The sequence below is a fragment of the Actinoplanes sp. M2I2 genome (genome assembly GCF_023544445.1).
GTDB lineage: Bacteria > Actinomycetota > Actinomycetes > Mycobacteriales > Micromonosporaceae > Actinoplanes.
On record NZ_JALPVJ010000001.1, the window covers coordinates 736,148 to 790,281 of the forward strand.

Below are 54,134 nucleotides of genomic sequence, written 5' to 3' on the forward strand. Positions count from 1 at the left end.
TTCGGTCGGCAGGCTCTTAACCACGAACCTGGGGGGAGCAGACCGATGGTGACCGAGCGAAATCCCGTCCTGATGGAACGCACCGTGCAGAGCGACGCGGCCCTGCGCCGCAGCCGGCTGCTGTTGCACGCCAGTGAGGCGCTGGCTTCCACCTCCACCACCGCCGACGTCCTCGTGACCGTTCCGGCGCTGTTGTGTGAGGCCTTGTCGGCGACGCACGTCGCTGTGGTGCTGGCCGGCATCACCCCGAGCCCGCGGGGCGGCGCGGCCACGGTGGTGTCCGACGCGCTGACCGGGGCGGCCATCCGGGACCGTCACTCTCAGTACTACGAGAGCACCATGGACCTGACGGTCGTCCACCCGGGACTGGCCGAGAGCATCGACGAGCTCGGCTGGCAGGCGGCGGTCTGCGCCCCGCTGCCCGACCTGGCCGGCGCCGTGCTGATCGCCTGGGACGAGCCGCAGACGTTCTACGTCTTCGACCGGGCGGTCATCGCCACGCTGGCCCTCTACATCGGGCAGGCGCTCGACCGGGCGGTCAAGCACGACGCCCGCGCCGCGGTCAGCGAGACCCTCCAGCGGGCGATGCTGTCGCCGCTGCCCGACCTCGACGACTACGACCTGGCCGCCTACTACCGGGCGGCGACCTCGCAGCGGGTCGGCGGCGACTGGTACGACGTGATCCCCGGCCCGAACGACCGGCTGGCCCTGGTCATCGGCGATGTCGTCGGGCACGACACGGCGGCCGCGGCGAAGATGGGGCAGTTGCGCAACATGCTGCGGGCCTACCTGGTCGACCGCCGCGAGCCCCCGTCCGCGCTGCTGCGCCGGCTCGACGCGGCCAACCACGCGCTGGGCGAGCCGACCATGGCCACCGCCGTCGTGGCCTTCATCGACCGGGCGCCCAACGGCGGTCACCGGCTGCGCTGGTCGAACGCGGGCCACCCGCCGCCGGTGGTCATCCAGCCGGACGGCCAGGTGCGCCCGCTGACCGGCAACGACATGCTGCTGGGGGCGCGGCGCGGCTGTCCCCGGCACACGTACACGGCTCCGCTGGCGGCCGGCTCGACGGTGCTGCTGCACACCGACGGGCTGGTGGAGAACAGGGCCCACAACATCGACGAGGGGTTCGCCCGCCTCTACCGCCGCCTGAGCATCCGGAACTTCGGCATGCCGCGGGACCTGCTCGCCCGGCTGGCCGGTGAGATGCCCGGCGACCGGGCCGACGACATCGCCATGCTCGCCGTCCGCATCCCGGGCCGGCTGTGAACGGGGGTCGTCAGCGGGTGCGCGGACGCCGGGCGTAGGTCTGGTCGACCCCGCCGGGCCGGGCCTGGCACCGCCATCGGCGATGCGCGCGCGGCACCCGGACCACGTGGTCGCCCGAGGGCGCCGGCACGTCGTCGCTCGGGGGCGCCGGCCGGCGGGGACACCCGAGGCGGCGCGCGGCCAGCCATCGGGCCCAGATCTCGCGTCGGGGCGGGACGTCTCGGCGGAACATGCGATCACCATAGGCGGGCCGGCGCCCCTGTAGGTGGCCGCGTCGCTCCCAGGATCGGCCTACTGCTCGTAGCGGGTGACGATCTCGGCGGCGCGGTCTCTCAGGGACGTCCGCAGCCAGGGCGGGGTCAGGGCCTCCGCGTACGGGCCGAGCCGCCACAGCGCCCACTCGGCGTGCCTTCGATCCTGGAAGGTCACCTCCAGCCGCAGCCGGCCGTCCTCCTCGGTCTGCTCGGTCAGGACGGCCAGCGCGGTGCCGACCAGCTCCTCGCGGCGCGCCGGTTCGACCCGCGCGAGCACGGTGACCTGGTCGCCACCGGTCCGGAACCGGAGGCCGCGCTCCTGCCAGACCCGGTCCAGATCGACGTGCTCCGGTCGCCGGGCCGGCTCGTCGAGTTCCTCGGCGGCCAGGATCCGTGACAGCCGGTAGGTGCGGTCCGCGCCCGACCTCGTGGCCAGCAGGTAGCCCTGGCCGCGCACGGTGACCAGGCCGATCGGGTCGACGCTGCGCCACTGCGGGGGCTGGTCGGCCGCCGCGTAGTGGATCCGCAGCCGGCGCCCGGCGAGGACGGCCCGCCGGACCTCGTTCATCATCGGGCCGGGCAGCTCCTCGGTGACCAGCCGGCGGGAGAGCAGGTCGGTCTCGGGTTCGATGAGCAGACGCCCGGCCACCTCGGCCGCGACGTCCTGGTAGGTGCCGGGGAGCGCGTCGACCACCTTGAGCATCGCCGACGCGAGGGCCGAGCCGAGGCCGAACGCCTGGGCGCCGGGCCGCGAACCGGCGACCAGCAGGGCGATCGCCTCGTCGTCGGTGAGCCCGGTCAGCTCGGTGCGGAAGCCGGGCAGCAGCGCGAACCCACCGTGCCGGCCGCGTTCGGCGTAGACCGGGACGCCGGCCGCGGACAGGGCGTCGATGTCTCGCAGCACGGTGCGGGTGGACACCTCGAGGTCGCGGGCCAGCGCGGTCGCGGACAGCCGGCCGTGCCGGCGCAGCAGCAGCACCAGCGAGACCAACCGGTCGGCTCGCATGGGCGGATTGTGTCAGAAATACATGACACAGGATGTCGTGATTGCGCTGCGAAGCTCACCGGGCCGCGGGCGAGTGCCCACGGTTCCGAACCGAGGGAGCAGGCATGGCGCTGGAGCGAACGGCAGTCAACCCGTGGACGTGGTCGGCCGGGATGGGATTCCACCAGGGAGAGATCGTTTCCGGTCAGACCCGGACGCTGTACTGCGCCGGGCAGACCGCGATGAGCGGCGACGGCCGCCCGCAGCATCCCGGTGACCTGGCCGGGCAGGTGGCGTTGAGCCTCGACAACCTGGAGGCCGTCCTGGGCGCCGCCGACATGTCGCTGGCCGATCTCGTCCGGCTCACCGTCTACACCACCGACGTCGACCAGCTCCTCGAGCACTACGGCGTGCTGGCTTCCCGGCTGGGCGCCGCCGGGGCCGCGCCGCCCACGACGATGCTCGGGGTGACCCGGCTGGCCGTCCCCGGCCTGATGGTCGAGCTGGAAGGAACAGCCGTCGGGTCCTGACCCGTCACCGGTCGCGCAGCGCCTCGATGAGCTCGGCCTTCGTCATCGTCGAGCGGCCGGGCACCTTGCGGCGCTGCGCCTCGGCGTACAGGTCCTTCTTGGGGGCCTCGGGTCGAGGTTTGTCGGAGGAACGGCGGGCCGGGGCCGGCTTGCCGAGCTCGCGCCAGCTGTCCTCGGTCATCTCGACGCCGAACCGGCCGGCCGCGCGCCGGATCCGTTCGAACGCCTCGTCGCGCTCCTGGTCGGTGACGTCACGCACCTGGTCGAAGCGGGCGAGCGCATTGCGCACGTGCCGCGCGTCGTTGAGGGGCTCCTTGCGGACGCGGGGGAACGCGAACGCGCTGTCCGGCAGGGCGTCGCGGTCCTCGGCGTCGAGCTGGTTCGAGGTCTGCTTCCTGGTGGCCATGCTCAGCCGATACCCCTGAGACCCCGCAGGTACGCCTGGACGACCTCTTCGGCGTCCGGGATGGCCGAGCCGGCCACCCGGTCGAACAGCAGGCCGTCGACCAGCGCGACCAGGCCCGGGGCGTGCCGGGCCGGGTCGGTCACCCCGGCCGCGGTCAGTGTGGCCTCGGCGGCGGCCAGGAACGTGGCCCGCGCGGGCGAGGCGGTCGTGAGCAGGGGGTGCAGCGACGGATCGCCGGCCAGGTCGACCATCAGCGCGTACCGCACCCGGTGGTCGGCCGCCCGCTCGGCCAGCCGGTCCAGGAGGGCGGCCGGCGCGTCCGGGCCGAGGTCGGCCACCGTGCGGCCGGCCAGCCGGTGAACCATCAGCTCGATCAGCTGCCGCCGGGTGCGCGCGTAGTACGAGGTCGATCCGGGCGGGAGGCCGAGGGCCCGGTCGATCGCGCGGTGGGTCAGGGACCGCAACCCCTCGGCCGCAACGAGGGCGATGGCCGCGTCGGCGATGGCCGCGCGCCGGTCTGTGGTCGATGACACCTGCACAACTCCACTCTACACGCGTAGAGTCCTCTACATGCGTAGAGTAGCCATCATCGGGGCCGGCGTCGGCGGCCTCACCACCGCCATCGGTCTCCAGCGCCACGGCTGGGAGGTCGCCGTCTTCGAACGGGCCGCCGCGCCAGCGCCGGTCGGCGCGGGCCTGTCCCTGTTCGCCAACGGCTTCCGCGCCCTCGACCTCGTGGGCGCCGGCGACGCCGTGCGGGCGATCGCCGGGCCGGAGCAGCGCCTCACCGCCGGGCTGCGCCGCAGCGACGGCCGCCGGCTGACCGTGACACCGCCCGAGGCCCTGTGCGAGCTGCGCGTCGTGCACCGGGCCGACCTGCACCGGGTGCTGGCCGACGCGCTCGAGCCCGGCACCGTCACGTACGGGAAGCGGGTCGAAGGCATTCCGGACGGCTATGACGTGGTGGTGGCGGCCGACGGTCTGCGGTCGCCGACACGCGGGACTCCGGTCCGCTACAGCGGCTGGACGAGCTGGCGGGGCGTCACCAGCCGTCCGGTCGACCTGCTCGGCGCGGCCGGTGAGTCGCTCGGCCGGGGGGAGCGCTTCGGCCTCGCTCCGCTGCCCGACGGCCGCGTCTACTGGTTCGGCGTCGTGTCGGTCCCGCCGGGCACGGGTTTCCCCGACGAGTACGCCGAGGTCCGCCGCCGTTTCGACCGGTGGCACGCGCCGATCGCCGAGGTGCTGGAGGCCACCGATCCCGCGGCGATCGTCCGCACCGACATCCACGACCTGGCCCGGCCCCTGCCCACCTTCGTCCGGGGCACGACGGTGCTCCTCGGCGACGCCGCCCACGCGATGACCCCCGATCTGGGCCAGGGCGCCAACCTGGCCCTCGAGGACGCGGCCACCCTGACCGACCTGCTCGGGACCCGGCCGATCGCCGAGGCCCTCCGGGCGTACGACGACCGCCGCTCGCGCACGCAGGCGCTCGCCCGCCAGGCCCGGGTGATGGGCCGGCTCCTGCAGAGCCGCAGCCCGCTGCGGGACGTCCTGCTGCGCCTGACCCCGCCGTCCGTGGCCGCCCGCCGGCTGACCGCCGTCCAGGCCTGGTCGCCGCCGGAGGTGCTGTCCGCCCGGAGCTGAGTGCGGCGGGCCCCGGCGGGGCGTCCGACCTGGGAGACTTGCTCATCGCCTGATCAGGAATGAAGAAGCGACGCGATCGCCGCCGCGCTTAGAGTTCCCCGGGTGAGCCGACGAACGAGGGAGCCGGGGATGCACGACGCCGACAGCCACGACATGATCCGCGTGCACGGCGCGCGCGTGAACAATCTGAAGGACGTCAGCGTCGAGATCCCGAAACGGCGCCTCACGGTCTTCACCGGCGTCTCCGGCTCGGGCAAGAGCTCGCTGGTCTTCGGCACCATCGCCGCCGAGTCGCAGCGGCTGATCAACGAGACCTACAGCGCCTTCCTGCAGAACTTCATGCCGTCGATGGCCCGGCCCGACGTCGACGTCCTGGACGGACTGACCACCGCGATCCTGGTCGACCAGGAGCGGATGGGCGGCGACGTCCGGTCCACGGTGGGCACGGCCACCGACGCCAACGCCATGCTGCGCATCCTGTTCAGCCGGCTCGGAAAGCCGTACATCGGCTCGCCGCAGGCCTTCTCGTTCAACATCGCCTCGGTCAGCGGGGCCGGCGCGGTCACCCTGCAGAAGGGCGGCCGCGAGGTCAAGGAGAAGCGCACCTTCAGCCTGCTGGGCGGCATGTGCCCGCGCTGCGAGGGGCGCGGCGCGGTCAACGACATCGACCTTTCCCAGCTGTACGACGAGGACAAGTCGCTCAACGAGGGCGCCATCACCATCCCCGGCTACAGCATGGAGGGCTGGTACGGCCGCATCTTCCGCGGTGTCGGCTATTTCGACCCGGACAAGCCGATCAAGAAGTTCACCAAGAAGGAGCTGGACGACCTTCTCTACCGCGAGGCGACCAAGGTCAAGATCGAGGGCATCAACCTCACGTACGCGGGCCTGATCCCCTCGATCCAGAAGTCGTTCCTGTCCAAGGATCTCGACGCCGTGCAGCCGCACGTCCGGGCGTTCGTCGAGCGGGTCGCGATCTTCAAGACCTGCCCCGAGTGCGACGGCAGCCGGCTCAGCGAGGCCGCCCGCTCGTCCAAGATCAAGGGCATCAGCATCGCCGACTGCTGCGCGATGCAGATCAGCGACCTGGCCGGCTGGGTGCGCGAGCTCAAGGAGCCGTCGGTGGCGCCGCTGCTCACCGCGCTGGGCGAGACGCTCGACTCGTTCGTGGAGATCGGGCTGGGCTACCTCTCCCTCGACCGGCCGTCCGGCACGCTGTCCGGCGGCGAGGCCCAGCGGACCAAGATGATCCGGCACCTCGGCTCGGCGCTCACCGACGTCACGTACGTCTTCGACGAGCCCACCATCGGGCTGCACCCGCACGACATCCAGCGCATGAACAACCTGCTCGTCCAGTTGCGCGACAAGGGCAACACGGTGCTGGTCGTGGAGCACAAGCCCGAGGCCATCGCGATCGCCGACCACATCGTCGACCTGGGCCCGGGCGCCGGCAGCGGGGGCGGCCAGATCGTCTACGAGGGCAGCCTCGAGGGCCTGCGGGCCAGCGACACGCTCACCGGCCGCCACCTCGAATACCGCGCCACGCTGAAGGACAAGGTGCGCCGGCCCTCCGGCACGCTCGAGGTGCGCGGGGCCGACAGCCACAACCTGCGCGACGTCGATGTGGACATCCCGCTCGGCGTGCTGACGGTCATCACCGGCGTGGCCGGCTCGGGCAAGAGCTCACTGATCCATGGCTCGGTGGCGCCCCGCGAGGGCGTGGTGGCCGTCGACCAGGGGGCGATCCGCGGCTCGCGGCGGAGCACCCCGGCCACGTACACGGGCCTGCTCGAGCCGATCCGCAAAGCCTTCGCCAAGGTCAACGGGGTCAAGCCGGCGCTGTTCAGCGCCAACTCCGAGGGCGCGTGCCCCAACTGCAACGGCGCGGGCGTCATCTACACCGACCTCGGCGTGATGGCGAGCATGGCCACCACCTGCGAGGTCTGCGAGGGCAAGCGGTTCGACGCGTCCGTGCTGGAATACCAGTTCGGCGGCAAGGACATCAGCCAGGTCCTCGAGATGCCGGTGAGCGAGGCGGTCGAGTTCTTCGGCACGGGTGACGCCAAGCTTCCGGCCGCGCACGCCATCCTGGTTCGGCTGGCCGACGTCGGGCTCGGCTACCTCAAGCTGGGCCAGCCGCTCACCACGCTCTCCGGCGGCGAGCGGCAGCGGCTCAAGCTGGCCACCCGGATGGGCGAGAAGGGCGGCGTCTACATCCTCGACGAGCCGACCACCGGGCTTCACCTGGCCGATGTGGAAAATCTGCTCGGCCTTCTCGACCGGCTGGTGGAGTCGGGCAAGTCGGTGATCGTCATCGAGCACCACCAGGCGGTCATGGCCCACGCCGACTGGATCATCGATCTGGGCCCCGGCGCCGGTCACGACGGCGGCCGCGTCGTCTTCGAGGGCACGCCGGCCGACCTGGTGGCCGACCGCTCCACCCTGACCGGCGAGCACCTGGCCGACTACGTAGGATCCTGAGCCACCATGGAGAGCATCACCAAGAACCGGCAGTCGCTCGACACCCTGCGGGCGATGGTGGCGCGCGCCTACGGCCCCGATCAAGTTCCTTCCGGTACGCGGGAGTGGGTGCACGAGCTGGGCCACGGCTGGTTCAACGTGGCCTACCGGCTTCGCCTGCGCGACGGCTACCAGGCGGTCCTCAAGGTCGCGCCGCCGGCCGGGGTCGAGGTGCTGACCTACGAGCGCCGGGCGATGGCCACCGAACTGGCCGCGCTGTCGCTGATCTCGACCGGCACCGGCGTGCCGGTGCCCCGGGTCGACTTCGCCGACAGCAGCGGCGAGCTGGTCGACGCCGACTGGTTCATGATGCCCTTCGTGGACGCCGACAACTACGGCATCATCCGCTCGTCGCTGTCGGCCTGCGAGCAGGACAAGCTGGACGTGGCCGTGGGCGCCGTGACCCGCGAGGTCAACGCGCTGACCGGCGCTGCCTTCGGCCCGCTGGCCGGCCCCGGCGTGCCCACCTGGCGGCAGTGCTTTCTGGGCCTGGTCGACGACGTCCTGGGCGACGGCGAGCGGCGGTCGGTCGAGCTCGACTACGCCGCGATCCGCTCGCTGGTCGCCGCCCACGCCGGCTGCCTCGACGAGGTGACCTCGCCCCGCCTGGTCGAGTGGGACCTGTGGCCCAGCAACGTCCTGGTCCGCGACGGCCGGATCGTCTGCGTGATCGACCACGAGCGGGCCTTCTACGGCGACCCGCTCATGGAGGCCGGCTTCGTGGCCACCCAGCTGCCGGCGTTCGGCGATCCGACGGCCTTCGTCCGCGGCTACGGCAAGGCGGGCTTCACCGACGACGAGAAGGCTCGCCGCCGCCTCTACAACCTGCACCTGACCCTGACGATGGTCGTCGAGGCGGTCTATCGCGGCCACACCGACGGCCGGCAGGAGCAGTGGGCCCGGGCCCGGCTCGCCGAGGCCGTCGCCGCCCTCTGACAGCCCGGCCCGCTCAGCCGAGCAGGGCCTGGGCGACGGCGCGGCCGGAGAGCCAGGCGGTCTGCACGCGGGGCTTGCCGAAGGCGTCACCGCAGAGCCAGACGCGGCCGCCGGCGACGTACGGGACGTCGGCCGGCTCGGGCTGGGCGTAGGTCCAGCGGTGCACCTGCACCTCGGGGCGGTCGGTCAAGCTCAGCACCTCGGCCACGGCCGCGGCCAGGATCGGTCCGGCGGCCTCGGGGTGCTCCAGGTGCTGGGCGGCCAGCGCCGGCGTCGAATGCGCGACCAGGACAGGGGCGCCGTCGCCGCGGCGGTCGCCGTCGTCGAAGACGGTGGCCAGGTCGGGGTGGCCGTTGACGAAGGCGCCCTTCAGCTCGCCCCACTGCCGGGACGGGTAGGTCAGAACGGCGGCGATCACGGCCTGCCACGTCTGGGCTCGTGCGGCCTCGGCGATCCCCGGCGGCGGGGACAGCCGCAGGGCCTGGGGGCCGGGCATGGCCAGCACGACGGCGTCCGCGTCGTCCGGCACCGCGTCCAGCGGGGTCGACAGGTGCACGTCGAGGCCCTCGGCCAGGTCGACGGCCAAGGACCGCAGCCCGCCGGGCGCCGCCCACCGTACCGGTCCGGTCGTCGGCTCGTCGCCGGGAAAGACCCGCAGGGTGTCGGTCCACGGCCGGGCCAGGCCGCGCGACTGCCACGACGTGGCCAGGGCGGCGAAATCCGGGTCGTCGGCGACGAAATAGGCGGCGCCGATGTCGGCGTACCGGCCGTCGTAACGCTTGCTGGCCAGCCGGCCGCCGGCCACCCGGCCCCGCTCGACCACCCGGACCCGGGCCCCACCGTCGGTCAGCGCCCGTGCGCACGACAACCCGGCGATCCCGGCTCCCACCACGACAACGTCCATGGTGGGAACCCTATACAGATGGTCTTGCCCGGACCCGGCCGACGGCAAAGGCCGGGCCGTCCCCTCCCTTGCCGGCGGGAGGAGACGACCCGGCCCCGGCTCGCTAGGCCGGTTCGATCCAGATGTTGCGGTAGCGGACGTTGGCGCCGGGGTCGCCGTGGTCCTGCAGGCGGATCGGCAGAGCGGCCGCGCTCTCCGCCGCGCCGTTGCCGGTCGGGCCGTCGATGGTGATGTTGTTGTGCACGGTGACGCCGTTCCAGACCACGGTGACCCGGGCGTTCTCGGTCTTCGTGCTGCCGTTCCAGCGGGCCGCGCGGAACGTGACGTCGTAGGTCTGCCAGGTCTCGGGCGCCGTTCCGGCGTTGGTCGTGGCCGCCCGCTTCTGATAGATGGCCGCGGAGTCGTCGTTGGCCAGGGTCGCCTTCCCGTACGTGTCGAGCACCTGCAACTCGTAGCGGTCCTGCAGGTAGATGCCGCTGTTGGCCCGTTGCTGACCGGTCACGTCGGCCGGCAGGTTCGGGAGCCAGAACTCGGCGTGCAGCTTGAAGTCGCCGTACGTCTGCTTGGTCCGCAGGTCTCCGCCGAGCACCTCGGCCGAGCCCCCGGAGATCGGCCAGGTCGCCGCGCTGCCGTCGGCGTTCTGGAAGGCGTTGAGATTGCCGCCGTCGAACAGCGTCACCCGGCTGGTGCCGTTGTGCGTCCAGCGTTGCTGGGCCACGTTGGCCCACTCGTAGAGCTGCACCGCGGTGCCGTCGGCGGTGGCCCCGCCGGCCACGTCGAGCACCTTGCCCGACGCCGGGTTGAGCAGCGAGCCGTTGGCCTGCGGCTGCCACGCCTGCGCGGCACTGTTGTTGCAGGTGTACAGCTGCACCTTGGTGCCGTTGGCCGTGCCGGCGTTGTCGATGTCGAGGCACTTGCCGAGCGCCCGCAGCATGTCACCGTCGCGGGTCCAGCTCTGCGCCGACGAGTTGTTGCAGGTGTGGATCTGGATCTTGCTGCCGTTGGCCGTGTTGGCGTTGTCGACGTCCAGGCACTTGCCGGCGATCCCGGTGATGGTGCCGGTGCGGGACGCGGCGGCCGAGCCGGTGGTGCCGACGGTCAGACTGTCCAGGTTGACGTGCCCGATGTCGCCGGTGTCGACGCGGTAGGAGACCGTGTTGCCACCGGCCCGCAGGGTCACCGTGTCGGCCAGCGTGGCCCACGTGTCCCAGTTGCCGGTGTCGGCCAGGCTGACCTGTTTCACCTTGGCGCCGTTGACATAGAGGCTGATCGTCTTGGCGCCGGCCGAGGGGTTGGGACCGTTGCTGAAGCGCAGCGTGGTCGGGTACGCGCCGGCCGTCGGCACGGTGACCGTGAATGTCGTCGCCGCGCCCACCGCGCTGTGCCCGGCCGAGAAGCCGGAGCCGGTGTAGCCGGGGTGGTCGGTGCCGACCGACGTGCCGGGGCTGAGCCCGGACCATTCGGCCTCGACCCGGTCGGACTTGACCGTGGTGCCGTTGGCCAGGCTGTTCAGCGTGTACCAGGCCTCCGTGCTCCACAGCGAACTACCCGAGGCCGACGTGAACGGGCGCGGCGAGCGCACGTGCACGACCCGGCCCGGCTTGAGACCGGACAGCTTGAGCGTCACCTTGAGCCGGTCGGCCGACAGCGTCGCCGAGGTGACCGCGAGCGTCTCCTCGTCGATCTTCGGGCCGCCGTACTGCGGTGTCGGCTGGTAACGCCACTGCTGGGCGCGGTAGCGGCCGGCCAGCTGGGCAGCGGTGGCGTCGGACACGGGCTGGGTGTACTCCAGCTCGAAGCCGTCGGCGACCGCCCGCATCGCCTTGATGTCGAAGACGTTCGCGCCGTTGGGGGCCAGCTTCTGCAGGCCGTACGTGAGCTTGCCCTCCTGGCCCCAGTTGCCGCCCGCGCCGAGCCCGCCGACGTAGAGAGCGCCGTCCGGACCCTGGTTGAGCCGCAGCACGCCCATCTCCAGGCCCTGGGTCAGGCGGAAGACCGCGCCCTGATACTGACCGTTGACCTTCTCCAGGTAGGCCCGCTGGATGCCGCCGTACGTCACGTCGCCGAACAACATCTGACCCGAGTAGGGGCCGGAGTTGAGCATCAGCGGAGTGCTCGGCGAGTTCGCGATCTCGTTCTGCGGCAGCCACAGCACCGGCGGCGTGACCGGCTGCTGGTCGAACGGTCCGTCCGGGTTGGTGTAGTGCCCGAAGAACCGGTCCTGCTTGACCTGCACCAGTTTCGAGGCGGGCAGCCAGCCACCCTGGTTGTCCAGCACGAAGATGTCGCCGTCGGGTCCGAAGGTCAGCCCGTTCGGGGTGCGCAGCCCGCCGGCGACGTACTGCACGGCTCCGGTGGACCGGTTGATCTTGAGGGTGGTGCCGCGGTTGGGCGAGCCCTGCGGTTCGGTGGTCGCGCCACCCAGGTTGATCGACACCGACAGGTTCAGGTAGAAGAAGCCGTCCTGGTAGAGCAGGCCGAACGCGAACTCGTGGAAGTTGCCGTCGAACGGCCAGGTGGCGACCCGGCGGTACTGGTCGATGGTGCCGTCGCCGTTGGTGTCGTTGAGCTCGGTCAGCTCGTGCTTCTGCGACACGTAGATCTTGCCGTCGACGATCTTGAGACCCATCGGCTCCCGCAGCCCGGTCGCGATCTTCTTGTACGTGACCTGGCTCGGCGAGGTGGTCCCGGTGACGCCACTGAGGACGTAGACCTCACCGGCCACCGTTTCGCTGCCACCCCAGGTGGCGATGGCCAGCCGGCCGTCGGGGAACCAGTCCATCGCGCTGACCTGCGGCTGGAAGCCCGACGGGCGCAGGTTGGTGAGCGTGTAGCCGGGGTGCACGCCGGTCAGCGGCAGGCCGTCGCCGCCACTGTCACCGGCGGTCTCACACTCCTTGCGGCCCGGCGCGGTCACCCGCACGACGCCGGCGTCCGTGCTCAGCGCGCTCGCCGGCACCACCGTGAACGCGGTCGCGCCCGGTGGCCGCCACTCGAGCGTGAGCTGCTGGCCGCCGTCGCGCTCGAAGTAGTCGATGTGCAGCGCGTGGTAGCCGGTGGTCAGGGTGACGGCGCCCTCTTTGGCGGTCGCGCCGTGCGCCCCGTCGTGGTTGATGACGGTCGCGTTGTCGATCAGCAGCCGGGAGCCGTCGTCGCTGGTCAGCCGGAAGGTGTAGGAGCCCGCCGTGGTGATGGTGACGTTGCCGAGCACCTCGGACTGGAAGCGGTCCTCGAGGCCGAAGTCGGCGGCGGTGGTCCAGTTGATCGTGGACAGCTTCTTGTCGACGTTGGGGGTCTGGCCGGGCTTCAGTGCGCAGATCGAGTCCCGCGTGGTCTGCAGATCGTAGGTGCGCAGGGTGATGCCGGGCTCCTGTGGGGGAGGGGCGGCAGCAGCGGGAAGGGCGGGTAACAAGCCCGCGAGGGTGACGACGGTTAACAGCGCAAGCTGTGTCTTCTTCATGAGACCGCCCAGGCTTCGACGTGGATCGATGCTTCGAGACGGTAGGCGGACTTCTGCATGCGCGTCCATAACTTTGACGCAATAATCGAAAAGTCTTGTTTATTGTTCCGAAACTTAACGGTTACAAACGGCCCAGACCGGACCGGTAGGCGAAGACGACGAGCTGAGCGCGATCCCGGGCGCCCAGCTTGGTCATCGCCCGGCTCACGTGGGTGCGGGCCGTCGCCGGGCTCACCCGCAGCCGGTCGGCGATCTCGTGGTTGCTCAGTCCCTCGGCCACCAGGGCGACGATCTCCCGTTCGCGGTCGGTCAGGCGGGACACCTCGGGGTGCGGGTCCGGCGAACGGGGCGCCGCGGCGGTGAACTCCCGGATCAGGGTGCGGGTGACCGACGGAGCCAGCAGGGCCCCGCCGTCGGCGACGGTGCGGACCGCGTCGAGCAGAGCCGGCGGGCTGGTGTTCTTCAGCAGGAAGCCGCTGGCGCCCGAACGCAGCGCCGTGAAGACGTACTCGTCGTGCTCGAACGTCGTCAGCACCAGAACTCTGGTGCCCGACAGCGCGGGATCGGCGACGATGCGCCGGGTCGCCTCGAGGCCGTCGATGCCGGGCATGCGGATGTCCATCAGGACGACGTCCGGGCCGGTGCGGCGCGCCTCGGCCACCGCGGCCAGGCCGTCGGCCGCCTCGGCGACGATGGCGAACCCGTCGGAGGCCTCGAACAACGCGCGCAGACCGATGCGGACAAGGTGCTGGTCATCGGCCAGCAGCACGGAGATCACGGGCGAAGCTCCCGGGGGACGAGGGCGTGCACGGTGAAGACGCCGTCGGCGGCGCCGGCCGACAGGGTGCCGCCGGCCCGCTCGACGCGACGGCGCATGCCGGTGATGCCGAAGCCGTCGTCGTGCCCCCGTCCCGGCGCGGGGTTGGACACCGAAAGGTCCACACACTCCGTACGGTGGTCGATCGCCACCCGGGCCCGCCGGGCCGACCCGTGCTTGACCACGTTGGTAAGGGCCTCCTGCAGGACCCGGTAGGCGGCGGGCGGCAGCACGGCGGGCGTGCCCGCGACGACCAGGTCGACGTCGACGCCGGCCGCCCGGACCCGGGTGACGAGGTCGTCGATCTGGGCCGGGCCGGGCTCGGGGGAGAGGCCGGCGAGCGTGGCGCGAAGTTCGGCCAGGGCCTCGGCGCTGGCCGAGCTGATCGCGGCCAGCGCCTCGTGGGCCATCTCGGGGCGGGTGTCGCGCAGGTGCAGCGCGATGTCGGCCTGCATCTGGATCGCGGCCAGGCCGTGGCCCACGACGTCATGCACCTCGTGCGCCACCCGGAGGCGCTCGGCGTCGGCGGCGCGGCGTTCCGACTCCGCGCGCTCCCGGGCCCGGGCGTCGGCGACCTGGCGGCGGGCGGCGCCGATGGTGAACGGGACGACCACCCAGGCGGCGCCCGGGGCCAGACCGGAAAGCGGGTCCTGGAACAGGTGCAGCAGCAGGACGACCAGCGCGGGAACGGCCCAGGCGGCGGCCTGGCGGAGCGGCCGGGCCCGGGCCACGGCGTACACGCAGACCGCGAAGGCGAGCAGGATCGGGCCGTACGGGAAACCGATGATCAGGTAGGCCGAGGTCGTGGCGGCCGCCGTGAGCAGGGCCGCGCCGGGCCATCGGTGACGCAGCAGGGTGACCGCGGCGGTGGCGGCCACCAGCACGACCGCGACCGCGTCGACCGGTCGGTCGGTGGCCCGCAGCTCGTTGAGCACCGGAAGCGTGGCCAGACCGGCTGCCGCGAGGGCGACCGGTACGGCCAGGTCGCGTACGCGCATGAGACCACCGTGCCATCAGCGGGCGCGGGGCGCGTACGTCAGCGGGCGTACGTCCGCGCGCCGACGCGCGCCGGCTCGACGAGGCTCAGGCTGGGCGCATGGCTTTGAAACCGGTGCACCGGAAGTTCTGGCTGGTGCTGCACATCGTGTCGGCGAGCGCGTGGATCGGCATCGACGTGCTGGTGGCGGTGCTGGTGGGCGTGGGCGCACTCAGCGACGACAGTGCGCGGCGCGGGCTGGCCTATCAGGCGCTGGGGTCGTTCGTCCTCTGGCCGATGCTGGTGTCCGGGCTGGTCTGCCTGGGCACCGGGCTGGTGCTCGGGCTGGGCACGAAGTGGGGGCTGGTGCGCTACTGGTGGGTGGCGGTCAAGCTGGGGCTGAATCTGGCGCTCTGCACGCTGATTCTGCTGCTGCTCCGGCCGGGCATGCCGGAGATTCGGGCGTACGGGGAAAGGTTGTCGGCCGGGGAGGCGGTCTCTTTCGACGTCAGCAGCCTGATCATGCCGCCCATCGTCTCGCTGACGCTGCTGAGCCTGGCCACCGTGCTGTCGGTGTACAAGCCGTGGGGCCGGACTCGGCGTCGCGCGGGGTTCGGCAACACGGGAGCTTTCGCCGAGGCCGACGCTGGGGCTGTCGTGGGAGCCGACGCCGACGCCGAGGCTGTCGCGGGCGCCGATGCGGGGGCCGACGCCGGGGCCGTCGCAGGAGCCGATGCCGGGGCCGGGGCCGTCGCTGGAGCCGATGCCGGGGCCGGGGCCGTCGCTGGAGCCGATGTCGGGGTGGGGGAGGCTCAGCGGGCCAGGCAGGCGACGGCGAAGAGGGCGGCGAGGACTCCGTAGAGATGGACGGTGTGCAGCCGCTCGCGCAGCAAGGACCGGTTGAGCAGGAGTGTCACGGCGGGGTAGAGGGACGCGACCACCGCGGCCGGAGCCAGCGCCGCCGACGCGGCCAGGATGAACGACGCGTCCGCCAGGGCATCGGTGGCCCCGACGAGGGAGACCGGCACGGCGATGGCCAGCCCGGTCCGCGCCGAGGGCGACTTCGGCAGGAGGCGCAAGGCGGGCTGTGGACGAAGACCGACTTGTGGACAAGCCGTTTTGCCGGTCGATTGTCGAATAGGTTCCACCACGTCCCTGGGCGGGCGGGGGAGGCGGCGGACGGTGATCAGGAAAAGAAGCGCGAGCGAGCCGCCGGTCATCCGGGCCAGGGCGGTCGACCAGATCTGGTCCGCGGCTGCCGCCTCGTGCAACAGCACGAAATAGACGCCCAGCCCGATCGCGGCGCCGAGGGCGCACGCCTGCGCCGAGCGGGGCGGCCGGCGTTGTGAAGCCACCGGCCAGCTCGCCATGGTCACGCCGATCAGGCCGATCACGACGCCGAGCGCGGCCACCATGCCGAGGCGCTCGCCGTGCAGCAGGCCCCACCCGACGGGCACCAGCGCTGCCACGGCCGCCACCGGCGCCACGACGACGAGCGAGCCGTCCCGCATCGCGCGATAGAGCAGGCCCATCGCCGGGAAGCCGATCAGCCCGGCGACGACGCCCAGCCACAGACGGGAATCGTCCGGCGGGGGCACGCCGCGGGCCGCGACGACCACCACCGCCAGCAGCATGGCGGCGACCTTCGAGCCGATCAGGATGGTCAGGACGGGGATGCGACGGGCCAGCAGCCCGGCGAGGAAGTCCGAGACTCCCCAGGCCACGGCGGCGAGCGCCGCGAAGGTCATTACCCAGGCCACGACGACGAGGGATTCCGGTGGCCGGGTCCGGTTGCACAACAGGGCATGCGGCGATGATGCCGACCGGAAAGCCGCAGGTCAGTCGCCCGCACGAGGCCGCCCGACCAGCCGACCCCAAAAGGCGCGGCCCGTTCCGGCCTTGGGTGGCGCCGAACAGGAGCGGTCGGTTTCGGCCGTGAACGGTGCCGAAGGTGGGCAGCGTGCTCCGGCCGTCAGTTGGTCCCCAACAGGCGCGGCCCGCCTCCGACGGGAGACGGGCCGCGTATGACGAGGGAAATGGGTCGATCAGAGAAGTCGGTCGATCAGGGGAGGGTCCAGCGCTGGTTCGTCCCGGCGAAGCACTCCCAGATCTGCAGGCGGGTGCCGTTGGCCGACGAGTTGTTCGACGCGTCCAGGCACTTGTTGCTGACCGGGTTGCGCAGCGTGCCGTTGGACTGGGCCTGCCACTGCTGCGCGCCGGTGCCGTTGCAGTCGTAGATCTGCACCAGCGAGCCGTTCGCGGTGCCGGCGGCGGCCACGTCCAGGCACTTGCCCAGGCCGCGGATCGTGCCGTCGGTGCCGACGGTCCAGTTCTGCGCGTTCGAGCCGTTGCAGTCGTAGAGCTGGACGGCCGTGCCGTTGGCGCTGCTGGCGGCGGCGATGTCGACGCACTTGCCGGCGACGCCGGTGATCCGGCCGGTGCGGCCCGAGGGCGGCGGGGTGGTGGGGTTGCCGCCACCGCCGGTCGCCACCTCGTAGATCGCGCTGACCAGCGAGTTCGCGCCGGTCGCGTCCTGCGAGAGCTCCCAGTTCATGATGCCGCCGGCGTTGGCCATGGCCCACTGGGTCTTGCGGCGGATGGTGGGCAGGCCGTTGTAGCACTCGCCCGACGGGGTGCAGTCGCGGTTCGCGTTCGCCGGGTCCTGGGCGACCAGCTGGGCGTACGTGAGGTAGCCGGGCCGGCTGTAGAACGGCACGCCGAGCACGGTCTTGGCCTTGGGCAGGCCCCGGTTCTTCCAGAAGTTGGCCGACGCGACGGACCAGTCGTAGTTGGCGTGCGGGCTGCCGCCGTCGTACGCCATGATGTTGAGCCAGTCGACGGCGCCGAACACGGCCGGCTGCACGCCTTCGGCGGTGCCGCCCTCGCTGACGACCGCGGCGGTGAGCAGCTTGCCCTCGTTGTGCAGGGCGGTGCTGAGCTGCTGCATGAGAGCGGTGTAGTTGTTGCCGGAGGCGCCCGGGTCCGGGTACTCCCAGTCGATGTCGATGCCGTCGAGCCCGTACTGCCGGACGGTGTTCATGACGGTGGTGACGAAGGTCGTCCGGGTGCCCGGGTTGGCGGCGAGCGACTCGAAGGCCGAGTCGTTGCCGTCGTTCCAGCCGCCGATGGCCAGCGAGACCTTGACGTTGTTCTGGCGGCCGAGCGTGACGAGCTGCTGAAGCTTCGACGTGTTCTCGATCGGCTGGAGGGTGCCGTTCGCGTTGGGCAGGGCGAACGAGTAGTTGATGTGGGTCAGCTTCGAGTACTGGACGCTCGTGACGTTGCCGGCCCACGACGGCATGTAGCCCACGCTCTTGAAGCCGTTGGGCAGCACAGCCGCCTGGGACGTGCCCTGGACGGCGAGCGCCGTGATCGTGCCGACGGCGGCGACGGTGAGCGCGGCGGCGGCTGACGCCCACCGGCTCCTTCTTCTGATGACCATGGGGATGGCGACCCTTCGTGTCCGGCGCGGGGGAATGCACCGTGGGGATGACTGCGGGCCACTAAATATTAGGAAGACTTACTAATAAACGTCAATATAGGAGCCGGTCGAACTCTGGGTGGCCGGGGACGCGGGCCGGGTCGTCGTTCCGGGAGTGTCCGCTGGCCTTCACGCCCTGCGGCCGCCTGAATCAGCTCGCGGCCCCAGGGCTCCCGGGTGGCCGGCGCCGGTCCGGCGGTGCGCCGGGTCTGGCCGGCAGCACGGCGGATGGCTTCGAAGCCGCAGCCGGATTCGAACCGGCGTACACCGCTTTGCAGGCGGCTCCCTGACCACTCGGGCATGCGACTGTGGTGCGCGTCCCTGGTGCCGACCCAGGTCTGCCAAAGGCGACGGTTTTACGGACCGCTGGACGTGCCGCCGTCCACGACGCGCAACGTGACGTGCGTGTTCCGGGCTGGGATCGAACCAGCGGCTTCCGCCTTGTCGGGGCGGCGCTCTCCCGCTGAGCTACCGGAACCAGGCCGGGGCGGGACGCGTACCCGCGGACTCCGGCGACTTGGGATTAGATGGGGTATGGCCCCGGATCTCGACGCTGCGATCTCGTTCCTCACCACCCACGCCCGGCCCCTCGAGAGGCGCCGGTTGCGTCACCTCCTCGGGGCGGCGTCCGCCGGCGATGTGCTGGTCGCGCTCGACGCCCATCGCAACGACGACGGCGGGTACGGGTGGGCGCTGGAGCCGGATCTGCGCTCCGCGACCAGTCAGCCGGTGGCGGCCATGCACGCCCTCGAAGTGCTCGCCGAGGTCCGGGACACGAAGAGCGACCGGGCGCCCGAGCTGCTCGACTGGCTCGCCGGCCACGCGCTGCCCGATGGCGGGGTGCCGTTCGCTCTGCCCTATCAGGACACGGAAGGCAGCGCACCGCACTGGCGCGCCGTCGATGCCACCGAGTCGTCCCTGCAGATGACGACGCAACTGGCCGCGCAGGCCCACCGCCTGGCCCGGCACCGCACCGACCTCGCGGAGCACCCGTGGCTGCGGGCCGCGACGGCGTACTGCCTGGACACGATCGAGCAGTCCGAGACGCCGTCCGTGTACGAGGTGATGTTCACGATGCACTTCCTGGACGCCGTCGCACCCGTCTCGCCCCGCGCCCAGGCTGCGCTGGGTGACTTCGTCCGGCACGTACGCATGGACGGCCCGACGCCCGTGCCGGAAGGAGTGGAAGGCGAAGTGCTGTACCCACTGGACTTCACCCCGGACCCGGACTCGCCGTCCCGTGCCCTTTTCGACGCCGAAGCCGTCACCGCCGACCTGCGACGGCTGGCCGCCCAGCAACAGGCCGACGGTGGCTGGACCGTCACCTTCGCGGCCCACAGCCCGGCGGCCGCCCTCGAATGGCGCGGCTACGCCACCGTGCAGGCCATCAAGGTGCTGCGAGACTCCCGCTGAGGCGTATGCGGGTACGTGCCCGGAGCGCGATTCGAACGCGCACTCGCGCCGTCCTGGGCGGCGTGCCTCTGCCGTTGGGCTACCCGGGCGTTTCAATTGTCAGCGGGCCTCGTCCGGCCGCTGCGGGGTGGTGCGTGCCCTCGGCGCGATTTGAACGCGCACTGTCGACGTTCTCGACGTCGTGCCTCTGCCGTTGGGCTACGAGGGCGGGAAAGCGGTCGGCCGGGATCGAACCGGCGGCCTCCACCATGGCGAGGTGGCGCTCTGCCTGACTGAGCTACAACCGCATCGTCCGGAGCCCCCGAGTCGAACGGGGTGTCTCACGCTCTCGAGGCGCGCGGGCCTTCCCCTTGCTCCGGATCTGTTGTGCCATCCGCTGTGAAATTGTCAAATACCCATGCTGCCGGCCGCGGCCGAAGCAATTATCAGGGCAGCAGGAATTGACCCGCGGCACGAATGGAAAAAACCGGAGAAACGAAAAACCGCCGTCCCCTCGTCGGGTTCGGCGGCGTGATTGCGCTAGCGTTCGCTAGCTGCGCCACCGACCCTGATAGAGCTGGCCATACGGTGCAAGAGCACACAGTAGGACGGCACCGACGTGCGGCATGAGCAGCTGCGTGGTGATCGCGGCGTGCTGCGGCATCGGTCTCTCCTGTCCTGTCGTCTCCCGGTGTGATGACCACGGTAGGCCGTCCGTGGCGCGTCCGCAATGCTATTTGTCTCGGCAATTCTCGGAGTTCATGAGAGGGGTTCGCGCATACCGGAAGAAGCGGCCGAGCGCCATCCCGCCCGGCCGGAATGTGGATAACGACAGTGCCTGTGGATAACGCGCTGACGCCTGCCGGAAAGCGCTATGGTCGATCCACCTCCGGGGTCGTGGCGAGCATCGGGCAGCTGTCGCTGTGCGGACGCACGCTCCGAGCCGGCGAGGGTGTCGCTGTCTGAAGTGGAAGGGGTTACCGCATGACCGAGGTGAACAGGCCGGGCGTGCATCTGGCCGTCCCGGTTGACGACCTTGCCGCCGCGAGGGTCTTCTACGGCTCCGTGCTCGGCCTGAGTGAGGGGCGGTCCAGCGACCACTGGGTCGACTGGGACCTGCGCGGCCATCAGCTGGTCACCCATGTCGTGCCCGGGCCGGTGCGGGCGGCGGGCGACAGCGAGGTCGACGGGCACGAGGTGCCGATCCCGCACTTCGGTCTGCTGCTGACGGCCGACGAGTTCCACGCGCTGGCCGACCGGCTGCGTCAGGCCGGGACAACCTTCCTCATCGAGCCCTGTCTGCGGTTCCCGGGGCGGCCGGGTGAGCAGTGGACGATGTTCTTCCGCGACCCGGCCGGCAATGCCCTGGAGTTCAAGGCGTTCCGCGACGAGAGCCAGGTGTTCGCCAAGTGAGCGTCGACGGTGGGACGCGTGCCGGAAGCGAAGGCGCCGGGGGGCGGCGCGTCCTGGTCACCGGAGCGTCGCGGGGCATAGGCCGAGCCGTCGCGATCGCCTTCGCCGCGCGCGGTGACCGGGTCGCGGTCCACTACGGGTCGAGCCGCGCCGACGGCGAGGCGACCTTGCGGATGCTCGACGGACCGGGGCATGCTCTCGTGGGCGGCGACCTCGGCGATCCGGCCGAGGCGAAGGCCGTCGTGGAGGCGGCCGTCGAGGCGCTGGGCGGGGTCGACGTGCTCGTCAACAACGCCGCCATCGCGCCCGGCGACGACAACCGTCACGATGTCGCCTCGATCGGCTACGAGGAATGGCACCGTGTCTGGCGGCGGATGATCGACGTCGACCTGCTCGGCGCGGCCGACGTGACCTACTGCGTGGCCAACCACCTCATCGGTCGGGGAGCGCCGGGCAGCATCGTGAACGTCGGATCCCGCGGCGCCTATCGCGGTGAGCCGGCCTACCCCGCGTACGGGGCCGCGAAGGCCGCCCTGCAAGCCTTCGGGCAGTCGATGGCGGTGGCTCTCGCCCCGCACGGCATCGCCGTCACGTCGGTGGCGCCCGGCTTCATCGGCACCGAACGCCAGCAACCCAAAGTGGACGACTCCATCCGCGGGCAGAGCCCGTTCGGCCGGGTGGGCACACCTGAGGAGGTCGCCGCCGCCGTCCTGCACCTGAGCTCTCCGGAGGCGGCCTGGTCGTCCGGCGCCGTCCTCGATCTGAACGGAGCCTCCTACCTGCGGTAACGGGGACTTCTCCATCGGCGACTCCGGAAGGGCCGGCACCTGGGACGGGAGTGCTATAGCAACCTTCCTCGATGCAACGTTATCGTGAGCAAGTAAGAAACATTCACGTTCATGGGGGCCCGGGTGACTGCTGCGCATCGATTCGCCGCGATATCCACGTCGGAGCGCCCGACGGGGCAGCGGGTGCTGTTCCAGCAGGCGGTGGTGCTGGGCGGCAGCATCGCGGGACTGATGGCGGCCCGGGTCCTCAGCGACCACGCCGACCACGTCCTCATCATCGAACGGGACGACCTCGCCGAGCTCGACGTCCCCGACGAGCGGATCGCCGCCGACCCGATCCACGCGGTCGGGCCACGACCGGGCGTTCCGCAAGGCAGCCAGGTGCACGCCTTGCTGCCGTCCGGGCTCAAGCAATTGGAACGCTGGTTCCCCGGATTCATCGACGCGGCGCTCGAGGCCGGGGCGGTCGACCCGCCTCCCGCGACCAACCGGTTCTACATGGACGGCGCCCTGCGGGAGGATCCGCCGAGCGGTCCGGCCGCGCAGGCTCTCGTCTCCAGCCGGCCCTTCCTCGAGGCGTTGATCCGGCACCGCGTGCTGGCTCTGCCGAATGTCCGGGCGGTCTGCGGGCGCGCGGACGGTCTCGTGCTCAAGGACAACGAGGTCTCCGGTGTGCGCTGGGGCGACGAAGAGGTGGCCGCCGATTTCGTGGTCGACGCGACCGGGCGATCCAGCCGGCTGGGTGACTGGCTCGAGTCGTACGGCTTTCCGAAACCGCCGATGCAGCGCATGGGCATCAAGCTGAACTACGCCACCGCGCTGTTCCGCCGACCGGCCGACGCGAAGGTGCAGACCTGCATCTCGATCGCCAATCCGGGGCCGGGCAAGGTGGCCCGGATCGGCGGGTTCACCCCCATCGAGGGCGACCGGTGGACGGTGCTGGTCTCCGGCTACGCCGACGACCGGCCGGGCCGGGACGCGGGTGAGTTCCGGGATCGGTGCGTCGGCGACTTCCCGGCCGAGTTCGGCGAGGTGGCCACCAACGCGGCGCAGGTCGGTGACGTGATCACCTACCACCAGGCCGACAGCCGGCGCCGCGACTTCCACCGGCTGAACCGCTTCCCGGCGCGCCTGGTGGCGGCCGGGGACGCGGTGGCCTCGTTCAACCCGGTGTACGGGCAGGGCATGACCTCGGCGACGCTGCACGCCTCGGCGCTGTCCGAGTATCTGCGCGGCGACCCCGACCTGACCAAGCCGGCCACCTCGTACTTCCAGGACGTCAAGGTCGTCGTGGACGCCGCCTGGCAGGTCTCCACCATGGCCGACCTGGCGCTGCCGCACGTCGACGGCCCGTACCCCAAGGGTTACCGCGCGATCCAGTGGGCCAGCGGCCTGGTCTTCAAGGCGTCGATGCGTGACCAGTCGATCAATCACCGCCTGGGTCAGGTCACCACGATGCTGGCCCACCCGAGCGCCTTGACCGAGCCCCGCTTCCTGTTGCGCGCCCTGGCGATCGGCGTTCGCGCCTGACCGAGCCGCCCCGCCGTTCCGCGCCCGCGCCCCGCTCGTCGTCCACCTGACGGTGGACGCCGTCGCGTGAGGCGTGAGAGGTGCGCCGTGCGCCGTGCCTGAAGCCTGGCGCTGGTCCAGGCGGCATTCGGTCGGCAGGGGGGCTGGCCTGGCGCTGCGGGCCTGCCGCTGCGGGCGGGCGCTGCGAGCGTGCCGCTGCGGGCGGGCGCTGCGGGCTGGCGCTGCGGGCTGGCGCTGCGGGCCGGCGCTGCGAGCGTGCCGCTGCGAGCCCGCCGCTGCGGGCTGCCGCTGTGGGCATCGGGGCGGCTGCGCCGCGGGCGGGCCGGGAACGTGGCATGGTCGAGGGCATGGGTCACCACGTGCTCGGTCTGGTCGTCCACCCCCGTAACGACGTCAGCGAGTCGGTGGCGACCGTCACGGCGCTCGCGAGCCGGCACGGCATCCGGGTCGTGGCGCGGCCCGCCGACGCCGAGCGTCTCGGCCCGGGCGTCGAGGCGCTGGACGAGGCCGGCTTCGCCGACAAGGTGGACTTCGTCTTCAGCCTGGGCGGCGACGGCACGATGCTCGGGGCCATGCGGCTGGTCGCCGGGCGGCCCACGCCGGTGCTGGGGGTCAACCACGGCAACGTCGGCTTCCTCATCGAGGTGTCGCCCAGCCAGTTGCCGCATGCGCTCGAGCGGCTGGTCGCCGGCGACTTCGGCCTCGAACCGCACAGCTGCCTCGAGCTGGACGGGCCGGGGGAGCCGGCTCTGGCCTTCAACGACGTGGTCCTGACCAACACCGTCCCGTGGACCGCGGTCAGCCTCGACCTGGAGATCGACGACGTCCGGCACGGCTACTTCCGCAGCGACGCGCTGGTGGTGTGCACGCCGACCGGGTCGACCGCCTACAACTACGCCGCGGGCGGGCCGATCATCTCGCCCTCGGCGCCGCTGATCGGGCTCACCCCGGTCGCCCCCATGTCGGGCATCACCCGCCCGATCGTGCTGGGCGGGGCCGAGACCGTCCGGTTGCGGGCGGCCGGCCACGAGACCCGGTTGTCGCTCGACGGCGCCGCCACCTTCACCGTCGCGGCCGGCGCCGACATGGTGGTGCGGATGCGCGCGAACGCGGCCAACGTGGTCCGCTTCGACCAGAACACGCACGGCGCGCGTTCCCGCGTCAAGCTCAGCCTGCGTGACCTGCCCCTGCGCCCCGACCAGCTCGTCGAGCTGGTGCCCGAGGAACTGCGCGACCGCGCCCGCTTCCTGCAACCCTGATTCACCCAGGGCGCTGGTCTGCGAGCAGGCCGGCCATCCGCGACCACCGGCCTTCCGGTCGCGTCCGATGCAACTTCGCCGATGTTCGGCTATGCCGGGCTGGACGGGCCTGCGGGCAGTGCCTCGGCGCGTGGGCGTTCCGCGAGCGGGTCGGACCGGCGGGTGAGTTCTACGGCTGCCCAGATCGAGAGGGCCAGCGCGGCCAGGACGTAGGCGTTGCCGGGGACGTGTTCGATGGGGCTCCACTTGAACTCGCGGGTGTCGCCCCACGGTGGCCAGACGAAGGGCCGGGCCACGAAGACCGCGGTCCAGGCGACGCCCGCCCAGCGGTTGCGTTGCCACAGCGCCAGCCCGATCGGCACGGCCCAGACCCAGTGGTGCGACCACGAGACCGGGGAGGCGAGCAGCATGGCCGACGCCCCCAGGCCGGTCCCGAGCACCCGGTCGCCGCGGCGCCACCACACGGCGCCGACGGCCACGATGGCCAGGGCGAGGGGCCCGGCGATGGCGAGCCACAGCAGCGTCGGTGGGATGTGGTCCAGCAGCCGGGTGATCGTGCCGAAGACCGACTGGTTGTGGGCCAGTTCCGGGGGACCGACCCGGCCGGCCTTGATGAGGTTGTGGGTCCAGTAGGTCTTGGCCGCGCCGGGGATCAGCAGAAGTCCGATCGCTGCGGTGCCGGCGAAGGCCAGGAGCGCCCTCCCCGCCGTCGCCCGGCGGCCGGCCAGCACCAGCAGCACGACGAACACGAGCGGGGTCAGTTTCACCCCGGCGGCGATGCCCAGCAGGATGCCGGACCAGCGGCGTTCCGGATACAGGAGGTCGATCAGCACGGCCAGCATCAGCAGCAGGTTGATCTGACCGAAGGTGAGGTTCTGCCACACCGGCTCCAGAGCGAGCGCCCCGACCGTCAGCAGGGCGACCAGCCGGCCCGAGACGGTGCGGCCGAGCGCGCGCGCCACCACCACGATGGCTCCGGCCAGCGCGCCCACCGAAGCCGCGGTCCAGAACGCGGTGGCGAGCCAGAACGGCAGGGGCGCGAGCGGGACCATCGCCAGCGCCGCGAACGGCGGGTAGGTGAACCGCAGATTGGTCGCCGGGTCACGAGCCCCGTAGAGCGACAGGCCGTCCACCAGCCGCCGGCCGCCGTACTGGTAGACGGAGAGATCGACGAACTCGCCGTGCACGCTCAACCGGGCCGGCAGCTCGGCCCAGGCGACCGCACCCGCCACGACGGCGGTGACGACGACCACGGCCAGGACCGGGCCGACCTCCGACAGCGCGCGTGACTGCCTCACCGGCACACGAACCGGTGGCAGACGGTGATCGCGGCGCGCGTCCCGTCGATGCGAGGACGCGGTGGAGCCGGTACGGCCGCTGTCGTGAGGGACGCCATGACGGCATCGTAGTAGGGCTGAACGGTGCCTCGGCCGGCCATCCCCGGAGCCTCCCGGCCACCTTGGCGATCGGTCAGTGAGCGGTGACGGAACGTCAATGGTCGCCGGGGTCCTGGCCGAGCGCTGCCACGCAGGCGGCCAGGTCGGCGCGCAACCGCTGGTGTCCCTCGGTCGTCAAGGACTGGGTCATCCGGCGCTCGACGGCGGCGACGATGCGGCTGGCCCGGCTGAGGATGTCGCGCCCGGCCGGGGTCAGCTGGGTCGGCAGGGCGCGGCCCTGAGGGGCGACGGCCGGGCGTTCCAGCAGGCCCCTTTCTTCGAGGCCGAGCAGGACGGCGTGCATGGACTGCCGGGTGACGAACGCGCCCCGGGCGAGGTCGGCCGCGGACAGCCCGGGGCGCTGGCCGAGCAGCTCCAGGCAGGCGTACTGCGGCACCGACAGGCCGAGAGGGCGCAGGCCCGCGTCCATGGCCGTGCGCAGCGCCGCGGCCGCCTGCTTCAAGGCGTAGCCGACGGAGAAGTTCAGGTCACCGACTTCTTGCGTCATGTCAGCATCCTGACATACGCTCGGGCATGTCAGGAACCTGACAAGGACACCGAGGAGAAAACATGCCGGTCACCGGGCCCGACTTCATCGCCCTGCAGGTACGCGACCTCGACGCCGCCGCCGACTTCTACGAGAACCGTCTCGGTCTGCGCCGCGCGCCGGTCAGCCCGCCGCACGCGATCGTCTTCGCCACCAGCCCGATCGCTTTCGCCGTACGAGAGCCGCTGCCCGGCGTCGACCTGGACGCCGTCACCCCGCAGCCGGGCACCGGTGTGGCGCTGTGGCTGCACGCCGACGACGCCCAGACCCTGCACGACGACCTGGCCGCCGCCGGCGTGCCGATCGTCGCCGCGCCGATCGACGGCCCGTTCGGGCGCACCTTCACCCTGCGCGACCCCGACGGTTACGCCATCACCCTCCACGACAAGGCGTAGCGCTCGGCCTCTTTCGGGTGACAGCGAAGGTAGTCGCGCACCGGTTCCAGGTGGTCGGCGGCTGCCAGGAGGTCGATGACCGGTTTGGCGGCCAGGCCGGGCACCGCGGTCGAGCCGATGTGTTCGATTTCCGACAAGGCATCCCGGAGGGCTGACCGGAGTTCGGCGGCGGCCGACCTCGCTCGGGCGGGCCACGTGGGGTCGTAGTCGACCACCTGCACGGCCGACCCGGTCACGATGAACTCATCGTAGCCATGCGACCTCATTCGGTAAGAAATTCTGGGTGAAGTGCGGCGCCCAGTGCTCGGCGGAGCGTATGCCGGCCCGCGAGCCCGGGGCGCGGGCGTTTCCCGGTACGCGGGAGCACTGCCGGGCGGGCCCGGCCGAGACCGCTCTGACGTGCGACTTCGTCGGCTAACCGACCAGGTCGGGCACGAGTGCTCCGCACTGCCGGGAAAGCCCGTTACGGTTGACTACCATGACGACCTACTCCGGTCCGGCGAGGCTGACCCTCGGCGACGGCACCCTCGTGTCCGGCATGGCTTCACTCAGCACCAATCAGCGCGGCGGCATCGAGGGCTGGGGCGGCACGTTCCGCCCGGATCAGACCAGCGCCGACGTGCGTGAAGCGGGTGACGGCCTGTACCTGGAACTGCCCTACGACCAGGGCGGGACGGTGGCCGTCACCGGTGTCCGCAAGCTGCTCGCCACGCAATTGTTGATGTCACTCACCGGCAGCGGCCCCGCCCCGTTCTGATCTGGTCCTGAGCCGGTGTCCGCACGCCGGCGTCGTTCATCGGCGCCGGCGTGCCTGGAGGTTTCGATACGACAGAGTTTGTTACGACGGCAAGCGAGTCGATCAGGGTGGAGCCGGATCCTCGTGCCGCATCCAGTTCAGAAGCCACGCGACATGCGGTTGCGGGTCGCGAGTGACGCACGGCGAGCCCTGAGCGCCACAGTCGCGTTGCACATCGGCGAGCATGCGAGCCCCCGCGCAGTCGCAGAAATCCAGCCGTGACAGATCAAGAGTGACCCGGCAGGGCGGGTACGAGGCCACGATGCTCGACAGCGAGGCCCGCGCCGTGTGCTGCGTGGCGGTGTCGAGCTCCCCGCAGACCGCGATGGTCAGCATCTCACCGGGCACGGCCGAGGTCACCGTCACGTACGACGCCGGTGAGCCCGCGCTGACCCCGGAGCGGGTGGACATCGTCATGGCGACGTCCGGCGGATCGAGCGCATCGTCGCCCACACCATCTTGCCGTCGTGGGTGGCGACAGCTCCCCAGCCCGCGCACAGCGTGTCGACGATGTCCAGGCCGCCGCGGCAGGGCCGGCCGCTCGCGGACAGCCGGGGCCGCAGCCGGGGCATCCGGGGATCGCCGTCGCGCACCGAGAGATGGAGCCCGGTGGGCCGTCTCCACACGGTGACGGCGATGTCGGTGCCGGCGTGCTGGACGGCGTTGGCGACCAGTTCCGAGACGACCAACCGGGCCGGGTGCCGCAGGTCGGGGAAACCCCAGACCGCGCAGGCCTCGTCGATCAGCTCGCGGGCCGCGCGGGCCGAGTCGCCGCCGGCCGGTCGCCGCCGGGTCAGCTGCAACCAGTCGGTCAGAGGACGGTGACCGGCGACGGCCGAGCGGGCCTTCTCGGTGGTGGGATAGACCGGCACGCTGCGGGTCACGCCGATCCAGCGCAGCCGCTGTGACAACGGCTCGGTCGCCGGCAGGCTCAACGCGACCTGCACAGGCGGTTCCAGAGTGCTGGCCGCCCTTCGCGCGGCCAGCCACAGGGCGGCGCTGGCCGCATGCGGGTCGGCCAGCTGATGCAGTTCCACGATGATCGCTGCGGGGTGCTGGGCGAGGCACTTGCGGAATCCGGCGTACGTCTCGGACGCCATCCGCTTGCTCCAGCGGCCGTGCAGGGACATCTCGATCACGGCGGTGTCGACGTCGCACGTGACCGAAACGCCGGCCCCGGTCTCGTCGTCACCGTAGCCGAGCAGGTGCGGAGGATCCTCGCCCATGGCGCGTCCTTCTCCCGGATTGACCATTGTCGCTGGTCGGTTGGGTCGAAGTCTGGTTCGGTCACCAGGGCGGGTCAATGGGCCGGTGACCGAAGTCCCGGAACTCCACCCGAACGTGGCCGGGCCTGCATCACCCAGCCTGCAGCTCCCCCTCGGGAGGCGGGGCGAGGTCGGCGAAGAGACCGTAGTGATCGCCGGCCACGGTGTGCGCCTGGTCGAAGGTACGGCTGCATTCGAGGACGCGCAGGGTGGGCCCGCCATGCTCGCCGCACCGTACGAGAAGGTGGTCGATCTGCCGGAACGGCCAGTCCCAGTCGGCGCAGTAAGGATTCTCCGGCACGAAGGTCTCTCGTCCGCTGTCGTTCCCGTGCGCGGCGGTCCAGGCATCGCGGTAGCAGACGCTCAGGCCCCCCACCACGTGCAGTCCGCGGAGGAACCGGAGGCTGTCCGCCGCCGGCTCGGCGTCGAGGTCGCCGCTGAGCACCACATGTCCCGGACGCGACCGGAGTTTCTCTTCGACGGCCAGCGCGACCACGCGAGCCTGCAGGGTCCGCTCGTGTTCGTGATCGAGCTGATAGTCGGGGAAATGGTGGACCGACCACACCCGACCGATCGGCGCCGGCACGTGGATCTCCACCAGCAGCGCCGTGCACGCGAAGGCGTGGGTGCGCGCCGTGACGTGCAGGTCGAGCTCGACGACCTCGCCGACCGGCCAGCGGCTGGCCGTGGTGATGCCCCGCCCGTCCGGTTCGCGGGCCTCGGATCGTACGAGGTGGTAGCCGGCGCCCAGGATCTCGCGGGCCTGATCCACGGCGCCCGCCCGGCCCGGGCGGTGCACGGTCTCCTGAAGGGTGACCAGATCGGCTCGCAGACGCCCGAACCCGCGGATCAGATGGTCCCGTCGTTCGGGCCAGTGGGGGCCGGACCCCCAGACGTTGAGGGTGGCGGCCCGCAACCGGTCACCGGGCGGACCGGGCGCGGCCATCAGGGCTCGTCCCCTTGTCGATGCTGGTCACAGGGTCCTCCCGGCGGATGGCGACCGTACGCTTTCCCGCCACGTCCGACCCCTAACGTGCCGGCACGTGATCCGGCGGCAGCCGCGAGCGCCACCAGATGTGGCGCGGATGTCTCTATGCTGTCCGGGTGGCAGCGTGTCCCGAGCTGGCCGTCGCCCGCCGTCACCGGCGGCGAGGGCTCTCCGGGGCAACCCCGGGGACGTTCGATTGACCACCGCAGCTCATCGCCGGCGCGCCTCTGCGCTTCGCGCAGCTCTGCGCAGGCACGACCGGGATTCGTCGGGGCACGCTGCCGCCCGCCCGTGGTACACCCCGCGCCGGCAGCCCCCGTCCCGGGTCGCGGACGCGCTGGCCGACGCCCTGCTGGCCACCGACTGGCAACCCGGGATGATGCTCGCGGCGGTCCGGTCCGTGACCGCGAGCCGCACCCCCGGGGCCCGCCGGCTGGTCGACGCCGTGCTGCTGGCCTATCCGCGCGCACCGGCCGACCGGCCCCGGGAACTGAGCCGGTTCCTGGTGAGCGCGCCCGCGGTGACAGTGCGCCGGGCGGTCATCCGGCGCCGGCTCGTCGCGCCGACCCGGGTCGTACGGATGCGGTGGGGTGCCCCCGCTCTCGGTGATCTGAGCGAGCTCGCCGGGTTCCTCGGGCTCGACGACGGCGCCCTCGACTGGTTCGCCGACCGTCGTGAGATCAACCGGCACGCTCGCGACGAGCGGTTGCGCCACTACCGGTACGTCTGGCGGCCGCACCGGCTGATCGAGGCGCCGAAGCCGCGGATGCGCGCGCTGCAGCGTCAGGTGCTCGACCGGATCCTGTCGGTGGTGCCCGTCCACGACGGCGTCCACGGGTTCGTGCCCGGCCGGGGAACGCACAGCTTCGCCCGGGCCCACGCCGGCCGCCCCGTGCTGATCAGCCTGGACTTGCGGGCGTTCTTCTCCAGCATCACGGCGGCGCGGATCTACGGGCTGTTCCGCGGCATCGGCTATCCCGAGCCGGTCGCCCACGCGCTGACCGCTCTGACCACGACCCGGACGCCGGCTCCGGTCCTGCGCTCGGCGCCCGACCCGTATCTGGCCGCGCTGCTGCGCCGCCCGCATCTGCCGCAGGGGGCGCCGACGTCACCCGCCCTGGCCAACCTGTGTGCCTTCCGGCTGGACCGGCGACTGAGCGGGCTCGCCGGCCGGTTCGGCGTCGCCTACGCGCGGTACGCCGACGACCTGGCCTTCTCGGGCGCGCTCGACACCACCCGCATCGACCGTTTGGTCACGCTGGCCGGCGAGATCGCCCACGAGGAAGGCTTCCGGGTCCATCCCGGCAAGACCCGGGTCCGGCGGCAGTCCCAGCGCCAGCTGCTGACCGGCCTGGTGGTCAACACCGGCCCGGCCGGGCCCCGCGAAGAGTACGACCGCCTGCGGGCCGTCCTGCACGACGCGGCCACCCACGGGCTCGCCGAGGCCAACCGCGACGGCCACCCCGACTTCGCCGCCCACCTGGCCGGCCGGGTCGCGTGGATGTCCCAGGGCCGTCCGGCCCGCGCCGCCAAGCTGGGCGAGCTGCTCGCCCGGGCGCTGGCCACGCCCTGACCGGCCGATCGGCGGCCATCCGGTCCGGGCTCACTTCACCAACCCTCGCGCGACGGGCAGCGACGACACCATCCATCTCGAGCTCGAGCGGTTGATCAACGCCGCGCCGAGGGGCTCGGCCATCCGCGGCGCCATCCGTTCGCTCAGACGGACACGATCGTCACCCGGCTCAACGACGCGACACCGGACGGGAACTGCCGGCTGCGCATCGGGATGTCGTTCGTCACGGCCGGCCGTCCCGGGCTCACCAGCCTGGTCAAGCGTTTCAAGTCGGCCGGCTGCCAGGGCTGGGTGGTCGTCGGCACCACGGCCGACGGCGGGATCACCATGACCCGCAAACTTCCCCTGTACGTAGCAGTCAGGCGGTCTCCTGGGCGAGGCCGACGATGATGCCCTCCGGCCCCCGGACGTAACAGAGCCGGTAGCCCGAGTCGACGCCGGGATCGCCCTCCTCGTGCTGATACGTCACCAGCTCACCGACGAGCTCGGCGCCGTGGACGCGCAGGCGGGCGATCACGGCGTCGATGTCGTCGACGGCGAACATCACGCGCCGCAGACCCAGCGTGTTGGCCGGCGCGTCCTTCGGCTCGGGCCTGATCGCTTGCGGCTGCTGGAACCGGGCCAGCTCGATGCGTCCGGGAGCGTCCGGGATCCGCAGCATGGCGACCTCCTGGCGGACGTCGTCGATCCCGATGACCCGTTCCACCCAGCGTCCCTCGATCGGGGCCCGGCCCTCGAGCTCCATGCCGAGCTCGACGAAGAACGCGATGACCGCGTCCAGGTCCTCGACCACGATCAGGACGTTGTCCATCCGGCGGATCGCCATGCTGTCTCCTCGATGTCGTACGGCCACCGTGACCGCTTGCACGCCGGGGACGAAGCCGCCACGCCGTTCTCGACATCAGGTCCGTCTCAGACCACAGTCACGTTCACCTGCGCGGTGTCGACCATCGGGTAGGCCTCACCCGCGTACCGCAGGGTGGTGACCCGGGTGTCCAGCGGAATCAGGAACGCCACGGCTGACCGGGCCGTCTGGCGGGGGTTGAAGTCGACAGTGTCCCCACCGGACGAATCCCGGTTCTGGTAGTGCGTGACGCCCGTACCGACCCATCGGGTGAAGGCGTCGTCCTCGGAGAACTCGACCCCGGTGGCGTCCAGCGCGGTCACCGCCGGATTGTGCTGAGCCTTCTTCCGGCCGCTGTTGACGATCGTCAGCTGCGCGGTGCAGAGCTGGTGACCGGGTTCCACCGCCGGCTGTGGATCGGCGAACTGGCCGTACCGTTCGGCCGCCGCCTTCCGGCCCAGCTCGACGTCGCCGGCCGTGTCCTTGCCGCAGCGGAAGCTCGTGACCGTGGCGGTGATGCTGTGCTGCTCCTTGCTCGAGTCGTCGGTCCAGGCCACCGTGAACGGCGTGTTCAGCGCGACGGTCCGGACGGTCCCGGCCCAGGCGGGGGTGGTGGCGGCCAGACCGGTGAGGGTCAGCAGGCCGGCCGCGGCGGTTCGCATCTTCATGGCACGTCTCCGTGGTCTCGTACGGGTCAGGACCACGATCGCCGCCGGCCGTGCCGGACACGGGGCAACGGCCGAACGTCCACCTACCGTGAAGCCGATCGCGGCGCCACCGAGCCGGCTGGCTCGTGACCTTCGCCGACGGCGCCCCCAACCGAGACTGATGATTATGATCGCCGCATGACCGAGCTCTCCGTCCTCGTGCTGCCCGACCGCCACCCCACCAGCACCTTCCTCGCCGAGGTGGTCGAGGCCGAGCGGGCCGGGGTGCGCACGGTCTGGACGTACGACCACCTGACCTGGCCCCTGCTGCGGGACAACCCCTGGTACGGCTGTGTGCCGCTGCTGGCCGCGGCCGCCGGCGCCACCGAGCGGGTCCGCCTGGGCGTGCAGGTGGCCACGCCCAACTACCGCCACCCGGTGCCGTTCGCCAAGGAGCTGATGACGCTCGACCAGCTCAGCGGCGGCCGCCTCGAGGTCGGCCTGGGCGCCGGCACGGAAAGCCTGGACGCCCTCGTGCTCGGCGACCCACCGCTCACCCCCCGCGAACGCCTGGACCGCTTCGCCGAATGGATCGGCCTGCTCGACAAGCTGCTGGTCGAACCGATCGTCACCACCCACGGCGACCGCTACAGCGCGATCGACGCCCACCAGCTCCCCGGCTGCGTCCAGACCCCGCGCGTGCCGTTCACCGTGGCCGGCACCGGCCCGCGCTCGCTGCGCCTGGTCGCCCAGCACGGCCAGGCCTGGGTCACCTACGGCCCGTACGGTCCCGCGGTGTCCCCCGACGACTGGTTCGCCGCGCTGCGCAAGCAGTCCCGCCAGCTCGACGAGGTGCTCGAGGGCCGCCGGATCCGCCGCATCGTCAACGTGGGCCTCGAGTCGTACTGGCCTTTCGAAAGCCGCGACCGCTACGCCGACACCACCGGCCGCCTGGCCGAACTGGGCTTCGACGAAGTGAGCGTCCACTGGCCCCGCCCCGACGGCCGAGGCGTTCCCGCCAAGTCCCTGCCCGACGTCCTGGCGGTCCACGGCCTCTGAGCCCACCCCGACCCGCCGCCCGGCCCGAGCCCGCCGTTCCGGCGGAGCCTGCCGTCCGGCTGAGCCCGTCGTCCGTGGCTGTTGTCGGCACGCAACGGTGTTTGCTCGGTGCTCGGTGCTCGGTGCGTTTCGGATTGCGGCGATGCGCTCGTCGACTGGGGAGTGTGTCGTGCGCTGATATCGCCGCCGAGTCCCGCCGTGCCGGGCGCAGTCGATGCGCTTTGTTCTTCGACCGGCGTGGGACACGGGTGCCGCAGACTGCCCTCGTCGGAATCGGCGTGACGGTCGATGATCGTTGTAGCGGGACACCCGCCAGATCGGGCGGAAGCAAGTGGTTGGGAAGGCGTCGATCGCCGTGCTGTGATGGCCGGATATGGGCATGGCCGGACGAGCGCGGGCGCGAACCGCAGGCGCTGGACCGAGGTGTCTCGCTGGTGACGATTCGGCAGGGCGTGATACGCCGAGGCGAATATCTGTTCTTCGCCGCCGCCGTCGTTTCGCCGGTTCGAGGTGACGGCCTCAAGGAAAGCGGCAGCATACGAAGTAGTGGCGGCTTGGAGGCCGGATGGGTCGAGTAGGGCAAGGCGGCGAGGCCTTCACCTCTACATCCGGCATTCGAATTCGGCTGGTGCGCCATCGTCGGCTCAGGCGCGGCTGACGTTGGTCGCCGCGTAGCGCCATTCAGTGGTGTAGCGGTTGGTCGCGCAGCGGTCGACCGCGGGGATGGCGATGGCGGGGAAGCGGGCGGTTGTGAACTGAGTAGCGGTTGAGGCACAACGTTGGAGCAGGCGCCGGGTGTGCGGTGCCCTCCATGGCCGCCGGGGCGGGGCGATGTCGGTTGCGCGGAAGCGGCTTGCGGAGCGGGCGCGTTGCTCATGGCGGCCGGCTTTGAGGCGGGACCTGTTGGCCGCGGGCGGGCCAGCTTCTCGGCTTGCGGAGCGGGCATGTTGCTCATGGCGGCCGGCTTTGAGGCGGGACCTGTTGGCCGCGGGCGGGCCAGCTTCTCGGCTTGCGGAGCGGGCATGTTGCTCATGGCGGCCGGCTTTGAGGCGGGACCTGTTGGCCGCGGGCGGGCCAGCTTCTCGGCTTGCGGAGCGGGCATGTTGCTCATGGCGGCCGGCTTTGAGGCGGGACCTGTTGGCCGCGGGCGGGCCAGCTTCTCGGCTTGCGGAGCGGGCATGTTGCTCATGGCGGCCGGCTTTGAGGCGGGACCTGTTGGCCGCGGGCGGGCCAGCTTCTCGGCTTGCGGAGCGGGCGCGTTGCTCATGGCGGCCGGCTTCGAGGCCGGACCTGTTGGCCGCAGGCGGGCCAACTTCTCGGCGTGGCGCCGGGTAAGGCCCCATGCGCGGTGCCGGGCATGCTCGCGGCGGAATATTTCGCCCTGCGGTGAATAGCTGTGCGATGCCGTCCGATCACGCATTACTGCCAATTGAGCTGAGGTGAACAATTGCAGCTGCCGCATCGCACAATTATCCCGCTGATCCGGCTTTCGAGCATGTGTTGATCATGCCAAATAGTGCGTTGCCGTTGCCGTTGCCGTTGCCGTTGCCGTTGCCGTTGCCGTTGCCGTTGCCGTTGTCCGGTATCCAGGAATGCGTGCAAAGCAGCATTTCCGACAAGCAACATAGGCGCCGCGTTTCACGAGCCGTCGCGAATTCCGACAATCGTGGCCCTCTATTTATCAGAAGATAAGGCACATGACGATCTCGTTCGGTATTCACGGCAACAGCCAGTTGGCGGTGGCCGCATCGCAGGGCGGCAAGGTGTTGCACGCGGCGAGGCCCGACTCGCACATGACGCTCCACGACGGTGCTGGCCGGCGTTTCGGTGGCGGCGGAGTGCTCGACGTCGGCGGCGGACCCGGGGACAGAAAGCGCGTCGACCACAACGCGTGCCCGGCTCAACCGCGTGCCCGGCTCAACCGCGTGCCCGGCTCAACCGCGTGCCCGGCTCAACCGCGTGCCCGGCTCAACCGCGTGCCCGGCTCAACCGCGTGCCCGGCTCAACCGCGTGCCCGGCTCGAGCTGTCGTAGCGACCGCCTCGGTGATCATGCGAGCAGCGGCCGAGCGCGGGCTGACAGCCATGCTGGAACTCGTTCACACCTGAAGCAGGATCGGCAGGGCCAGCCCTGACCGGGATCACGCCGGTACACCAAGGAAAGCGGACCATTCCGGAGCGCACGCCAACCCGGCGTCGTCCGGGAAGGGCCAGGTCAATCGGGCCCGGCGCCTGTCTGCTGGACAGCGGGGGAGAAGGCCTGGCTGCTCTGGCGGCTAGGGAAGGGTCTGACTGTTCTGGTGAACCGGAGGGGTCTGACCAGTTCTGGCGGCCGGCGGAAAAGCCCGACCCTTCAGGTGACCAAAAACAGGCCCGACCGTTCAGGCGGCCAGGGGTGAGGCCAGACCGTTGAGGTACGACGAGAAGCCGAGCGGAGCCCGCCCGTCCGGCCGGGCGCTGGTCACCACCGGGCAGGTCGCGTCCGCGACCACCCGGCGGCCGGCCGCTCGTACCCGCTCGATCAGGTCGCGGTCCTCGTCGTGGTCCATGGGCTGGAAACCGCCCACAGCCACGTAAGCCTCGGCCGAGACGCCCAGGTTGGCCCCGTGGACGTGGGCGTCCGTGCCGGCGTACCGGGTGTCGTAGAGGCCGGGCAGCGCGGCCGGCCAGCCCGCCCAGTCGTCGACCAGGACCGTGCCGGCCAGCAGGTCCGCGCCGGCCGAGGCGTGGGCCAGGTGCCACAGCAGCCACTCGGGAGCTACGCGGCTGTCGGCGTCCGTGGTGGTCAGCCACAGGCCTTCGGGGCCGTCGCGCAGGGCGTGGGCCATGCCGGCGGCGCGGGCGCGGCCGACGTTGCGGGCGTCGAGTCGCAGCACTGTCGCGCCGGAGGTGGCGGCCACGGCGGTGGTGTCGTCGGTGCAGGCGTCGGCGACGACGATGATTTCGACGGGGACGGGGGCTGTCGCTTCGGCGAGGCTGGTCAGGCAGGCGGGCAGCAGTTCTTGTTCGTTGTGGGCGGGGACGATGACGGCGATCCGGTTCATGCGAGCCCCTCGCGCTGGGCCACCGAGAAGGCCTCGGGCGGCGTACGGGTGTAGACCTCGAGCAGGAAGTCGGGTTCCTCGTGCCGCGCCTGCCGGGCCAGGCCGGGGGCGGCGGCGATCCGCGCGTGCACCTCGTCGCCGGGGCGGGCGTGTTCGTCGACCGGGCGGCGCCAGTGCACGGCGACCAGGTCGCCGCCGGGCTCCAGGGAGCCGACCGCGCGGTCGATCAGGGTTGTCAGGTCGTGATCGTCGAAGTAGTAGCCGAGTTCGGAGAGCACGATCAGGTCGAACGTCTCGTCCGGCCAGTCCGCCGGCATGCTCGCGGCGCGCACGGTGACGTGGGGGAACGCGGCGAGGTGCTGAGCGGCCGTGGCCACGGCCGCCGGGACGGCGTCGACCGACAGCAGGCGGTCGCAGCGTTCGGCCAGCCGGGCCGTGAGCATGCCGGTGGAGCAGCCGGGCTCGAACCCGGACCGGTAGCGGCGGCGGGTGAGCGAGTCCGCCGTGAGCGCGTGCTTCCGGGCGTCGTACCAGCGGGTGGCGAAGCTCCACGGGTCGCTGCTCCGGGCGTACATGTCCTCGAAGTAGCCCGTCGGGGTGCTCATCGGAAGACCACTTCGAACGGGCGGGCGAAGCGGGCCAGCACGTGCGGGGGCAGGATCGCGGCGTCGGCCGGCTCCGGGCCCAGCGGCGCGATCTGGCTGGGGAAGGCGGCGATCGCCGCGGCCTTGGCCGCCCGGGCGGCCGGGGTCAGGTCGATCCGGTACGCCCGGTGCCAGGGCACGCGAGGGTCGTCGGGGGTGGCCCAGTGCCACGTCCAGATCGGGTACTCCAGCAGGACCGCGCCGGTGGCCTCGCACGCGCGGGCCGCGGCCCGGCCGACCGCCTCGTGGTCGGGGTGACCGTCGTCGCGCCAGGTCGCCAGGCACCAGCGTCCCGGCGTCAGCAGTCCGGTGAGGGCTTCGGCCACCGCGTCCTCGTCGATCTTGCCGTCGGGCTGGCCGAGCCGGTGTACGGGCGCGTCACCCAGACCGAGGCGGCGCAACGCTTCCGCGGTCTCGGCACGGCGGATCGCGGCCAGCTCGGCCTGCGTGTGCACGGTGGAACCGGGGTGGGAGGCCTCGCCGTCGGTCACGGCGACCAGTTCGGCGGCGTCCAGCATCGCCATCAGGCCGGCCACTCCCAGGATCTCGTCGTCGGGATGCGGCGCGACGATCAGTGGCGCGACGGCGGCGTCGAGCGGCAGGGCCGGCCACCGGGTTGTTGCCGGCCAGTCCCGCCACGTCTGCTCGGCGGTGCCCTCACCGACGATCGGCGTCACCACGGCGACTCCTCGAGGACCAGGCGGCCGAGCTGCTCGAGGTTGGCCTCGGCGTGGCTCTGCCGCAGATAGACGGTGAGGTCGGCGACCCGGTGGGCGTGCCGTTCGTCGCGGCACAGCGGTCCGGCGCCCAGCGCCCGGCCGACCCGGTCGAGGACTTCGGTGGCGGCACCCTCGACGGTGGCCCGCACCCGCAGCGCGAGCCGGTGCTGGATCGCGGTCGGGTCGGCGTCGATGATCGCGGCCGCCTCGAGGAGCACGGCCCGGGCGGAGCCGAGCGCGACATCGACCGCGCCCAGGTGGGCCAGCGCGTGCGGGTCGTCCTTGCCCGCGGCGTGCAGGGCGTCGGCGATGCCCAGGGCGCCGCCGTACCAGCATGCGGCCACGCCGATGCCGCCGTGCCAGAAGCCGGGCCTGTTCACGTACTCCCCGGGGTGGCCGACGGGCCGGGCCGGCGCGTCGGTGAACCGGATCGTGCGGCTGTCGCTGCCCGCCATGCCCACGGCGGGCCAGGTGCCGTCGAGCGGCACGGCGTACGGCGCCTCGTTGGCCACCGCGAACAGCCGGATGCCGTCCTCGGCCTCGGCGGTAACCAGCGCGTGCGTGCACCACCCGGCGCCGGAGCACCAGGGCCGCTCGCCGCTGACCCGCCACCGGTCGCCGTCCCGGACGGCTCGCAACGTCCGTGGCGCCGCGGCCCACACGCCCCAGCGCTCGCCGTCCACCGGCGGGCCGTCGTCACCCAGTTCGGCCCGGATGGCGACAGCGTCCGCGTGACCCTCGCCCAGCCGGGCGACCACCGGGCCGGTGCGGCCGAGGTCGGCCAGCCCGCGGAATCTTTCTGCCGTGGCACCCTTGCCGGGTAGCGGCAGATCTGTTGCTTCGATCTTGAGCACGGCTCAGTGATACCCGGGCGGCCCCGGGATATGCCCAGCTATTTGCGAGGGAGCAAACGTCTCACCGAGGCCGCCGTCACCAGGGCTCCGGCCGCCACCACGGCGCCGACCTGGGCCCGGGTCCACCGGCCGGGGCCGCCCTCGACGCGCGGCTTCGGCCCGAAGACGTTCCCGTCGTTCGGGGCGATCCGGCGCCGGGACAGGCCGCCCCGCTCCATCAGCGGCGTGACCAGAGCGTCGTACAGCGGGGGGAAGGCGTTGAAGCCGAACTCGATCAGGCGGTTGGCCGCTCCGACCGAAACCTCCGGCCGCGGCTTGGCGGCCTGCTTGAGCACCTTGGCGGCGACACGTTCGGCCGAGTCGACCGGCGGCGGCGGACGGCCGACGAAGCCCGCGTAGTTCGCCGCGCTGGTGTAGATCGAGGTGTCGACGCTGCCGGGCGCCACCCCGCAGACGTGGATGTGCCGCGCGTCCCGGGTCTCCTGCTGCAGGATCCGCACCAGACCGCGCAGGCCCCACTTCGCGGTCACGTAGGCCGACATGTACGGCACCGCGACGTGGGCCAGCAGCGAGCCGACCAGGATGAGCGTGCCGTGGCCCTGCGCGCGGAACTGCCGCAGCGCGGTGCGCGCGACGTTGGCCGTACCGAGCAGGTCGGTGCCGACGACGCGCTCGAACACCTCGGGCGGCAGGTCCTCAAACTTCCCGTACGCCATGACCGCGGCCGAGTCGACCCAGACGTCGATCCGCCCGTACCGGTCGACCGCGGCCTTCTGCAGCGCTTCCAGATCGGCCCGGCTGGTGATGTCGGTCGGGACGACCAACGGGTCGTTGCCGCAGGCCTCGGCCACCGCGGACAGGGCCTCCTCGCTGCGGGCGGCCAGCACCACCCGGTCACCGCGCCGGGCGAAGGCGAGGGCCGAGGCCCGGCCGATGCCGCTCGACGCACCGGTCAGGACCACTACACGTGAACTCATGAACGGACTGCATACCCTCGCAGTCGCCGGGTATCCGGAGACATATGCGTGCATTGACATGGCAAGGAACCGGCAAGGTCAGCGTCGAGACCGTCCCCGACCCGGTGATCCAGGAACCGACCGATGCGATCGTACGAATGACCTCCACCGCGATCTGCGGGTCCGACCTTCACCTGTACGACGTTCTCGGCATGTACCTGGACGCCGGCGACATCCTCGGGCACGAGCCGATGGGCATCGTCGAGGCGGTCGGCGCCGAGGTCACCCACATCAAGCCCGGGGACCGGGTGGTGATCCCGTTCAACATCTCGTGCGGGCACTGCTTCTTCTGCCGCAAGGGTTTCTACGCCCAGTGTGAGACGACCCAGGTCAAGGATCAGGGCAAGGGCGCCTCGCTGTTCGGCTACACCAAGCTCTACGGCCAGGTCCCGGGCGGCCAGGCCGAGTACCTGCGGGTGCCGCAGGCCCACTTCGGGCCGATCAAGGTGCCCGACCACCACCCCGACGAGCGCTACCTGTTCCTCTCGGACGTGCTGACCACGTCATGGCAGGCCGCCCAGTGGGCCGACATCGAGCCCGGCAGCACGGTGCTGGTGACCGGTCTGGGCCCGATCGGCCAGATGTGCGCGCGGATCGCCCGCCACCTCGGCGCGGAGCGCGTCATCGCCGTCGACAGCGTGCCCGAGCGCAACGCGATGGCCGAGCGGCACGGCATCGAGGTGCTGGACTTCGACAAGGTCGACGACATCGGAGCAGCCGTCCGCGACATGACGCACGGTCGCGGCGCCGACTCGGTCATCGAGGCCGTCGGCATGGAGGCGCACGGCACCCCGTTCCAGTCCGCGGCCATGAAGGCGGCCGGCATGCTGCCCGACGCGCTGGCCCGCAAGGCCACCGAGACGTTCGGCGTCGACCGGATGGCCGCGCTGCGGACGGCGTTCGACTCCGTCCGGCGGGCCGGCACAATCTCGATCATCGGCGTGTACGGCGGCGAGGCCGACCCGTTCCCGATGATGGACCTGTTCGACAAGGGCGTCACCATGCGGATGGGTCAGGCCCACGTCAAGCACTGGGTCGACGACATCCTGCCCCTGCTGACCGGCGACGACGACCCGCTGGGGGTCGACGACCTGACCACGCACCGCCTCCCGCTCGAGGAGGCCCCGCACGGCTACGAGATGTTCAAGAAGAAGGAAGACGGCTGCATCAAGGTGGTTCTCAAGCCGTAATCGGCTGTAGCCAACTTGTGTAGTCGATGCGGGGCCGCCTGAATCAGGCGGCCCCGCAGACATTGTCCTCGCCGACCGATTACTTGTCGGCCGAGCCCGGCTCCGCCATCTTGCGGTGCATCTCGGCCTTGGCCTTGTCGGGCATCACCTTCGACGCCGCCCCCTGGACCTTGGTCTTCACGGAGCCGGCCACCACCTTCTCCTTGTCCTTCATCAGGGCGTCGAAGCCCTGCTTGGCCACCACGGCCGGGTCGTCCTTCTTGCTCGCGCCGACGCGGGTGTCGTCCATGTCGGCCCGGTGGAAGAAGTTGGTGTCCGTCGGGCCGGGCATCAGCGAGGTGACGGTGACGCCGGTGTCCTTGAGCTCGGCCCGCAGCGCCTCGGCGAACGACTGCACGAACGACTTCGAGGCGTTGTAGACGGCCTGGTAGGTGCCGGGCATGGTGGACGCGATCGACGAGGTGAACAGCACCTGCCCCGAGTCGCGGGCGACCATGTCGGGCAGCACGCGCTTGGCCAGGTGCACGGTCGACGTGACGTTCACGTCGATCACGTTCAGCTCGTCGGCCAGCGGGGTCTCGCGGACGAAGTCGCCGCCGATGCCGCGGCCCGCGTTGAGCGCGATGGCGTCGATCGGCCGGCCGGTCTCCAGGACAGCGGCGTAGACCGCCTCGACGCCGTCGAACTGCGCCAGGTCCGCGCGTACGGCGACGACCTGGTTCTGCCCGTCGCGGCGCAGCGCGGTCGCCGCCTCCTCGATGGCGTCGTCCTCCGCGGCGATCAGCAGGTCGTAGCCGTGTTCGGCGAACTGCCGGGCGAGCTCGAACCCGATCCCGCTGGACGCGCCGGTGACTACTGCGAACGGATTCATCGTCGATGTCATGAAACGGGGGTGCCCCGCCTCGGCCGGGTTAATCGCGTCGCTCAGACGCGCGAGGCGACCTCGTCCAGCAGGAAGCCGACCAGCTTGCGGGCATGCGCCGCGCTCCCGTCGGGCGGGGCGGTCAGCGCGTGCATCATGGCCCCGCCGATCAGCGTCTCGAGCAGCAGCGTGACCGACACCGCGGGGGAGAGCTCACCCCGGCTCATGCCGCGGCGGACGATCGCCCGGGCGGCCAGGGTCTGCGCCTTGCGGGTGGCCGCGTAGTTCTCGGCGACGCCGGGGATGGCGCGGCCCTCGAGCATGAGGCGGATGGCCGCCCGGCTGGACGGGCCGGCGTAGACGTCGAGGATCTGGGTCGCCAGCTCGTTCAGATCGCCGCGCAGCGTGCCGGTGTCGACGTCGCTGACGTGCGGCAGGCTGACCCGCAGCGCGTGGGTGAGCAGGGCCTCCTTGGTGCTCCAGCGCAGATAGAGCGAGGCCTTGCCGACGCCGGCCCGGCGGGCCACGGCCTCCATGGCGAAACCGGCCCAGCCGGCCTCGCCGAACAGGTCCATCGCGGCGCGGGCGATGCGCCGATCGACCTCCGGATCGCGCGGCCGGCCGGGTGTCGAAGTCACGGTCACCGCATGTCCCCCACATTGCTGAACGGTAACCGTAACGATACACTGAGGATAGAGAACGGGCAGCGTTCAGTAACTCGGTGAGTCTTCACATCTCGGTGTGTCCGCGGATCTTGGCAGGTCTTCGAGTGCTCGAATTTGGCGGCGTTCAGATTTCGCGGCGTCAGGTCCAGCGGCGTCAGGTCGCGGGGTTCAGATCTCGCGGGGTTCAGATCTCGCGGGGTTCAGGTCTTGCGGTTTCAGGTCTTGCGGTTTCAGGTCTTGCGGTTTCAGGTCTTGCGGTTTCGGGTCTTGCGGTTTCAGGTCTTGCGGCGTTCAGGGATGAGCGTGGAGGAAGTCATGAGGGACGGTCCCGGCACGATTCTGGTCGGCGTCGACGGCTCCACGTCCTCGTTACGCGCGGGGGCGTACGCGCTCGGCCTCGCCCGCCGCCAGGGCAGCCGGCTGGTCGTCGTCTACGTCCGCACCCTGCCGTCCGCGCTGCTGCCGCTGGCCGACACCGGGGGAGCGATCGCCACGGTGATCGACACCCAGGACGCGGTCGAGCGCGAGCTGCGCGAGGCCTTCGCCGAGCGCATCCAGGACCTGGGCCTCGACGCCCGCCTGGTGGTCCGGGCCGGCGAGCCCTACACCGAACTGTGCGACGCCGCCCGCCAGGTCCGGGCCGACGCGGTCATCGTCGGCCGCTCGGCCAACGTGCTGCATCGGGTGGCCGGCTCGATCGGCTCCAAACTCGTCCGCTGCGGCCGCTGGCCGGTCACCGTAGTGCCGTAACGCTGCGGCGCCCGTGCCAAACGGCGGTACGGCTATTCGCGCTGCCGGTGCCGGCTTTGGTGATGTGAGGGCTGTGGTGCCCGGGCTTCGCAACGCCAGATCCACCAGCAGGCTGGCCAGCCGCTCGCGCACCTTCGCCTTGGCGCCACCACGCTGTGGTGCCGTGACCGCTGTGGTCCCGTGCCGGCTGCATTGCCCCGTGCTGGGTGTGGTGCCGCGGCGGGTGTGATGGTCAGCACCCGGGTCGGCACCACGGCCACGTCGGGAAACTCGATCCAGGGCACAGGGGACGGGGCGGCTGAATGGGCCGTACCCGTCGCGGAGCTGCCGTCAGGCGCCGGCTTCCTGCTGGCGCCGGTAGCTCTCGTTCTGTCGGAGGGCTTCCTCGAGCTGATCCTCGAGGATGATGATCCGGCACGCGGCCTCCAGGGCGGTGCCCTGCTCGACCATCTCCCGGGCGCGCGCGGCCAGGCGCAACTGGTAGCGGGAGTAGCGGCGGTGTCCGCCGGCCGACCGGAACGGTTTGATCAGTTTCGCCTCGTCGAGCCGCCGCAGAAAGTCCTGCGAAGCGCCGGTGATCTCCGCGGCGCGGCCCATCGTGTAGGCGGGGTAGTCGTCGTCGCCGAACATGTCGTCGGATTGGGCCATACACATCTCTCCGTGAACGAGGGCCCCGGCGCGAAGCGCCGGGGCCCAGGGTTGCGGGTCAAGAACACCATCTACCGACTGGTTCGTCGGATTGTCGTATCCGCATCTGCCGCCGTCGGCGGCACAGGATGCGAGGATCGCATAAGCGTGACCGGAGACCACCTTTCGTGCGATGGAAACTGCGGTGACCGCCCCAGGCTTGAAAACTGTGCCCTGGTAGCGGGCGATCCAACGGTGTCGAGCCCTCCCTTTCCTCTGCTTCCATGTGCGGTGTTGCTGATACTGCTGCCCGCCGGTGGCGAAGCCCCACGCGTTTCATGGCCTCACGCACGTGCGACGAACTCTGTTCCTTGCTTTCCGTGCTGTCGTTCCTTGCTGACTTACTCGGTAGTGCTTTCTTGCTTCTCCGTGCTGTGTTGCTGTCTTACTTTCGTGCCGTGGTGCTCTGTCGTACTGCAGGCGGTGCTCGATGGTGCCACCGCTGTGCCGAGCGAGCCACGAAGTGGATCCGGGCCCTGCGTAACGCTCGGTCTGCGTCGTCAGCGTGTTTGACTGACCTCGTCTCTCAACACCAGGAACATTACCGGGCTCTGCCAAGAAAGTCTAGTGACTTCGACCCAGATTTTTTCGGGCGTGCCGCGAGACTTGAAACCGTCGATCGATCGGGCGGTACGGCCCGGTCATCCGAGTCGATCTTGCGGCCCGGCAGCGCGGTCGGTCGGGTGAGTCAGCGGACGGCGCGGGCGGTCGGTCGGGCGAGTCAGCGGACGGCGCGGGCGGTCGGTCGGGCGAGTCAGCGGACGGCGCGGGCGGTCGGTCGGGCGAGTCAGCGGACGGCGCGGGTTGTTGTGCGGCGCTGCGGCGCGGCGCGGGTTGTTGTGCGGGGGCTGCATTGGCAGCGCGGTCGTGTAGGCCCGCTGTGCGTGTCGCTGTGCGGCCGGTTGCAGAGCGCGGCCGCGTGCGTTGGTTGCGCGGCTCGGTCACGCCGACGGAGGGGCCGGCGGTTGTGCGGGCCGTGTCGCGAGGCGATCGTGCGGCGCGGTCCCGCCCATCCCCGCCACCAGCAGAACCGCCACGCTTCCCGGAGCGTTTGTGCGGTGCGTGGCGCGCGGGTTCGCTGTTCGCGTGGTTTCGAGGGACGTTTCGGGGAGCGGCCGTGCGGTGCCGTCTCGCGGACAGGTGTGCGGCGTGGTCTTGCGCGGACGGGCGTGCGGGGTGGTCTTGCGCGGACCGTTGTGCGGCGTGGTCTTGCGCGGACAGGTGTGCGGCGTGGTCTTGCGCGGACAGGTGTGCGGCGTGGTCTTGCGCGGACGGGCGTGCGGGGTGGTCTTGCGCGGACCGTTGTGCGGCGTGGTCTTGCGCGGACAGGTGTGCGGCGTGGTCTTGCGCGGCGGTTGTGCGGCGTGGTCTTGCGCGGCGCGATGCATGGCGGGCCCGCGGGGGTTGGTTGAGCGGGCCGGCTTCGCGGGAGGGTTGGTCGGCGCGCTGCGCGGTTGGGTTCGCGCGACGTTGCGCGGGCCGGCTGTGCGGTGCGGTCTCGTGAGACGGTTTTGTGGTGCGGGTTGTAGGAGCCGCTGTGGGCTGGACGCGGCGATCGGCCGGCTCGTGCCCCCCGGATCTGGCCGACCAGCCCGAGATGCCCGGGACGCCCGAGACGCCGACGGTGGCCCGGCCCGAGAGTGCGGCGCTGAATGGGGTGCGGCGCGGCTGGGCGTCGGCGCGGTCGTCCCGCTCCCGACGCTTATCGTGGGCCGGGTGAACGACGGGCGCACCACCCTGGGCCGCATGAGCGAGGCGGATCTGCGCCGCGGCGTCGACGAGCTCGCTCGCCGGGAGCCGGTCTTCGCCGGCGTCGTGGCGCGGCACGGGATGCCGCCGACGTGGGAGCGGCCGCCGGGGATGGCTTCTCTTCTGCACATCATGTTGGAGCAGCAGGTGTCGCTGGCGTCGGCGCGGGCCACGTTCGACCGCCTCCGGGTGATCGCGGATCCGCTCACGGCCGGCAACCTCTTGAAGCTCGACGACGTTCAGTTGCGGACGGCCGGGTTCAGCCGGCAGAAGGCGCGGTATGCCCGGGCGGTGGCCGGCGCGGTGGTGGACGGCTCGCTCGATTTCGAGGCCCTGTCCGATCTGGCCGACGACGAGGTGGACGCCCGCCTGCAAGCGGTGCCGGGTATCGGCCCGTGGACGTCGGCCATCTATCGCCTCTCGGCGCTGGGCCGGCCGGACGCGTGGCCGTCCGGCGACCTGGCCGTGATCGCCGGGATCGCCGCGCTGTGGCAGCTGCCGTCGTTGCCCACGCCGGCCGAGACCGTCGTGCGGGCCGAGGCCTGGCGCCCGTGGCGCGCGGTGGCCGCCCGCCTGATCTGGCAGGAGTACCTGGCCGCGCGGGCCGGCAAGGGCGATGCTCAGAAGCGAGCTCGCGGAGGCGTTCCTCAGAAACGAGCCCGCGAAGGCCGTCCTCAAGAGAAAGAAGAAAGCCCGCGCAGGCGGTGCTGAGTGTGAGCTCGAGGAGGCCGGTCCGGGGAGTGAGCTCGGCAAGGCCGGTCTCAGGAGTGTGTTCGTCGAGGCGGTCCGAAGAATGAGCTGCAGTGGCGGTTCCAGCGCCGAGTTCGCGGAGAGCAGTCCAGGAAATGAGCCCTCGGCGGGCCGGTGCGGGCGGCTGGTCGCCTGCGGGGACGCCACCGGACGAGGGCCGTCCTGGCGGCGATCCTGGAACCGGCCTTTGCCGAATTGATAGAGACTCGGCGCGGAAGCGACGCGAGGCTGCGGGCCAAAAGAATGCGACAATTCGGACATGGTTCTCACTGACTGGCACCGCTTGTTGAAGACGGCCGAGGGCTTCCAGCTGCGGCCGGGCGCTACCGAAGAGAACCTGGCCGCGTACGAGAAGCAGCTCGAAGCCTGCTTCCCGCTCCAGCTCAGAAAGCTGTATCTGGTCAGCGACGGCGTCTTCGACGAGCGCGGGCGGTGGTTCGTCATCTGGCCGCTGTCCGAGCTGCCGTGGCGCAACCAGCACGACTGGGGCAAGGACGGCGCCCGCCGGTGCGAGCTGGTCGCCTTCGGTGACGACGGCACCGGGGCGCCCTTCTGCGTGCCCCGCGACGGCGGACCCGGCGTGTTCGTCTGGGACCCGCTGACCGCCGCCCCGCAGTGGCTGGCCAACGACGTCGGCGACTTCTGGAGCGGCCGGTCGCTGCCTATGTTCCGCTGAGCGCGACGTGGTGCCGGCCGAGCGGCAGCATCAGCGGCTTGCCCGAGGTCGGGTCGGTGATGACCTGACTGTCCAGGCCGAACACGGCCCGCACGCATTCGCGGGTCAGGACCTCTTCCGGTACGCCCGCGGCGTACAGCCGGCCGTCGGCCAGGGCGATCAGGTGGTCGGCGTACCGGGCCGCCATGTTCAGGTCGTGCAGGACCATCACGATCGTCGTGCCGCGGTCGCGGTTCAGGTCGGTGAGCAGGTCGAGCACCTCGACCTGGTGGCTGACGTCCAGGAACGTCGTGGGCTCGTCGAGCAGCAGCAGGTCGGTCCGCTGGGCCAGGGCCATCGCGATCCACACCCGCTGGCGCTGGCCGCCCGACAGCTCGTCGACCGAGCGGTCGGCCAGGTCGGCCGTGTGGGTCGCGTCCAGGGCCGCGGCCACCGCCTCGTCGTCCTCGCGGCTCCACCGCGACAGCAGCCGCTGGTGCGGGTTGCGGCCCCGGCCGACCAGGTCCGAGACGGTGATGCCTTCGGGGGCGACCGGCGACTGGGGGAGCAGCCCGAGCGTACGGGCCAGCTCCTTGGCCGGCAGGCGGTGCACCGCCCGGCCGTCCAGCAGCACGTGACCGGCCCGCGGGGTGAGCAGACGCGACATCGACCGCAGCAGGGTCGACTTGCCGCACGCGTTGGCCCCGACGATGGCCGTGATCCGCCCCGGCGGCACCACCAGGTCGAGCGACTCGATCACGGTCCGGTCGCCGTAGCCGAGCTTCAGGGAGGAGACCTCGAGCGAATGGGTAGCGGTCACAGGGAGCCTCCCGCGCGGTTGGTGCGGATGAGCAGATAGACGAGGTAGGGCGCGCCGAGCACGCCGGTGACGACGCCGACGGGGTAGCGGATGTCGAACGCGTACTGGCCGATCAGGTCGGCCACCAGCACGAGCAGCGCGCCGACCAGCCCGGCCGGGACGAGCAGCGACCCGGCCGAGCCGAGGATGCGGGCGGCGATCGGGCCGGACAGGAAGGCCACGAACGCGATCGGCCCGGTGGCGGCGGTGGCGAAGGCCAGGAGGCCGACGGCGGCGACGATCACCACGATGCGGGTGCGTTCCAGCCGTACGCCCAGGGCCGCCGCGGTGTCGTCGCCGAGCTGCAGCATGAACAGGTTGCGGGCCTGCCCCAGCAGCAGTGGCCCGAGCACGACCAGGGCCAGCGCCACCTGCGCGGTCTCGTCCCAGGTGGCGCCGTTCAGGCTGCCGGTCAACCAGCGCTGGGCCTGCTGCAGGTCCCACTGGGCGGCCTGGCTCAGGACGTACGCGGTGGCGCTGTCCAGCATCGCGGCGATGCCGATGCCGATCAGGATCAGCCGGGTGCCGGCCACCCCGTCGCGGAACGACAGCGTGTAGACGATGATGGCCACGGCCAGCCCGGCCCCGATCGCGAACGCCGAAACGCCGGTCTCGCCCAGCCCGAGCACCACGATCGCGAACGCCGCGGCCGCGCTCGCGCCCGAGGTGATGCCGATGACGTCGGGGCTGGCCAGGGGGTTGCGCAGCATGGTCTGGAAGGTGACCCCGCCGATCCCGAAGCAGAACCCGGCCAGCGCGGCCAGCGTCGCCCGGGGCAGCCGCAGCTCGCCCACGGTGAACGACGCGCCCGGCACGGTCTCGCCGAGGAGCACGTCGAGGATGTCCCGCGGCGGGTAGAAGGTCTCGCCGACCATCAGCGAGACCGCGTAGGCCACGACGACGAGCAGGGCGAGCACCCCGAGGACGGAGCCCCGGCGGCGGGACCGGCGGACCCGGTTGTCGATGACGGCCTGGAGGGTCACAGCTCCCGCACCTTCTGCCGCCGGACGATGTGGATGAAGAACGGCGCGCCGACCAGCGCGGTGATGATGCCGACGTCGATCTCCTGCGGGCGCGCGACGACCCGGCCGAGCACGTCGGCCGCGGTCAGCAGGGCCGCGCCGGCCAGGGCCGAGGAGGGCAGCAGCCAGCGGTGGTCGAGGCCGACGAGCAGCCGGCAGAAGTGGGGGACGACCAGGCCCACGAAGGCGATCGGCCCGGCGACGGCGGTGGCCGCGCCGCACAGCAGCACGGCGCCCAGGGCGGCCACCGCGCGGACGACGGGCACCCGTTCGCCCAGCCCGGCCGCGAGGTCGTCGCCCAGGGCCAGCGAGTTGAGCGCCTTGGCCGACAGCAGGGAGACCGCGAAACCCACGACCAGGAACGGCAGCACGTGCCGCAGGCTGTCGTAGCTGGCGCCGCCGACCCCGCCGATCAACCAGGACTGGAACCCGGTGGCGATGTCGCTCCGGGGCAGCACGAACGCGCTGATCAGCGAGGCCAGCGCGGCGGAGATGGCCGCGCCGGCCAGGGCCAGCTTCAGCGGCGTCGCTCCGCCGCGGCCGAGCGAGCCCACGGCGTACACGAAGACGGCCGCGACCGCCGCGCCCAGGATGGCCACCCAGATGAAGCCCGCGGCCGACGACAGGCCGAACGAGACGATGCCGGTGACCACCGCGAGCGAGGCGCCCATGTTGACGCCGAGGATGCCCGGGTCGGCCAGCGGGTTGCGGGTCACCCCCTGCATGACCGCGCCGGCCAGGCCGAGCGCCGCGCCGACGAGGACGGCCAGGAACGTGCGCGGGATGCGCTTGACCACGGCGGCCTGACCGAGGTTGTCGTCCTGGCCCTGCACGCCGGCCACGAGGTCGGGCCAGCCGACGATGCGCGAGCCGAACGCGACCGACGCGAGCATCAGCAGCGCGAGCACGGCCAGGCCGGCGAGCAGCCAGAGCGTACGTACCCGGGCCGGGTGCCGCCGGCGAGCGGCGGGGCCCGGCCCGGGACGGGAGGCGAGTTGCGTCATGACACCTTGTCGGCGGCGGCGGCCAGCAGGTTGACGTAGTCGTTGAGCACGAACGGGATGGCCAGGACGGTCGGGTTGGCGGCCGTCGCGAGCGGGGTGCTGCCGACCAGGCTGACCACGGAACCGCGCTTGATCGCCGGGATCTTGGACAGCAGCGGGTCCTTCTGCAGGTTGGCCAGCATCTTCTCGTTGTCGGCGTACATGACGATGACGTCGACGTCGTCGAACGCCTGGATCTGCTCCGCGCTCTGGTTGAGCGTGAACTGGTCGGTGCCCGCGGACGCCTTCTCCACCACATCGGCGATCTTCAGCCCCAGGTCGCTGAAGAACTGGGTCCGGGTGTCGTGCGAGGTGTAGTAGCCGATCTTGCTCAGGTCGGTCGGGTCGATGTGCGTCACGAACATCGTCTGCTTGCCGGCCAGCTGCGGTTTGGTGGCGGCCGCCTCCTTCATCGCCTTCTCGGTGCTCGCGATGAGCTCGTTGCCCTGCGCCTCGAGGCCGAGGGCCTGGCTGGAGAGCTTGACGATGTCGCGCCACGGGGTCGCCCAGGGCGCGTCCGGGTACGCGACGACCGGCGCGATCTTGCTGAGGGTGTCGTAGTCCTGCTGCGTCAGCCCCGAGTAGGTGGCCAGGATGACGTCCGGCTTGGTGTTGGCGACCGCCTCGAACGCGATGCCGTCGGTCTCGTCGAACATGACCGGGGTCTGCCCGCCGAGCTCCTTGATCTTCTGACCGACCCAGGGCAGCATGCCGTCGCCGTCGTCGTCACCGAAGTTGGCCTTGGCCATGCCCACCGGGACGACGCCCAGAGCCAGCGGCACCTCGTGGTTCTCCCACTGCACGGTGGCCACGCGCTCGGGCTTCTTCTCGATGGTGGTCGTGCCGAGCTTGTGCTTGATCGTGATCGGGAACGAGGTGGTCGCGGCCGAGCTGCCGCCGGCCGCCGGCTCGTCGGTCTCGTCGCCGCCACCGCAGGCGGTGAGGGCCAGGGCGGCGGCGGTGGCTACAGCAGCCGCCAGCAAACGGTGAGCGCGCATGCGCCGGACTCCAGTTCTGCAAACTTCAACTAAGGGGTGCCTAACCTAACATCGATTCTGGGGGCAGTGGCCGGCGCGGGCAACTCAAGGGCGCAGGTCACGGCCGTTCAGGGGCCCCGCTCGGCGCGTCCGGCGATCTGCTAAAGCGCTCCCCGACGGGTCCGGAGAACGCGAAACGGCCCGGACCGTCAGGTCCGGGCCGTTGTGTTCGGGCCGTTGTGTTCGGGCCGTTGTGTTCGGGCCGTTGTGTTCGGGCCGTTGTGTTCGGGCCGTTGTGTTCGGGCCGTTGTGTTCAGGCCGTTGTGTTCGGGCCGTGGTGTTCCGGGTCAGCAGTTGGTCGCGGTGCCCTTGCCGAAGGTGCACGAGTTGATCGTCTTGCCGGTGGCGCTGCGCAGGATCGCCGTGTCGCCGGTGTTGTTCCAGATGTAGGCGCCCGAACCCCAGTAGCGGTCGGTGGCGGCCGGCTTGCCGTCGGTGCCCTTGCCGGTGTGGACAGTCACCGACTTGCCGGGATTCAGCACGTACGAACCGAACTTGTAGATGTGGTTGGCGGTGTCGCGCACCGTGAAGTCCTTGAGCTGGATGGCCTTCTTGGTGCTGTTGGAGAGCCGGAACCATTCCCCGTTCAGGCTGACGTTGCTGCGGGTGTCCGACCCGGGCGAGTCGTAGTTGATCCGGCTGAAGTACACCGGAGCCTCGGCCGCCTGGGCCGGGGTGGCCACGACGACACCCAGCAGGGACGCCGCGACCGAGACCGCGACAACGAACTTCTTCTTCACCCTGTCTGCCTTCCACAATGTACGGAGCGACTTGATCGCGTCCCACTCGACGGCGTGGACGCGCGAAGACGGTTCGGCCGTGATTCTGGCATTGTTCTTCGCCCAGGGAGCCGGGCGCCCGAGATCCGCCCGGAACGTCACTCCGGGGCAGTACCCGGGCTTCACCGGTCGGCATCGGGGTGGCCATGCTTCTCGAAGGGTGAGGGTTGCCGCAGACGTCGAAAGTGTTGCGATACTGCTTTCGGTCGTTGTCGAAGGGGGTCGCCGTGGCTCGGGAGTCGTCACCGCAGCGCGCGACGCTGGCCGCCGTCGCGCGGGAGGCGGGCGTGTCCGTCCCGACCGTCTCCAAGGTCGTCAACGGCCGCACCGACGTGGCGCCCGAGACGCGGGCCCGCATCGAGACGCTGCTGGTGCGGCACGGCTACATCGCCCGGGGGGCGGGCGGGGCGCAGCCCGTGGGCCGCACGGTCGATGTGGTCTTCGACGCCATGCAGACGCCGAACAACCTCGACATCCTGCACGGCGCGCTCGAAGCGGCGGCGGCCGAGGAGGTCGACGTCGTCGTGGGCACCGTCCCGGCCGACCCGCTGGGGGCCGCCTGGGCCCGGCGCATGGCCTCGGCCCGCCGCGAGGGCCTGATCCTGGTCACCTCGGACATCAACTCGCAGCAGGCGCGCCACTTCGCCGAGCAGCGCATCCCGGTGGTGACGATCGACCCCGTCAACCTGCCCAGCGCCGACCTGCCCAGCGTGGGAGCCACCAACTTCAACGGCGGCATGGCGGCGACCACCCACCTGCTCGACCTGGGGCACCGCCGCATCGCCTTCATCGAGGGGCCGCCCGGGGCCATGGTCGCGATCGCCCGGCTCCACGGCTATCACGCCGCGCTGGCCCAGCGCGGGCTGACCAGCGACCCCGAGCTGATGATGGCCGGCCCGTTCACCTTCGACACCGGCTTCACCGCCGCCCTGGAGCTGCTCGGGCGGGACCCCCGGCCGAGCGCGCTGTTCGCCTCGAACGACGGGCAGGCGCTCGGGGCCATCGAGGCCGTCCGCACGCTTGGCCTGCGCGTGCCCGAGGACGTCAGTATCGTCGGCTTCGACGACATCTCGGCTGCTCAGTGGTCGGCGCCGCCGCTGACGACCGTACGGCAGCCGTTCGCCGAGATGGGCCGGGTCGCCATGCGCCGGCTGCTGCGGCTGATCGCGGGGGAGGAGCTGGCGTCACCGCGGATCGAGCTGGCGACCCAGCTGATCATCCGGAAGTCGACCGCCCCGGCGCGGTAGCAGGCCGGCCGGTCCGGCCCCTCGGTCGAGCGTCGAAAGTTTTCGAAGCCTTGACATGACGTTTTCGCAATTTTACGTTAACGCGAGCTTGTCTACTCGGCCGCGAGGGGGGAACCCGACGCGCCGGTGGCCGGGCCGGACGGACGGACCGGAGCCGACGGAAGGGGCTGACATGGCGCGCCTGCTTCGACTCAACTGGTTCGGCGGTTCGTTCGGCTGGCTGTGGCTCCTGGTCGTGATGATCCCGCTGTACTGGATCGTCATCACGAGTTTCAAGACCCAGGCGAACTACTTCATCACCAACCCGCTGGCTCCGCCGACCAATCTGACGTTCGAGAACTACACGACGGTCGTGGAGAACGACTTCATCCGGTACTTCCTCAACAGTGCCGTGGTGACGCTGGGTGCGGTGCTCCCGGCTGTGCTGATCAGTTTCATGGCGGCGTACGC

54 protein-coding genes, 5 tRNA genes and 1 pseudogene are annotated in these 54,134 nt (G+C 71.3%); 22 read left to right on the forward strand and 38 right to left on the reverse strand.

Annotated elements, in window-relative coordinates; translation table 11 throughout:
• Positions 1–45: 45 nt before the first annotated feature.
• Positions 46–1,269, forward strand: a complete 1,224-nt coding sequence (locus HJC40_RS03460) for a PP2C family protein-serine/threonine phosphatase (protein WP_249998135.1) — start codon at positions 46–48, stop codon at positions 1,267–1,269.
• Between the two features lie 10 nt (positions 1,270–1,279).
• Here HJC40_RS03460 and HJC40_RS03465 read toward each other — a convergent pair whose 3' ends face one another.
• Complete coding sequence (locus HJC40_RS03465; RefSeq protein ID WP_249998136.1) at positions 1,280–1,501, reverse strand: hypothetical protein; 222 nt, start codon at positions 1,499–1,501, stop codon at positions 1,280–1,282.
• A gap of 59 nt (positions 1,502–1,560) precedes the next feature.
• Positions 1,561–2,529 carry a YafY family protein gene (locus tag HJC40_RS03470; RefSeq protein ID WP_249998137.1) on the reverse strand — a complete coding sequence of 323 codons (969 nt, stop codon included), beginning with the start codon at positions 2,527–2,529 and terminating at the stop codon, positions 1,561–1,563.
• A gap of 104 nt (positions 2,530–2,633) precedes the next feature.
• On the opposite strand from HJC40_RS03470, the gene HJC40_RS03475 reads away from it, so the two are divergent.
• Positions 2,634–3,038, forward strand: coding sequence for a RidA family protein (locus HJC40_RS03475; protein ID WP_249998138.1), 405 nt, complete (start codon positions 2,634–2,636; stop codon positions 3,036–3,038).
• A 4-nt stretch (positions 3,039–3,042) separates the two neighbouring features.
• On the opposite strand, the gene HJC40_RS03480 is transcribed toward HJC40_RS03475, so the two are convergent.
• Positions 3,043–3,444 carry a DUF6582 domain-containing protein gene (locus HJC40_RS03480; RefSeq protein ID WP_249998139.1) on the reverse strand — a complete coding sequence of 134 codons (402 nt, stop codon included), beginning with the start codon at positions 3,442–3,444 and terminating at the stop codon, positions 3,043–3,045.
• A gap of 2 nt (positions 3,445–3,446) precedes the next feature.
• Entirely contained in the window at positions 3,447–3,977 is a 531-nt protein-coding gene (locus HJC40_RS03485) for a TetR/AcrR family transcriptional regulator (RefSeq protein ID WP_249998140.1), read from the reverse strand.
• A 37-nt stretch (positions 3,978–4,014) separates the two neighbouring features.
• On the opposite strand from HJC40_RS03485, the gene HJC40_RS03490 reads away from it, so the two are divergent.
• From HJC40_RS03490 to HJC40_RS03500, 3 genes are all read left to right on the forward strand, one after another.
• A complete protein-coding gene (locus HJC40_RS03490) occupies positions 4,015–5,088 on the forward strand; it encodes an FAD-dependent monooxygenase (protein ID WP_284042529.1) in 1,074 nt (357 codons plus the stop codon).
• Positions 5,089–5,217: 129 nt separating this feature from the next.
• Entirely contained in the window at positions 5,218–7,569 is a 2,352-nt protein-coding gene (locus HJC40_RS03495) for an excinuclease ABC subunit UvrA (RefSeq protein ID WP_249998141.1), read from the forward strand.
• Between the two features lie 6 nt (positions 7,570–7,575).
• A complete protein-coding gene (locus tag HJC40_RS03500; RefSeq protein ID WP_249998142.1) occupies positions 7,576–8,544 on the forward strand; it encodes a phosphotransferase family protein in 969 nt (322 codons plus the stop codon).
• A gap of 13 nt (positions 8,545–8,557) precedes the next feature.
• On the opposite strand, the gene HJC40_RS03505 is transcribed toward HJC40_RS03500, so the two are convergent.
• The 4 genes from HJC40_RS03505 to HJC40_RS03520 all read right to left on the reverse strand — a co-directional run bounded on the left by HJC40_RS03505 (position 8,558) and on the right by HJC40_RS03520 (position 14,723).
• Complete coding sequence (locus HJC40_RS03505) at positions 8,558–9,448, reverse strand: NAD(P)/FAD-dependent oxidoreductase (protein WP_249998143.1); 891 nt, start codon at positions 9,446–9,448, stop codon at positions 8,558–8,560.
• A gap of 103 nt (positions 9,449–9,551) precedes the next feature.
• Complete coding sequence (locus tag HJC40_RS03510) at positions 9,552–12,860, reverse strand: family 16 glycoside hydrolase (protein WP_249998144.1); 3,309 nt, start codon at positions 12,858–12,860, stop codon at positions 9,552–9,554.
• Between the two features lie 169 nt (positions 12,861–13,029).
• Positions 13,030–13,686 carry a response regulator transcription factor gene (locus tag HJC40_RS03515; protein WP_249998145.1) on the reverse strand — a complete coding sequence of 219 codons (657 nt, stop codon included), beginning with the start codon at positions 13,684–13,686 and terminating at the stop codon, positions 13,030–13,032.
• On the reverse strand, positions 13,683–14,723 hold the full coding sequence (locus tag HJC40_RS03520) for a sensor histidine kinase (protein WP_249998146.1): 1,041 nt from the start codon (positions 14,721–14,723) through the stop codon (positions 13,683–13,685). Before HJC40_RS03520 ends, HJC40_RS03515 begins: the two co-directional genes overlap by 4 nt.
• 98 nt (positions 14,724–14,821) lie before the next feature.
• On the opposite strand from HJC40_RS03520, the gene HJC40_RS03525 reads away from it, so the two are divergent.
• Positions 14,822–15,562, forward strand: a complete 741-nt coding sequence (locus tag HJC40_RS03525) for a hypothetical protein (RefSeq protein ID WP_249998147.1) — start codon at positions 14,822–14,824, stop codon at positions 15,560–15,562.
• Here HJC40_RS03525 and HJC40_RS03530 read toward each other — a convergent pair.
• The 4 genes from HJC40_RS03530 to HJC40_RS03545 all read right to left on the reverse strand — a co-directional run bounded on the left by HJC40_RS03530 (position 15,514) and on the right by HJC40_RS03545 (position 18,660).
• Entirely contained in the window at positions 15,514–16,461 is a 948-nt protein-coding gene (locus HJC40_RS03530; protein WP_249998148.1) for a DMT family transporter, read from the reverse strand. The two genes, HJC40_RS03525 and HJC40_RS03530, sit on opposite strands and share 49 nt — an antisense overlap.
• Before the next feature lie 302 nt (positions 16,462–16,763).
• Positions 16,764–18,143: a glycosyl hydrolase family 18 protein gene (locus HJC40_RS03535; RefSeq protein WP_249998149.1), complete on the reverse strand. Its 1,380-nt coding sequence runs from the start codon at positions 18,141–18,143 to the stop codon at positions 16,764–16,766.
• A 276-nt stretch (positions 18,144–18,419) separates the two neighbouring features.
• A tRNA-Cys gene (locus tag HJC40_RS03540) sits at positions 18,420–18,490 on the reverse strand.
• Between the two features lie 98 nt (positions 18,491–18,588).
• Positions 18,589–18,660: transfer RNA gene (locus HJC40_RS03545), tRNA-Val, on the reverse strand.
• Positions 18,661–18,716: 56 nt separating this feature from the next.
• Here HJC40_RS03545 and HJC40_RS03550 point away from each other — a divergent pair.
• Complete coding sequence (locus HJC40_RS03550) at positions 18,717–19,595, forward strand: hypothetical protein (RefSeq protein WP_249998150.1); 879 nt, start codon at positions 18,717–18,719, stop codon at positions 19,593–19,595.
• A 16-nt stretch (positions 19,596–19,611) separates the two neighbouring features.
• Here the strand turns inward: HJC40_RS03550 and HJC40_RS03555 are convergent.
• The 3 genes from HJC40_RS03555 to HJC40_RS03565 all read right to left on the reverse strand — a co-directional run bounded on the left by HJC40_RS03555 (position 19,612) and on the right by HJC40_RS03565 (position 19,882).
• A tRNA-Leu gene (locus HJC40_RS03555) sits at positions 19,612–19,684 on the reverse strand.
• A gap of 46 nt (positions 19,685–19,730) precedes the next feature.
• Positions 19,731–19,803 (reverse strand) — tRNA-Leu (locus HJC40_RS03560).
• Between the two features lie 5 nt (positions 19,804–19,808).
• A tRNA-Gly gene (locus HJC40_RS03565) sits at positions 19,809–19,882 on the reverse strand.
• A gap of 676 nt (positions 19,883–20,558) precedes the next feature.
• Here HJC40_RS03565 and HJC40_RS03570 point away from each other — a divergent pair.
• The 4 genes from HJC40_RS03570 to HJC40_RS03585 all read left to right on the forward strand — a co-directional run bounded on the left by HJC40_RS03570 (position 20,559) and on the right by HJC40_RS03585 (position 24,564).
• Entirely contained in the window at positions 20,559–20,987 is a 429-nt protein-coding gene (locus HJC40_RS03570) for a VOC family protein (RefSeq protein ID WP_249998151.1), read from the forward strand.
• Complete coding sequence (locus HJC40_RS03575; protein WP_249998152.1) at positions 20,984–21,775, forward strand: SDR family oxidoreductase; 792 nt, start codon at positions 20,984–20,986, stop codon at positions 21,773–21,775. Before HJC40_RS03570 ends, HJC40_RS03575 begins: the two co-directional genes overlap by 4 nt.
• A gap of 123 nt (positions 21,776–21,898) precedes the next feature.
• On the forward strand, positions 21,899–23,305 hold the full coding sequence (locus HJC40_RS03580; RefSeq protein WP_249998153.1) for an FAD-dependent monooxygenase: 1,407 nt from the start codon (positions 21,899–21,901) through the stop codon (positions 23,303–23,305).
• Between the two features lie 335 nt (positions 23,306–23,640).
• Positions 23,641–24,564: an NAD(+)/NADH kinase gene (locus HJC40_RS03585; RefSeq protein WP_249998154.1), complete on the forward strand. Its 924-nt coding sequence runs from the start codon at positions 23,641–23,643 to the stop codon at positions 24,562–24,564.
• 89 nt (positions 24,565–24,653) lie between these two features.
• On the opposite strand, the gene HJC40_RS03590 is transcribed toward HJC40_RS03585, so the two are convergent.
• Positions 24,654–25,862: a glycosyltransferase 87 family protein gene (locus tag HJC40_RS03590; RefSeq protein ID WP_249998155.1), complete on the reverse strand. Its 1,209-nt coding sequence runs from the start codon at positions 25,860–25,862 to the stop codon at positions 24,654–24,656.
• 193 nt (positions 25,863–26,055) lie between these two features.
• Complete coding sequence (locus tag HJC40_RS03595) at positions 26,056–26,508, reverse strand: MarR family winged helix-turn-helix transcriptional regulator (protein ID WP_249998156.1); 453 nt, start codon at positions 26,506–26,508, stop codon at positions 26,056–26,058.
• A 62-nt stretch (positions 26,509–26,570) separates the two neighbouring features.
• On the opposite strand from HJC40_RS03595, the gene HJC40_RS03600 reads away from it, so the two are divergent.
• Positions 26,571–26,942, forward strand: coding sequence for a VOC family protein (locus HJC40_RS03600; protein ID WP_249998157.1), 372 nt, complete (start codon positions 26,571–26,573; stop codon positions 26,940–26,942).
• Here the strand turns inward: HJC40_RS03600 and HJC40_RS03605 are convergent.
• The gene (locus HJC40_RS03605) at positions 26,912–27,178 is read right to left on the reverse strand and encodes a GrpB family protein (protein WP_249998158.1); all 267 of its coding nucleotides are present in this window, start codon (positions 27,176–27,178) and stop codon (positions 26,912–26,914) included. The genes HJC40_RS03600 and HJC40_RS03605 overlap by 31 nt on opposite strands.
• Before the next feature lie 242 nt (positions 27,179–27,420).
• Between HJC40_RS03605 and HJC40_RS03610 the strand changes: the two genes are divergently transcribed.
• Entirely contained in the window at positions 27,421–27,699 is a 279-nt protein-coding gene (locus tag HJC40_RS03610) for a hypothetical protein (protein ID WP_249998159.1), read from the forward strand.
• A 102-nt stretch (positions 27,700–27,801) separates the two neighbouring features.
• On the opposite strand, the gene HJC40_RS03615 is transcribed toward HJC40_RS03610, so the two are convergent.
• The 3 genes from HJC40_RS03615 to HJC40_RS03625 form a co-directional block, all read right to left on the reverse strand.
• On the reverse strand, positions 27,802–28,155 hold the full coding sequence (locus HJC40_RS03615; RefSeq protein ID WP_249998160.1) for an STAS domain-containing protein: 354 nt from the start codon (positions 28,153–28,155) through the stop codon (positions 27,802–27,804).
• Positions 28,152–28,964 carry an ATP-binding protein gene (locus HJC40_RS03620; RefSeq protein ID WP_249998161.1) on the reverse strand — a complete coding sequence of 271 codons (813 nt, stop codon included), beginning with the start codon at positions 28,962–28,964 and terminating at the stop codon, positions 28,152–28,154. The genes HJC40_RS03615 and HJC40_RS03620 overlap by 4 nt, the downstream gene beginning before the upstream one ends.
• Before the next feature lie 130 nt (positions 28,965–29,094).
• A complete protein-coding gene (locus HJC40_RS03625) occupies positions 29,095–29,949 on the reverse strand; it encodes an endonuclease/exonuclease/phosphatase family protein (protein WP_249998162.1) in 855 nt (284 codons plus the stop codon).
• Between the two features lie 238 nt (positions 29,950–30,187).
• On the opposite strand from HJC40_RS03625, the gene HJC40_RS03630 reads away from it, so the two are divergent.
• A complete protein-coding gene (locus tag HJC40_RS03630; RefSeq protein ID WP_249998163.1) occupies positions 30,188–31,564 on the forward strand; it encodes a reverse transcriptase family protein in 1,377 nt (458 codons plus the stop codon).
• A gap of 143 nt (positions 31,565–31,707) precedes the next feature.
• On the opposite strand, the gene HJC40_RS03635 is transcribed toward HJC40_RS03630, so the two are convergent.
• The 3 genes from HJC40_RS03635 to HJC40_RS03645 all read right to left on the reverse strand — a co-directional run bounded on the left by HJC40_RS03635 (position 31,708) and on the right by HJC40_RS03645 (position 33,076).
• The gene (locus HJC40_RS03635) at positions 31,708–31,893 is read right to left on the reverse strand and encodes a hypothetical protein (RefSeq protein ID WP_249998164.1); all 186 of its coding nucleotides are present in this window, start codon (positions 31,891–31,893) and stop codon (positions 31,708–31,710) included.
• A 29-nt stretch (positions 31,894–31,922) separates the two neighbouring features.
• A complete protein-coding gene (locus HJC40_RS03640; protein WP_249998165.1) occupies positions 31,923–32,390 on the reverse strand; it encodes a VOC family protein in 468 nt (155 codons plus the stop codon).
• A gap of 86 nt (positions 32,391–32,476) precedes the next feature.
• Positions 32,477–33,076: a hypothetical protein gene (locus HJC40_RS03645; protein WP_249998166.1), complete on the reverse strand. Its 600-nt coding sequence runs from the start codon at positions 33,074–33,076 to the stop codon at positions 32,477–32,479.
• A 177-nt stretch (positions 33,077–33,253) separates the two neighbouring features.
• Here HJC40_RS03645 and HJC40_RS03650 point away from each other — a divergent pair, with 177 nt between their 5' ends.
• On the forward strand, positions 33,254–34,114 hold the full coding sequence (locus HJC40_RS03650) for an LLM class flavin-dependent oxidoreductase (protein ID WP_249998167.1): 861 nt from the start codon (positions 33,254–33,256) through the stop codon (positions 34,112–34,114).
• Positions 34,115–35,811: 1,697 nt separating this feature from the next.
• Complete coding sequence (locus tag HJC40_RS03655; RefSeq protein WP_249998168.1) at positions 35,812–36,147, forward strand: hypothetical protein; 336 nt, start codon at positions 35,812–35,814, stop codon at positions 36,145–36,147.
• Between the two features lie 346 nt (positions 36,148–36,493).
• Here HJC40_RS03655 and HJC40_RS03660 read toward each other — a convergent pair whose 3' ends face one another.
• From HJC40_RS03660 to HJC40_RS03680, 5 genes are read right to left on the reverse strand one after another with little or no spacing between them, the layout of a single operon-like run.
• Positions 36,494–37,156 (reverse strand): glycosyltransferase family 2 protein, encoded by a 663-nt coding sequence (locus HJC40_RS03660; RefSeq protein WP_249998169.1) that lies wholly within the window; start codon positions 37,154–37,156, stop codon positions 36,494–36,496.
• Positions 37,153–37,761 carry a trans-aconitate 2-methyltransferase gene (locus tag HJC40_RS03665; RefSeq protein ID WP_249998170.1) on the reverse strand — a complete coding sequence of 203 codons (609 nt, stop codon included), beginning with the start codon at positions 37,759–37,761 and terminating at the stop codon, positions 37,153–37,155. Before HJC40_RS03665 ends, HJC40_RS03660 begins: the two co-directional genes overlap by 4 nt.
• Positions 37,758–38,480, reverse strand: a complete 723-nt coding sequence (locus HJC40_RS03670) for a PIG-L family deacetylase (protein WP_249998171.1) — start codon at positions 38,478–38,480, stop codon at positions 37,758–37,760. Before HJC40_RS03670 ends, HJC40_RS03665 begins: the two co-directional genes overlap by 4 nt.
• The gene (locus HJC40_RS03675) at positions 38,474–39,373 is read right to left on the reverse strand and encodes an acyl-CoA dehydrogenase family protein (RefSeq protein WP_249998172.1); all 900 of its coding nucleotides are present in this window, start codon (positions 39,371–39,373) and stop codon (positions 38,474–38,476) included. The genes HJC40_RS03670 and HJC40_RS03675 overlap by 7 nt, the downstream gene beginning before the upstream one ends.
• A gap of 38 nt (positions 39,374–39,411) precedes the next feature.
• Positions 39,412–40,350 carry an SDR family NAD(P)-dependent oxidoreductase gene (locus HJC40_RS03680; RefSeq protein ID WP_249998173.1) on the reverse strand — a complete coding sequence of 313 codons (939 nt, stop codon included), beginning with the start codon at positions 40,348–40,350 and terminating at the stop codon, positions 39,412–39,414.
• Between the two features lie 44 nt (positions 40,351–40,394).
• Between HJC40_RS03680 and HJC40_RS03685 the strand changes: the two genes are divergently transcribed.
• A complete protein-coding gene (locus HJC40_RS03685) occupies positions 40,395–41,579 on the forward strand; it encodes a zinc-dependent alcohol dehydrogenase (protein WP_249998174.1) in 1,185 nt (394 codons plus the stop codon).
• 79 nt (positions 41,580–41,658) lie between these two features.
• Here the strand turns inward: HJC40_RS03685 and HJC40_RS03690 are convergent, their stop codons facing one another.
• Together HJC40_RS03690 and HJC40_RS03695 are read right to left on the reverse strand one after the other, a co-directional pair.
• A complete protein-coding gene (locus HJC40_RS03690; protein WP_249998175.1) occupies positions 41,659–42,462 on the reverse strand; it encodes an SDR family oxidoreductase in 804 nt (267 codons plus the stop codon).
• A 41-nt stretch (positions 42,463–42,503) separates the two neighbouring features.
• Entirely contained in the window at positions 42,504–43,085 is a 582-nt protein-coding gene (locus tag HJC40_RS03695; RefSeq protein ID WP_249998176.1) for a TetR/AcrR family transcriptional regulator, read from the reverse strand.
• Between the two features lie 336 nt (positions 43,086–43,421).
• Between HJC40_RS03695 and HJC40_RS03700 the strand changes: the two genes are divergently transcribed.
• Positions 43,422–43,856 carry a universal stress protein gene (locus tag HJC40_RS03700; protein ID WP_249998177.1) on the forward strand — a complete coding sequence of 145 codons (435 nt, stop codon included), beginning with the start codon at positions 43,422–43,424 and terminating at the stop codon, positions 43,854–43,856.
• 330 nt (positions 43,857–44,186) lie between these two features.
• Here HJC40_RS03700 and HJC40_RS03705 read toward each other — a convergent pair whose 3' ends face one another.
• Positions 44,187–44,504, reverse strand: coding sequence for a MerR family transcriptional regulator (locus tag HJC40_RS03705; RefSeq protein ID WP_249998178.1), 318 nt, complete (start codon positions 44,502–44,504; stop codon positions 44,187–44,189).
• Positions 44,505–45,484: 980 nt separating this feature from the next.
• Positions 45,485–45,931 carry a hypothetical protein gene (locus HJC40_RS03710; RefSeq protein WP_249998179.1) on the reverse strand — a complete coding sequence of 149 codons (447 nt, stop codon included), beginning with the start codon at positions 45,929–45,931 and terminating at the stop codon, positions 45,485–45,487.
• A gap of 328 nt (positions 45,932–46,259) precedes the next feature.
• Here HJC40_RS03710 and HJC40_RS03715 point away from each other — a divergent pair, with 328 nt between their 5' ends.
• A complete protein-coding gene (locus tag HJC40_RS03715) occupies positions 46,260–47,003 on the forward strand; it encodes a DNA-3-methyladenine glycosylase 2 family protein (RefSeq protein WP_249998180.1) in 744 nt (247 codons plus the stop codon).
• Between the two features lie 298 nt (positions 47,004–47,301).
• Positions 47,302–47,718 (forward strand): SMI1/KNR4 family protein, encoded by a 417-nt coding sequence (locus HJC40_RS03720; RefSeq protein ID WP_249998181.1) that lies wholly within the window; start codon positions 47,302–47,304, stop codon positions 47,716–47,718.
• On the opposite strand, the gene HJC40_RS03725 is transcribed toward HJC40_RS03720, so the two are convergent.
• From HJC40_RS03725 to HJC40_RS03745, 5 genes are all read right to left on the reverse strand, one after another.
• Positions 47,705–48,517: an ABC transporter ATP-binding protein gene (locus tag HJC40_RS03725; protein ID WP_249998182.1), complete on the reverse strand. Its 813-nt coding sequence runs from the start codon at positions 48,515–48,517 to the stop codon at positions 47,705–47,707. The genes HJC40_RS03720 and HJC40_RS03725 overlap by 14 nt on opposite strands.
• Positions 48,514–49,539 (reverse strand): iron chelate uptake ABC transporter family permease subunit, encoded by a 1,026-nt coding sequence (locus HJC40_RS03730; protein ID WP_249998183.1) that lies wholly within the window; start codon positions 49,537–49,539, stop codon positions 48,514–48,516. Before HJC40_RS03730 ends, HJC40_RS03725 begins: the two co-directional genes overlap by 4 nt.
• Positions 49,536–50,582 carry an iron ABC transporter permease gene (locus tag HJC40_RS03735; RefSeq protein ID WP_249998184.1) on the reverse strand — a complete coding sequence of 349 codons (1,047 nt, stop codon included), beginning with the start codon at positions 50,580–50,582 and terminating at the stop codon, positions 49,536–49,538. Before HJC40_RS03735 ends, HJC40_RS03730 begins: the two co-directional genes overlap by 4 nt.
• Positions 50,579–51,619 carry an iron-siderophore ABC transporter substrate-binding protein gene (locus HJC40_RS03740; RefSeq protein ID WP_249998185.1) on the reverse strand — a complete coding sequence of 347 codons (1,041 nt, stop codon included), beginning with the start codon at positions 51,617–51,619 and terminating at the stop codon, positions 50,579–50,581. The genes HJC40_RS03735 and HJC40_RS03740 overlap by 4 nt, the downstream gene beginning before the upstream one ends.
• A gap of 326 nt (positions 51,620–51,945) precedes the next feature.
• Positions 51,946–52,398 (reverse strand): lamin tail domain-containing protein, encoded by a 453-nt coding sequence (locus HJC40_RS03745; protein WP_249998186.1) that lies wholly within the window; start codon positions 52,396–52,398, stop codon positions 51,946–51,948.
• Between the two features lie 266 nt (positions 52,399–52,664).
• Here HJC40_RS03745 and HJC40_RS03750 point away from each other — a divergent pair, with 266 nt between their 5' ends.
• Both HJC40_RS03750 and HJC40_RS03755 read left to right on the forward strand, forming a co-directional pair.
• Complete coding sequence (locus HJC40_RS03750) at positions 52,665–53,684, forward strand: LacI family DNA-binding transcriptional regulator (RefSeq protein ID WP_249998187.1); 1,020 nt, start codon at positions 52,665–52,667, stop codon at positions 53,682–53,684.
• Between the two features lie 172 nt (positions 53,685–53,856).
• Positions 53,857–54,134: pseudogene (locus tag HJC40_RS03755) on the forward strand (carbohydrate ABC transporter permease); the annotation flags it as partial.

Bases quoted from the DNA above. Each gene is read 5' to 3' on its own strand.
- HJC40_RS03460 (WP_249998135.1), top strand. From the start codon at position 46: ATGGTGACCGAGCGAAATCCCGTCCTGATGGAACGCACCGTGCAGAGC.
- HJC40_RS03465 (WP_249998136.1), bottom strand. From the start codon at position 1,501: ATGTTCCGCCGAGACGTCCCGCCCCGACGCGAGATCTGGGCCCGATGG.
- HJC40_RS03470 (WP_249998137.1), bottom strand. From the start codon at position 2,529: ATGCGAGCCGACCGGTTGGTCTCGCTGGTGCTGCTGCTGCGCCGGCAC.
- HJC40_RS03475 (WP_249998138.1), top strand. From the start codon at position 2,634: ATGGCGCTGGAGCGAACGGCAGTCAACCCGTGGACGTGGTCGGCCGGG.
- HJC40_RS03480 (WP_249998139.1), bottom strand. From the start codon at position 3,444: ATGGCCACCAGGAAGCAGACCTCGAACCAGCTCGACGCCGAGGACCGC.
- HJC40_RS03490 (WP_284042529.1), top strand. From the start codon at position 4,015: ATGCGTAGAGTAGCCATCATCGGGGCCGGCGTCGGCGGCCTCACCACC.
- HJC40_RS03495 (WP_249998141.1), top strand. From the start codon at position 5,218: ATGCACGACGCCGACAGCCACGACATGATCCGCGTGCACGGCGCGCGC.
- HJC40_RS03500 (WP_249998142.1), top strand. From the start codon at position 7,576: ATGGAGAGCATCACCAAGAACCGGCAGTCGCTCGACACCCTGCGGGCG.
- HJC40_RS03505 (WP_249998143.1), bottom strand. From the start codon at position 9,448: ATGGACGTTGTCGTGGTGGGAGCCGGGATCGCCGGGTTGTCGTGCGCA.
- HJC40_RS03520 (WP_249998146.1), bottom strand. From the start codon at position 14,723: ATGCGCGTACGCGACCTGGCCGTACCGGTCGCCCTCGCGGCAGCCGGT.
- HJC40_RS03525 (WP_249998147.1), top strand. From the start codon at position 14,822: ATGGCTTTGAAACCGGTGCACCGGAAGTTCTGGCTGGTGCTGCACATC.
- HJC40_RS03535 (WP_249998149.1), bottom strand. From the start codon at position 18,143: ATGGTCATCAGAAGAAGGAGCCGGTGGGCGTCAGCCGCCGCCGCGCTC.
- HJC40_RS03550 (WP_249998150.1), top strand. From the start codon at position 18,717: ATGGCCCCGGATCTCGACGCTGCGATCTCGTTCCTCACCACCCACGCC.
- HJC40_RS03570 (WP_249998151.1), top strand. From the start codon at position 20,559: ATGACCGAGGTGAACAGGCCGGGCGTGCATCTGGCCGTCCCGGTTGAC.
- HJC40_RS03585 (WP_249998154.1), top strand. From the start codon at position 23,641: ATGGTCGAGGGCATGGGTCACCACGTGCTCGGTCTGGTCGTCCACCCC.
- HJC40_RS03595 (WP_249998156.1), bottom strand. From the start codon at position 26,508: ATGACGCAAGAAGTCGGTGACCTGAACTTCTCCGTCGGCTACGCCTTG.
- HJC40_RS03600 (WP_249998157.1), top strand. From the start codon at position 26,571: ATGCCGGTCACCGGGCCCGACTTCATCGCCCTGCAGGTACGCGACCTC.
- HJC40_RS03610 (WP_249998159.1), top strand. From the start codon at position 27,421: ATGACGACCTACTCCGGTCCGGCGAGGCTGACCCTCGGCGACGGCACC.
- HJC40_RS03615 (WP_249998160.1), bottom strand. From the start codon at position 28,155: ATGACGATGTCCACCCGCTCCGGGGTCAGCGCGGGCTCACCGGCGTCG.
- HJC40_RS03620 (WP_249998161.1), bottom strand. From the start codon at position 28,964: ATGGGCGAGGATCCTCCGCACCTGCTCGGCTACGGTGACGACGAGACC.
- HJC40_RS03625 (WP_249998162.1), bottom strand. From the start codon at position 29,949: ATGGCCGCGCCCGGTCCGCCCGGTGACCGGTTGCGGGCCGCCACCCTC.
- HJC40_RS03635 (WP_249998164.1), bottom strand. From the start codon at position 31,893: ATGGTGATCCCGCCGTCGGCCGTGGTGCCGACGACCACCCAGCCCTGG.
- HJC40_RS03640 (WP_249998165.1), bottom strand. From the start codon at position 32,390: ATGGCGATCCGCCGGATGGACAACGTCCTGATCGTGGTCGAGGACCTG.
- HJC40_RS03645 (WP_249998166.1), bottom strand. From the start codon at position 33,076: ATGAAGATGCGAACCGCCGCGGCCGGCCTGCTGACCCTCACCGGTCTG.
- HJC40_RS03650 (WP_249998167.1), top strand. From the start codon at position 33,254: ATGACCGAGCTCTCCGTCCTCGTGCTGCCCGACCGCCACCCCACCAGC.
- HJC40_RS03655 (WP_249998168.1), top strand. From the start codon at position 35,812: ATGACGATCTCGTTCGGTATTCACGGCAACAGCCAGTTGGCGGTGGCC.
- HJC40_RS03660 (WP_249998169.1), bottom strand. From the start codon at position 37,156: ATGAACCGGATCGCCGTCATCGTCCCCGCCCACAACGAACAAGAACTG.
- HJC40_RS03665 (WP_249998170.1), bottom strand. From the start codon at position 37,761: ATGAGCACCCCGACGGGCTACTTCGAGGACATGTACGCCCGGAGCAGC.
- HJC40_RS03680 (WP_249998173.1), bottom strand. From the start codon at position 40,350: ATGAGTTCACGTGTAGTGGTCCTGACCGGTGCGTCGAGCGGCATCGGC.
- HJC40_RS03685 (WP_249998174.1), top strand. From the start codon at position 40,395: ATGCGTGCATTGACATGGCAAGGAACCGGCAAGGTCAGCGTCGAGACC.
- HJC40_RS03690 (WP_249998175.1), bottom strand. From the start codon at position 42,462: ATGACATCGACGATGAATCCGTTCGCAGTAGTCACCGGCGCGTCCAGC.
- HJC40_RS03700 (WP_249998177.1), top strand. From the start codon at position 43,422: ATGAGGGACGGTCCCGGCACGATTCTGGTCGGCGTCGACGGCTCCACG.
- HJC40_RS03705 (WP_249998178.1), bottom strand. From the start codon at position 44,504: ATGGCCCAATCCGACGACATGTTCGGCGACGACGACTACCCCGCCTAC.
- HJC40_RS03710 (WP_249998179.1), bottom strand. From the start codon at position 45,931: ATGCATCGCGCCGCGCAAGACCACGCCGCACAACCGCCGCGCAAGACC.
- HJC40_RS03720 (WP_249998181.1), top strand. From the start codon at position 47,302: ATGGTTCTCACTGACTGGCACCGCTTGTTGAAGACGGCCGAGGGCTTC.
- HJC40_RS03735 (WP_249998184.1), bottom strand. From the start codon at position 50,582: ATGACGCAACTCGCCTCCCGTCCCGGGCCGGGCCCCGCCGCTCGCCGG.
- HJC40_RS03740 (WP_249998185.1), bottom strand. From the start codon at position 51,619: ATGCGCGCTCACCGTTTGCTGGCGGCTGCTGTAGCCACCGCCGCCGCC.